At 57.9% G+C, this 57,671-nt stretch carries 47 protein-coding genes and 1 riboswitch (1 of these 48 only partly in view); of the genes, 27 read left to right on the top strand and 20 right to left on the bottom strand.

The window, feature by feature from the left end; genetic code table 11:
- The 6 genes from leuC to aroD all read left to right on the top strand — a co-directional run.
- Nucleotides 1-771, top strand: partial view of a 3-isopropylmalate dehydratase large subunit gene (gene leuC, locus HMPREF1024_RS07350; RefSeq protein ID WP_004177417.1) — the 3' portion only. It extends 630 nt beyond the left edge of the window; only the last 771 of its 1,401 coding nucleotides appear in the window; the start codon falls outside the window, past its left edge; the stop codon is at nt 769-771.
- 10 nt (nt 772-781) lie between these two features.
- Nucleotides 782-1,387 (top strand): 3-isopropylmalate dehydratase small subunit, encoded by a 606-nt coding sequence (leuD, locus tag HMPREF1024_RS07355; RefSeq protein ID WP_004178593.1) that lies wholly within the window; start codon nt 782-784, stop codon nt 1,385-1,387.
- A gap of 395 nt (nt 1,388-1,782) precedes the next feature.
- Nucleotides 1,783-3,816, top strand: coding sequence for an FAD-dependent oxidoreductase (locus HMPREF1024_RS07360; RefSeq protein WP_009309246.1), 2,034 nt, complete (start codon nt 1,783-1,785; stop codon nt 3,814-3,816).
- A gap of 11 nt (nt 3,817-3,827) precedes the next feature.
- Nucleotides 3,828-4,691 (top strand): shikimate dehydrogenase, encoded by an 864-nt coding sequence (locus tag HMPREF1024_RS07365; protein ID WP_002888460.1) that lies wholly within the window; start codon nt 3,828-3,830, stop codon nt 4,689-4,691.
- A gap of 10 nt (nt 4,692-4,701) precedes the next feature.
- The gene (locus HMPREF1024_RS07370) at nt 4,702-5,916 is read left to right on the top strand and encodes an MFS transporter (RefSeq protein ID WP_004177419.1); all 1,215 of its coding nucleotides are present in this window, start codon (nt 4,702-4,704) and stop codon (nt 5,914-5,916) included.
- A 30-nt stretch (nt 5,917-5,946) separates the two neighbouring features.
- A complete protein-coding gene (gene aroD / locus HMPREF1024_RS07375; RefSeq protein WP_004177420.1) occupies nt 5,947-6,702 on the top strand; it encodes a type I 3-dehydroquinate dehydratase in 756 nt (251 codons plus the stop codon).
- Between the two features lie 37 nt (nt 6,703-6,739).
- On the opposite strand, the gene HMPREF1024_RS07380 is transcribed toward aroD, so the two are convergent.
- Nucleotides 6,740-7,636 carry a LysR family transcriptional regulator gene (locus HMPREF1024_RS07380; protein WP_002888455.1) on the bottom strand — a complete coding sequence of 299 codons (897 nt, stop codon included), beginning with the start codon at nt 7,634-7,636 and terminating at the stop codon, nt 6,740-6,742.
- Between the two features lie 231 nt (nt 7,637-7,867).
- Between HMPREF1024_RS07380 and HMPREF1024_RS07385 the strand changes: the two genes are divergently transcribed.
- Complete coding sequence (locus HMPREF1024_RS07385) at nt 7,868-9,178, top strand: MFS transporter (protein ID WP_009309243.1); 1,311 nt, start codon at nt 7,868-7,870, stop codon at nt 9,176-9,178.
- A 33-nt stretch (nt 9,179-9,211) separates the two neighbouring features.
- Here HMPREF1024_RS07385 and HMPREF1024_RS07390 read toward each other — a convergent pair whose 3' ends face one another.
- Both HMPREF1024_RS07390 and sgrT read right to left on the bottom strand, forming a co-directional pair.
- Complete coding sequence (locus tag HMPREF1024_RS07390; protein ID WP_004147046.1) at nt 9,212-10,396, bottom strand: sugar efflux transporter; 1,185 nt, start codon at nt 10,394-10,396, stop codon at nt 9,212-9,214.
- A gap of 267 nt (nt 10,397-10,663) precedes the next feature.
- The gene (gene sgrT, locus HMPREF1024_RS07395) at nt 10,664-10,816 is read right to left on the bottom strand and encodes a glucose uptake inhibitor SgrT (protein WP_002888448.1); all 153 of its coding nucleotides are present in this window, start codon (nt 10,814-10,816) and stop codon (nt 10,664-10,666) included.
- A gap of 87 nt (nt 10,817-10,903) precedes the next feature.
- Here sgrT and sgrR point away from each other — a divergent pair, with 87 nt between their 5' ends.
- From sgrR to thiQ, 4 genes are all read left to right on the top strand, one after another.
- On the top strand, nt 10,904-12,559 hold the full coding sequence (sgrR, locus tag HMPREF1024_RS07400) for an HTH-type transcriptional regulator SgrR (RefSeq protein WP_004145968.1): 1,656 nt from the start codon (nt 10,904-10,906) through the stop codon (nt 12,557-12,559).
- A 37-nt stretch (nt 12,560-12,596) separates the two neighbouring features.
- Nucleotides 12,597-12,816, top strand: a riboswitch (TPP riboswitch).
- Nucleotides 12,817-12,848: 32 nt separating this feature from the next.
- Nucleotides 12,849-13,832 (top strand): thiamine ABC transporter substrate binding subunit, encoded by a 984-nt coding sequence (thiB, locus tag HMPREF1024_RS07405; protein ID WP_004178584.1) that lies wholly within the window; start codon nt 12,849-12,851, stop codon nt 13,830-13,832.
- Nucleotides 13,808-15,418, top strand: a complete 1,611-nt coding sequence (gene thiP / locus HMPREF1024_RS07410) for a thiamine/thiamine pyrophosphate ABC transporter permease ThiP (RefSeq protein WP_009309238.1) — start codon at nt 13,808-13,810, stop codon at nt 15,416-15,418. The genes thiB and thiP overlap by 25 nt, the downstream gene beginning before the upstream one ends.
- Nucleotides 15,402-16,103 (top strand): thiamine ABC transporter ATP-binding protein ThiQ, encoded by a 702-nt coding sequence (gene thiQ / locus HMPREF1024_RS07415; protein WP_004145970.1) that lies wholly within the window; start codon nt 15,402-15,404, stop codon nt 16,101-16,103. Before thiP ends, thiQ begins: the two co-directional genes overlap by 17 nt.
- Here the strand turns inward: thiQ and HMPREF1024_RS07420 are convergent.
- Nucleotides 16,090-16,857, bottom strand: a complete 768-nt coding sequence (locus HMPREF1024_RS07420; protein WP_009309236.1) for a DedA family protein — start codon at nt 16,855-16,857, stop codon at nt 16,090-16,092. The genes thiQ and HMPREF1024_RS07420 overlap by 14 nt on opposite strands.
- 128 nt (nt 16,858-16,985) lie before the next feature.
- On the bottom strand, nt 16,986-17,831 hold the full coding sequence (gene araC, locus HMPREF1024_RS07425; RefSeq protein ID WP_004145972.1) for an arabinose operon transcriptional regulator AraC: 846 nt from the start codon (nt 17,829-17,831) through the stop codon (nt 16,986-16,988).
- 337 nt (nt 17,832-18,168) lie between these two features.
- On the opposite strand from araC, the gene araB reads away from it, so the two are divergent.
- The 6 genes from araB to rluA all read left to right on the top strand — a co-directional run bounded on the left by araB (nt 18,169) and on the right by rluA (nt 28,523).
- A complete protein-coding gene (gene araB, locus HMPREF1024_RS07430) occupies nt 18,169-19,878 on the top strand; it encodes a ribulokinase (RefSeq protein WP_004177423.1) in 1,710 nt (569 codons plus the stop codon).
- Nucleotides 19,879-19,888: 10 nt separating this feature from the next.
- Complete coding sequence (gene araA, locus HMPREF1024_RS07435) at nt 19,889-21,391, top strand: L-arabinose isomerase (RefSeq protein ID WP_004177424.1); 1,503 nt, start codon at nt 19,889-19,891, stop codon at nt 21,389-21,391.
- Between the two features lie 137 nt (nt 21,392-21,528).
- The gene (gene araD, locus HMPREF1024_RS07440) at nt 21,529-22,224 is read left to right on the top strand and encodes an L-ribulose-5-phosphate 4-epimerase (protein ID WP_002888353.1); all 696 of its coding nucleotides are present in this window, start codon (nt 21,529-21,531) and stop codon (nt 22,222-22,224) included.
- A 175-nt stretch (nt 22,225-22,399) separates the two neighbouring features.
- Complete coding sequence (polB, locus tag HMPREF1024_RS07445) at nt 22,400-24,757, top strand: DNA polymerase II (RefSeq protein ID WP_009309232.1); 2,358 nt, start codon at nt 22,400-22,402, stop codon at nt 24,755-24,757.
- Between the two features lie 187 nt (nt 24,758-24,944).
- Nucleotides 24,945-27,851: an RNA polymerase-associated protein RapA gene (rapA, locus tag HMPREF1024_RS07450; protein WP_009309230.1), complete on the top strand. Its 2,907-nt coding sequence runs from the start codon at nt 24,945-24,947 to the stop codon at nt 27,849-27,851.
- A gap of 12 nt (nt 27,852-27,863) precedes the next feature.
- Complete coding sequence (rluA, locus tag HMPREF1024_RS07455) at nt 27,864-28,523, top strand: bifunctional tRNA pseudouridine(32) synthase/23S rRNA pseudouridine(746) synthase RluA (RefSeq protein WP_002888348.1); 660 nt, start codon at nt 27,864-27,866, stop codon at nt 28,521-28,523.
- A gap of 74 nt (nt 28,524-28,597) precedes the next feature.
- Here rluA and citX read toward each other — a convergent pair whose 3' ends face one another.
- The gene (citX, locus tag HMPREF1024_RS07460; protein WP_002888347.1) at nt 28,598-29,137 is read right to left on the bottom strand and encodes a citrate lyase holo-[acyl-carrier protein] synthase; all 540 of its coding nucleotides are present in this window, start codon (nt 29,135-29,137) and stop codon (nt 28,598-28,600) included.
- A 179-nt stretch (nt 29,138-29,316) separates the two neighbouring features.
- Entirely contained in the window at nt 29,317-30,681 is a 1,365-nt protein-coding gene (locus tag HMPREF1024_RS07465; RefSeq protein ID WP_002888345.1) for a 2-hydroxycarboxylate transporter family protein, read from the bottom strand.
- 324 nt (nt 30,682-31,005) lie between these two features.
- Between HMPREF1024_RS07465 and HMPREF1024_RS07470 the strand changes: the two genes are divergently transcribed.
- Together HMPREF1024_RS07470 and HMPREF1024_RS07475 are read left to right on the top strand one after the other, a co-directional pair.
- Nucleotides 31,006-32,631 carry a sensor histidine kinase gene (locus HMPREF1024_RS07470; protein WP_002888340.1) on the top strand — a complete coding sequence of 542 codons (1,626 nt, stop codon included), beginning with the start codon at nt 31,006-31,008 and terminating at the stop codon, nt 32,629-32,631.
- On the top strand, nt 32,621-33,319 hold the full coding sequence (locus HMPREF1024_RS07475) for a response regulator (RefSeq protein ID WP_002888337.1): 699 nt from the start codon (nt 32,621-32,623) through the stop codon (nt 33,317-33,319). Before HMPREF1024_RS07470 ends, HMPREF1024_RS07475 begins: the two co-directional genes overlap by 11 nt.
- A gap of 32 nt (nt 33,320-33,351) precedes the next feature.
- Here the strand turns inward: HMPREF1024_RS07475 and djlA are convergent, their stop codons facing one another.
- On the bottom strand, nt 33,352-34,179 hold the full coding sequence (gene djlA, locus HMPREF1024_RS07480) for a co-chaperone DjlA (protein WP_002888332.1): 828 nt from the start codon (nt 34,177-34,179) through the stop codon (nt 33,352-33,354).
- Nucleotides 34,180-34,422: 243 nt separating this feature from the next.
- Between djlA and lptD the strand changes: the two genes are divergently transcribed.
- Genes lptD through apaH form a run of 6 tightly spaced genes read left to right on the top strand, consistent with a single transcriptional unit; the run spans nt 34,423 to nt 41,158 of the window.
- Complete coding sequence (gene lptD / locus HMPREF1024_RS07485; RefSeq protein WP_004147026.1) at nt 34,423-36,771, top strand: LPS assembly protein LptD; 2,349 nt, start codon at nt 34,423-34,425, stop codon at nt 36,769-36,771.
- A 54-nt stretch (nt 36,772-36,825) separates the two neighbouring features.
- Nucleotides 36,826-38,112, top strand: coding sequence for a peptidylprolyl isomerase SurA (gene surA, locus HMPREF1024_RS07490; protein WP_002888329.1), 1,287 nt, complete (start codon nt 36,826-36,828; stop codon nt 38,110-38,112).
- Between the two features lie 5 nt (nt 38,113-38,117).
- Complete coding sequence (gene pdxA, locus HMPREF1024_RS07495) at nt 38,118-39,107, top strand: 4-hydroxythreonine-4-phosphate dehydrogenase PdxA (protein ID WP_002888327.1); 990 nt, start codon at nt 38,118-38,120, stop codon at nt 39,105-39,107.
- A complete protein-coding gene (rsmA, locus tag HMPREF1024_RS07500) occupies nt 39,104-39,925 on the top strand; it encodes a 16S rRNA (adenine(1518)-N(6)/adenine(1519)-N(6))-dimethyltransferase RsmA (protein ID WP_002888324.1) in 822 nt (273 codons plus the stop codon). Before pdxA ends, rsmA begins: the two co-directional genes overlap by 4 nt.
- Before the next feature lie 2 nt (nt 39,926-39,927).
- Nucleotides 39,928-40,305 carry a Co2+/Mg2+ efflux protein ApaG gene (gene apaG / locus HMPREF1024_RS07505; RefSeq protein ID WP_002888323.1) on the top strand — a complete coding sequence of 126 codons (378 nt, stop codon included), beginning with the start codon at nt 39,928-39,930 and terminating at the stop codon, nt 40,303-40,305.
- Nucleotides 40,306-40,309: 4 nt separating this feature from the next.
- Nucleotides 40,310-41,158 carry a bis(5'-nucleosyl)-tetraphosphatase (symmetrical) ApaH gene (apaH, locus tag HMPREF1024_RS07510; protein ID WP_002888321.1) on the top strand — a complete coding sequence of 283 codons (849 nt, stop codon included), beginning with the start codon at nt 40,310-40,312 and terminating at the stop codon, nt 41,156-41,158.
- A 250-nt stretch (nt 41,159-41,408) separates the two neighbouring features.
- Here apaH and folA read toward each other — a convergent pair whose 3' ends face one another.
- From folA to citC, 12 genes are all read right to left on the bottom strand, one after another.
- Nucleotides 41,409-41,888, bottom strand: coding sequence for a type 3 dihydrofolate reductase (folA, locus tag HMPREF1024_RS07515; RefSeq protein ID WP_002888320.1), 480 nt, complete (start codon nt 41,886-41,888; stop codon nt 41,409-41,411).
- Between the two features lie 173 nt (nt 41,889-42,061).
- The gene (gene kefC, locus HMPREF1024_RS07520; protein WP_009309220.1) at nt 42,062-43,927 is read right to left on the bottom strand and encodes a glutathione-regulated potassium-efflux system protein KefC; all 1,866 of its coding nucleotides are present in this window, start codon (nt 43,925-43,927) and stop codon (nt 42,062-42,064) included.
- The gene (gene kefF, locus HMPREF1024_RS07525) at nt 43,920-44,453 is read right to left on the bottom strand and encodes a glutathione-regulated potassium-efflux system oxidoreductase KefF (RefSeq protein ID WP_009309218.1); all 534 of its coding nucleotides are present in this window, start codon (nt 44,451-44,453) and stop codon (nt 43,920-43,922) included. The genes kefC and kefF overlap by 8 nt, the downstream gene beginning before the upstream one ends.
- 131 nt (nt 44,454-44,584) lie before the next feature.
- Complete coding sequence (locus HMPREF1024_RS07530) at nt 44,585-44,818, bottom strand: YgdI/YgdR family lipoprotein (RefSeq protein WP_002888059.1); 234 nt, start codon at nt 44,816-44,818, stop codon at nt 44,585-44,587.
- A 169-nt stretch (nt 44,819-44,987) separates the two neighbouring features.
- Complete coding sequence (carB, locus tag HMPREF1024_RS07535; protein ID WP_002888056.1) at nt 44,988-48,212, bottom strand: carbamoyl-phosphate synthase large subunit; 3,225 nt, start codon at nt 48,210-48,212, stop codon at nt 44,988-44,990.
- Nucleotides 48,213-48,229: 17 nt separating this feature from the next.
- Complete coding sequence (gene carA / locus HMPREF1024_RS07540) at nt 48,230-49,378, bottom strand: glutamine-hydrolyzing carbamoyl-phosphate synthase small subunit (RefSeq protein ID WP_004212571.1); 1,149 nt, start codon at nt 49,376-49,378, stop codon at nt 48,230-48,232.
- 457 nt (nt 49,379-49,835) lie between these two features.
- On the bottom strand, nt 49,836-50,657 hold the full coding sequence (gene dapB / locus HMPREF1024_RS07545) for a 4-hydroxy-tetrahydrodipicolinate reductase (RefSeq protein WP_009309213.1): 822 nt from the start codon (nt 50,655-50,657) through the stop codon (nt 49,836-49,838).
- A gap of 228 nt (nt 50,658-50,885) precedes the next feature.
- Nucleotides 50,886-51,794 (bottom strand): triphosphoribosyl-dephospho-CoA synthase CitG, encoded by a 909-nt coding sequence (citG, locus tag HMPREF1024_RS07550; protein WP_004222628.1) that lies wholly within the window; start codon nt 51,792-51,794, stop codon nt 50,886-50,888.
- Nucleotides 51,795-51,812: 18 nt separating this feature from the next.
- Nucleotides 51,813-53,339, bottom strand: a complete 1,527-nt coding sequence (gene citF / locus HMPREF1024_RS07555) for a citrate lyase subunit alpha (RefSeq protein ID WP_032451405.1) — start codon at nt 53,337-53,339, stop codon at nt 51,813-51,815.
- Between the two features lie 10 nt (nt 53,340-53,349).
- Complete coding sequence (citE, locus tag HMPREF1024_RS07560) at nt 53,350-54,219, bottom strand: citrate (pro-3S)-lyase subunit beta (RefSeq protein WP_004151372.1); 870 nt, start codon at nt 54,217-54,219, stop codon at nt 53,350-53,352.
- Nucleotides 54,216-54,509, bottom strand: coding sequence for a citrate lyase acyl carrier protein (gene citD / locus HMPREF1024_RS07565; protein ID WP_009309208.1), 294 nt, complete (start codon nt 54,507-54,509; stop codon nt 54,216-54,218). Before citD ends, citE begins: the two co-directional genes overlap by 4 nt.
- A gap of 30 nt (nt 54,510-54,539) precedes the next feature.
- Nucleotides 54,540-55,568 (bottom strand): [citrate (pro-3S)-lyase] ligase, encoded by a 1,029-nt coding sequence (citC, locus tag HMPREF1024_RS07570; RefSeq protein ID WP_009309206.1) that lies wholly within the window; start codon nt 55,566-55,568, stop codon nt 54,540-54,542.
- 256 nt (nt 55,569-55,824) lie between these two features.
- Here citC and citS point away from each other — a divergent pair, with 256 nt between their 5' ends.
- Together citS and HMPREF1024_RS29125 are read left to right on the top strand one after the other, a co-directional pair.
- Nucleotides 55,825-57,165, top strand: coding sequence for a citrate/sodium symporter CitS (gene citS, locus HMPREF1024_RS07575; protein ID WP_004151375.1), 1,341 nt, complete (start codon nt 55,825-55,827; stop codon nt 57,163-57,165).
- 146 nt (nt 57,166-57,311) lie between these two features.
- Nucleotides 57,312-57,563 carry an oxaloacetate decarboxylase subunit gamma gene (locus HMPREF1024_RS29125; protein ID WP_009309204.1) on the top strand — a complete coding sequence of 84 codons (252 nt, stop codon included), beginning with the start codon at nt 57,312-57,314 and terminating at the stop codon, nt 57,561-57,563.
- The last annotated feature ends 108 nt before the right edge of the window (nt 57,564-57,671 follow it).

Genomic DNA, 57,671 nt, shown 5'->3' with positions numbered 1-57,671 from the left:
CTGAGCATGGAAGGGCGTATGACCCTGTGCAACATGGCGATCGAGATGGGCGCCAAAGCGGGCCTGGTCGCGCCGGACGAAACCACCTTCAATTACGTACGCGGCCGTCTGCATGCGCCGAAAGGCAAAGATTTTGACGATGCCGTAGCGTACTGGAAAACCCTGAAAACCGACGACGGCGCGACGTTTGATACCGTGGTAACGCTGCAGGCGGCGGAAATTGCCCCACAGGTGACCTGGGGCACCAACCCGGGCCAGGTGATCTCGGTGACGGATAACATCCCCGATCCAGCGTCGTTCAGCGATCCGGTGGAACGCGCCAGCGCCGAAAAAGCGCTGGCCTATATGGGGCTGAAATCCGGGATCCCGCTGACGGAAGTCGCTATCGATAAAGTGTTTATCGGCTCCTGCACCAACTCGCGCATCGAAGATTTACGCGCCGCGGCGGAAATCGCTAAAGGGCGTAAAGTGGCGCCGGGCGTCCAGGCGCTGGTGGTGCCGGGTTCTGGTCCGGTGAAAGCGCAGGCGGAAGCGGAAGGTCTGGATAAGATCTTTATCGAAGCCGGCTTTGAGTGGCGCTTACCTGGTTGCTCTATGTGTCTGGCAATGAATAATGACCGCCTGAATCCGGGCGAACGCTGTGCCTCAACCAGCAACCGTAACTTTGAAGGCCGTCAGGGCCGCGGCGGACGCACGCACCTGGTGAGCCCGGCAATGGCCGCGGCGGCAGCCGTTACCGGCCATTTCGCCGATATCCGTAATCTGAAGTAAGGAGACCATCATGGCAGAGAAATTTACCCAACATACCGGCCTGGTGGTTCCGCTGGATGCTGCAAACGTCGATACCGACGCGATCATCCCTAAGCAATTTTTGCAGAAGGTCACCCGCACCGGCTTTGGCGCGCATCTGTTTAACGACTGGCGCTTTCTCGACGATAAAGGTCAACAGCCGAACCCGGAGTTCGTGCTGAATTTTCCTGAGTACCAGGGGGCATCGATACTGCTGGCGCGGGAAAACTTCGGCTGCGGCTCCTCGCGCGAGCACGCGCCGTGGGCGCTGACCGATTACGGCTTTAAGGTCGTTATCGCCCCGAGCTTTGCCGATATCTTTTACGGCAACAGCTTCAATAACCAGCTGCTGCCGGTGACCCTGAGCGACGAGCAGGTCGATGAGCTGTTCAAGCTGGTGCAGGCCAACCCGGGCATTACGTTTGAAGTGGATCTGGAAGCGCAGGTAGTTAAAGCCGGGGATAAAACCTACAGCTTTAAGATCGACGATTTCCGCCGCCACTGCATGCTCAACGGCCTGGATAGCATCGGCCTGACGCTGCAGCATGAAGCGGCGATCTCCGACTATGAACGCAAGCTGCCGGTGTTTATGAATTAACCTTTGGGCCCGGTCATTTGATCGGGCTTTTTAGTTTATTGCGGAGAAAATTGCGATCTCACGCACAAAAACCAATTTTAATTTGCTGATTGTCAGACCTTACCGCCACCCTGCCCTACCGCCTAAAGAAGAATTATTCCGCTTTCCTCCCCTTCTCCAGCACTGTTTATGTATTTTCCCTGCACTGCAAGTAAAAATAAGGCACGAGTATTTAATATAAAAATATAAGAATGTGAAGAAAGCGTTAATCTCATAGAGAACCCCTATGGCTATGCACAAAAAAAAGCATTATTTTTCGATTTTTCCCCTCGTTATCTTTTGCCACAGAGAAATATTAACTAAGGACACGCCTGGGCCCCGCATATCGGCCTCCCGGCCTCCTGTGGAGAGAAGAGATGAGCCACTATCCGCACCTTTTCAGTCCGTTGACCATCAACGGTATGACGTTAAAAAACCGCATTATTATGCCCCCTATGGGCACCAATATGGCCACGCTCAATGGCGAGGTGTCGCAGGAACAGCTGGAATACTACGAACTGCGGGCCAAAGGCGGCACCGGGCTTATCACCATCGAAAATATTTGTATTGATTTCCCCTTCGCCTCCAACGGCACCACCCAACTGCGCATCGATAACGATCAATATATTCCACGGCTGTTTAAATTAACCGAGACCCTGCATAAACATGGCGCCTGCGTATCCATTCAGTTAAATCATGCCGGCGCTTCCGCTTATGCCTACCGACTGGAAGGCCAGACGCCGCTCTCCTCTTCTACAACGCCGTCGAAGAAGCACGGTAATATTCCGCGTCCGATGACCCATGAGGAAATATATCATGCGGTAGAAAAATTTGGTGACGCCGCGGAGCGCGTTCGGCGCGCAGGTTTTGACTGCGTCGAAATTCATGCCGGTCACTCCTATTTAATTAGCCAGTTTTTATCGCCGCTGTTTAATAAGCGCACTGATGAATTTGGCGGCAGCGTCGAAAATCGCACTCGGATACTGAGTCTGATTGTCGATAAGGTTCGCGCCTGCGTGGGGCCACGTTTTCCGGTCAGCCTGCGCATCAGCGCCGACGACTTCCTCAAGGGCGGCAATACCCTCGAAGATTCCCTGCGTATCCTTGAGCTCTGCCAGGAGAAGGTCGATATCATCAACGTCTCTGCGGCGCAGAACGACAACCTGAATCTGCAAATCGATCAGATGTCGCTGGAGGATGGCTGGAAGCGCTATCTCTCCCGCGCGGTGCGCGATAAATTCCATAAACCCACGGTCATCGCCGGCAATATTCGCACTCCGCAGGTAGCCGAAGATATCCTCGCCAGCGGCGATGCCGATCTTATCGCCATTGGCCGCGGTCTGATTGCCGAGCCGGAGTGGGTGCAGAAAGTGCAAGGCGGAAAAGAGCGTCTGATGCGCAAATGTATCTCCTGCAACATCGGCTGCGCCGACCATCGCATCGCCCGCTCGCGCCCGCTGCGCTGTTCGATTAACCCGGATATTATTCACGGTGACGCCTATAAAATGCGGCGCGTGAATCGCGACACTAACGTGGTGGTCATCGGCGCCGGCACCGCCGGGATGGAAGCCGCCTGCACCGCGGCGGAAGTTGGTTGCCATACCTGGCTGCTGGAAGCGAAAAACCACGTCGGCGGCCTCACCAGCGAAATCTCCCGCCTGCCGGAGAAAAAACGCATCGCTGATTTCCCGCAGTTTATGAAAAATCGTATCGCCTCGCTGGACAACCTGATGCTGCAGATCGGCAAGCGGGCCGACGTGGCTTCAGTTTCCGCCCTGCGTCCGCATCTGATTGTCAACGCCACCGGCTCAACGCCGCTGCTGCCGCCCATTGAAGGCTTGCGGGAAAACATTGACGTCGAGAACGGCAAGATCTTTTCCATTACCGGCATGATCGACAATCTGGCGAAATTTACCGATATCAAGGGCAAACGCATCGCCGTAGTCGGCGCCGGCGCCGTTGGCCTTGACGTTATCGAATACTTTACCGCTCGCGGCGCACAGGCGGTGCTAATCGAGATGCAGGACGCCGCCGGCCGCGATCTCGACATCATTACCAAAAATGCCATGTTGACCATGCTCGACGAGCGCCAGGTCGAACAGCACATGAATACCCAACTGATGGCGGTCGCTGCCGACCATTTCCAGGTGAAAAATACACAGCAAACCTTCGATATTCCCTTCGACTACGGCTTTGTCTGTCTGGGGATGCGCGCCAACCGGACGGGTCTCGACGAGATCGAGCGCTGGGCCAATGCCAATAACGTCAAAATCATGAACATCGGCGACAGCGTGATGGCGCGACGCATTATCGATGGCGTCCGCGAAGGCCGCAACGTACTGGATGCACTGGAAGACATGGGTGCGCTGGGCAGCAGCGAAGCACAACGAATTCCCTTTCTAACTTATTGAGGATTTTTGTCATGGCAGAACGTATTACTGGACACACTGAGCTGATTGGCCTGATCGCCACCCCGATTCGTCACAGCATGTCGCCCACCATGCACAACGAGGCTTTCGCCCATCTCGGGCTGGACTACGTCTATCTCGCTTTTGAAGTCGGTAACCAGGAGCTAAAAGACGTGGTGCAGGGCTTCCGGGCGATGAAGCTGCGCGGCTTTAACGTCTCTATGCCGAACAAAACCGAGATTTGCCAGTATCTCGATAAACTGTCGCCGGCGGCACAGCTGGTCGGGGCGGTCAATACCGTGGTCAACGACGACGGCGTACTGACCGGACATATCACCGATGGCACCGGCTACATGCGCGCCCTTAGCGAAGCCGGTATCGATATCATCGGCAAGAAGATGACCGTACTCGGCGCCGGCGGCGCGGCAACGGCGCTCTGCGTCCAGGCAGCACTGGATGGCGTGAAGGCGATCTCCATCTTTAACCGTCGCGATAAATTCTTCGCTAACGCAGAAGAAACCGTGGCCAAGATCCGCCACAACACCGACTGCGAGATCCATCTGTTCGATCTCGACGATCATGACAAGCTGCGCGCCGAAATTGACAGCAGCGTGATCCTGACCAATGCCACCGGGGTCGGCATGAAGCCGTTCGAAGGCCAGATGCTGCTACCTGACGACAGCTTCCTGCGTCCGGACCTGATCGTCTCCGACGTCGTCTACAACCCGCGCAAAACCCACCTGCTGGAAGTGGCCGAGAAAAAAGGCTGCCGCACGCTGAACGGCCTGGGGATGATGCTGTGGCAAGGCGCGCGCGCGTTCGAAATCTGGACGGGCAAACAGATGCCGGTTGATTACATCAAGAGCATTCTGTTCTAAGAGGCGAATGATGAAAAATAAATACATCCCTACTGCGGCAGGGCTGTACCTCAACTACCTGATCCACGGTATGGGGGTGCTGTTAATCACCCTCAACATGGCCCATCTTCAGGAACAGTGGGGAACGGACGCGGCTGGCGTATCGGTGGTGATCTCCTCGTTAGGTATCGGCAAACTGGCAACCATCGTGACCGGCTTCCTGTCGGATCGCTTCGGTCGCAAGCCCTTTATCTATCTTGGGATCCTGAGTTACCTGATCTTTTTCGTCGGCATCCTGCTGACCAAAAATATCTATCTGGCTTACGTGTTCGGCATTATGGCGGGCCTGGCGAACAGCTTCCTCGACTCCGGTACCTATCCGGCGCTGATGGAATCTTTCCCGCACTCTGCCAGCCGGGCCAACGTGCTGATCAAAGCCTTCGTCTCTGCAGGGCAGTTCCTGTTGCCGTTCATTATCAGCTTTCTGATATGGGCAAATCTGTGGTTCGGCTGGTCGTTCGTGATTGCGGCAGCGCTCTTTGTACTGAGCGGGATTTATCTGCTTAAAATGCCGTTCCCTGACAGCCAGGCGGCGAAAAAAGAGGAAGCCCCTACGGCACAGGCGGAAACAGCCGTCCAGCCACAGGCTAATAAGCTGGATATGGTGATCTTCACCCTGTACGGTTATATCGGCATGGCGACCTTCTATCTGGTCAGCCAATGGCTGGCGCAGTACGGCCAGTTCGTCGTCGGCCTGCCCTATGCCTCGGCGATTAAACTGCTTAGCATCTATACCGTCGGCTCGCTGGTCTGCGTCTTTGTAACTGCCGCCTTCGTCAAAGAGGTGTTTAGCTCGGCCATTGCGATGATTATTTATACTGGCCTGTCGATGATTTCGCTGCTGTTGGTGTGCCTGTTCCCGACGCCGATGATGGTGACCGGCTTTGCTTTTGTCATCGGCTTTGCCGCCGCTGGCGGAGTGCTGCAGCTGGGTGCGACAATCATGGCGATGAGCTTCCCGAACGGAAAAGGCAAAGCAACCGGCATCTTCTACACTGCCGGCAGTATCGCCAGCTTCACGATCCCGTTGATCACCGCAAAGCTTTCGCAGATCAGTATTGCCAGCATTATGTGGTTTGATTTTCTGATCGCCGTTATCGGCTTTGTGATCGCCCTGTACATCGGCTATCGTCAACTGCAGGCTCGGGCGGCGCAAAAAGTGTCACGCACCGCAGTCACCGCCTGAAGTACAACGCGAAAAATAATGGATACCTACATGACAAATGCAGTAACCGTAAAGAACATCACCTTCCAGGAAGGGGAAACCCTCATTTGTGTACCGCTGATCGGTAAAACCCTGGATGAGATACTGGGTAACGCCCACGGCCTGGTCGATGCCGGCGCCGATATTATCGAATGGCGCGTTGACCACTTTGCCCAGGTCAGAGAGATGGCCCAGGTGATGGCCGCGCTGGCGGAAATCCGTGGCGCGCTGAAAGCGCTTCCGCTGCTGTTTACCTTCCGCAGTAAGAAAGAAGGTGGCGAAACTGAGCTCAGCGACGAAGCCTATTTTGCGCTCAACCGCGAGGCCGCACGCAGTGGACTGGTTGATGTTATCGATATCGAACTGTTCAATGATGAAGCGCAGATCCGCGCGCTGGTTGACGATGCGCATGCCGCGGGCGTCAAGGTGATCATGAGTAATCATGATTTCCATAAGACCCCCGCTCAGGAAGATATTATCTATCGCCTGCGCCGCATGCAGGATCTGGGGGCCGATCTGCCGAAGATCGCGGTGATGCCGCAGTCGCCGCAGGACGTACTCACCTTGCTCGCCGCCACGCTGACCATGAAAGAGAAGTATGCGACGCGTCCGCTGATCACCATGTCGATGGGCAAATCCGGTGGCGTTAGCCGGGTCACCGGGCGCTTGTTCGGTTCGGCGATGACCTTCGGTACCGTTGGTCAGGCCTCCGCGCCGGGGCAGATCGCCATCGCTAAGCTGCGTGAAGTGATGGATATTCTCTCCTGATATCCGGATGGCCCGGAGGTCACATCCGGGCCATCCGTTAACAAATCTTCTGGCTGTCGTGGATAACCACATTTTTAAATGACTCCAGCGCCGGAGAGAGCCCCTTGTCTTTCATGGTCGCCAGATAGATATAGCGGGGGGGGATGGTGTTTTTAATCTTCAGGATATGGACGTTGTAATAGGAGAGCGCGGTGATGCGCGGCATAATCGCGATCCCGTAGTCAATACTCACCAGCCCGGCCATCGCCGTATCCTCATCCACATAGCAGGCGATCTCCGGCACCAGCTTTTGCTGCATAAATACATTATCGATAAACGGACGTAAGCCGCTATTTTCTGAAAAATAGATATACGGATAATGAATCGTCTCCACCAGATCGACTTCATGTTCATATAGCCGGGCCAGCGGATGATCCTTTGCCGTGACCACCACCAGTTCCTGCTGGATCACCGGAATAAAATCGATATCGGGTTCATCGGCAATATAAGAGCAGATCGCCAGATCGACTTTTCCGGCCTTCAGCTCCTGCAACAGCGTCAGCGATGTCCCTTGAGTAAAAGAAAAAGTCACATTGTGACATTCAGGTGAAAGAGAATATTTATTAATTAACTGTGGAACAACATACTCCCCCATCGTGTAAATAAAGGCGATGCGAATATTCTCTTTATTCTCAGCGCCATTTTTTTGCAATATCATGCGTCCGTTCTCCAGCGAGGCCAGCGCATCTTCAACATACGGCAAAAAACGCTTGCCGTTTTGGGTAATTTTTACGTTCCGCCCCTGTCTGGCGAATAGCGCGACCCCTAACTCCTTCTCCAGTTCCGATATCGCGTGGCTTAGCGAGGGCTGGGTGATGCACAGACTGGAGGCGGCTTCGGTGTAATGCTCAGTTTCAGACAGACGTTTAAAATAATAAAGTTGCTTTAGGTTCATTATTTTTACCCGTATAATATAAGAATAAATGCACTGACGCTAATATACCATGCAAGCCACCAATAATGCGCATGAACGGGTAAATATCGGCGTTACATCAAATATTATTTGACGAAGGGCCTGAATGTGCCACAAGGCATTGCCATTCATAGATACTACCTATAGCTCCTTGAGATATTTTTGCATATTAGAATATATGCAAAAATATTTTAAACTTTAAAGGAACTCGCTATGAGTATGTCAAACTCTCAGGAAGTCCTCACTTCCACATCGGGGGCGAAAAAAAGAAGCCGCGTACGGATAGTTATTCTGCTGCTACTCTCCGTCGGAACGATGATCAATTATCTCGACCGTACCATCCTGGGTATTGTAGCGCCACAGTTAAGCAAAGAAATCCATATCGATCCGGCGATGATGGGCATCATCTTCTCCGCCTTCGCCTGGACTTATGCGCTGGCGCAGATCCCCGGCGGGATGTTTTTAGACCGCTTTGGCAACAAACTGACCTATGCCCTGTCAATTTTCTTCTGGTCACTGTTTACCCTGCTGCAAAGTTTCACCCTCGGCCTAAAATCCCTGCTGCTTCTGCGCCTGGGACTCGGCGTCAGCGAAGCGCCCTGCTTTCCGGCCAACAGCCGCATCGTCAGCACCTGGTTCCCTCAGCATGAGCGCGCGCGGGCAACGGCAACATATACAGTTGGTGAATATATAGGACTGGCCGCTTTCTCGCCGCTGTTATTTTTAATTCTCGAACATCATGGCTGGAGAACGCTTTTTTTCCTCACCGGCGGATTAGGTATTTTATTTACTTTAGTGTGGTGGCGTTTTTATCATGAACCGCATGAATCGCGCACGGCTAATCAAGCGGAGCTGGAGTATATCGGCGCAAACAGCATTAACAATAAAATCCAGAACGTTCTATTTAACTGGCGTGACGCCAGACGCCTGCTGGGCTGTCGCCAGATCCTCGGCGCCAGCCTGGGTCAGTTCGCCGGCAACACCACACTGGTCTTTTTCCTGACGTGGTTTCCCAGCTACCTCGCCAACGAGCGCCATCTTCCATGGCTGCACGTCGGCTTCTTCGCCACCTGGCCCTTCCTTGCCGCCGCGATTGGCATCCTCTTCGGCGGCTGGATCTCCGACCGGTTGTTGAAGCGAACCGGCTCCGTCAACATCAGTCGAAAGTTACCAATAATTTCCGGTTTATTGCTGTCCAGCTGTATTATCGCGGCGAATTGGGTAAGCGCCAATAGCACCGTAATTATTATCATGTCGGTGGCTTTTTTTGGCCAGGGGATGGTCGGTCTGGGCTGGACCTTAATTTCGGATATTGCCCCGGAAAATATGGCAGGCCTCACCGGCGGCATATTTAATTTCTGTGCCAATATGGCCTCGATTATCGCACCACTGATAATTGGTGTGATTATTTCCGCCACGGGTAATTTCTTTTACGCGCTGATCTACGTCGGCCTGACGGCGCTGATTGGGGTGATTGCCTACATTTTTATCATTGGCGACATTAAGCGTATCGAACTCAAGTAGGCCTGGTCGCCCCGGCGATGCCGGGGCGAGTAGTCAGATATCCTTCACCTTGCTGGTCAAAAACAGCGTCACCAGCGAAATGGCCGCGATCGTCCAGTAGACGCTGGCGTGACCATAGCTCTGGGACAGCGCCCCCTGCATCACGCCGGCAAGGATCACGCCGGTGGAAATACTGTTGGTGAACAGGGTGGTCGCCGCTCCCGCCCGTCCCGGCATTAAATCCTGGAACCACAGCATGCCTATCCCGGCGATAATGCCGATAAAGATGGCATTGAACAGCTGCAGAGCCAGCAGCGCCGTGCGACCATGAAACAGGATCAGTCCGGCATAAAACAGCACGCCGGCGGCCACCGCCGCCACCATCATTTTACGTTTGCCAAAGCGCTTTACGTAGTAGCCGGCGAGGATCATCGCCGGTATCTCCAGCCCGGCGGCAGTGCCCATCAGGATCCCGGCCAGGCTGTCGGGAAGCCCGAGATCGCTGCTGATCCACAGCGGCATATCAATGATGTACATGGTGTTGCAGGTCCACATCAGGGTGGAGGCGATAAACAGCATACGCACGTTCTTGTCCTGCCAGCCGCCGGCCTGCGCTAGCGCCGCCGCCTCCTCCGAGGGCTGTTCCACACGCGGAACCGAAGGCAGTTTGATGGCAATCAGAGCGAGGCTAATGACAAAAATGCCCGCCGCAATGGAGAACATGGTGGTGAAGCCATAGTTGAGCGCCAGCATAAAGGCCAGCGGCGGGCCAATCACCCAAGCCAGCGACAGCTGGGCGCGCATGACCGAGCTGAACATCACCACTTCCCGCGCCGAGCTGTCGGCGTACTCCCGCGCCAGCGCGAAGAGCTGCGGCATGGCCGCGTTGGCAATGGATGCCAGCATCACGCCGCAGGTGATCAGCGTCAGATAGTGGCGGTTGAAGGCAAACAGCAGCGCATTACCCACCGCCATCAGACAGCAGAACATAATCAACCGCCGCCGGTCGCCGCGGCTATCGGAGCGCTTGGCCAGCCACAGGCTAACCAGGATCCCGGCGATGGCGTTTACGGTATAGAACAGGCCCACCCAGAACGGTTGCGCCCCCACTTCGCGGCTGAGAAACAAACTCAACGTCGGCGCCTGCAACGCGCCCGCCACGCCCATCATAAAAGCAACCAGCATAAAGGCGGCATAGACGCCGTTAAGCCGTCGTCCCATCGTCATCAACCACAGCATGGAATGTCCTTAACACACGCGAAGAAAACGAAAAAAGCCAGCAGAGGCTTTCTGCTGGCGGGTGATTCTATACTCTATGGATTTCATGCTGCAGGACAAAACGGTTAACCATTTTGCGCCGCGCTCGCGCTGGCCCTGAAAAGGTGAGTCCCGTAGAGGCGAATCACGCAGCCCGAACATACGGCCCAGGAAGCATCGACAGCGCACCTGCAGTTTGAAAAACGACGAGTATAACACCAATACTCAGTCACACATGATGTCTGCAAGTCAATGATCAGAGGTCGTTGACGTCACTCCCCACTGCATCAGTTCCCCCAGAATTTCCTGCTGTCGTCCTGCCATCAGGCGGGCCAGCCAGGACGCTTCCTGCGTCGCAGAAAAGTAGCGTTGGTAGAACGATTTTGCGGTAGACCTCATCATATTCACCTCCTCGCTTCATCGGGATTCATTATTGGCTTAATATAGGAAGTAATAAATTGCTGAGTTTTGCGCAGGAGTTCCCCTTTTATGTCTTCCGGCCGTCTGCAACAACAGTTCATTCGCCTATGGCAGTGCTGCGACGGCAAGTCGCAGGAGACCACCCTTAACGAGCTGGCGGAAATGCTGAGCTGCTCGCGCCGCCATATGCGCACCCTGCTCAATATGATGGAGTCCCGCGGCTGGCTGACCTGGGAAGCGGAGGCAGGCCGCGGCAAGCGTTCGCGGCTAACCTTTCTCTATACCGGCCTCGCCCTGCAGCAGCAACGTGCCGAAGATCTCCTTGAGCAGGATCGCATCGATCAGCTGGTGCAGCTGGTCGGCGATAAGGCCGCCGTCCGCCAGATGCTGGTCTCGCATCTCGGCCGCAGCTTTCGCCAGGGACGCCATATCCTGCGCGTGCTCTACTATCGTCCGATGAAGAATTTACTGCCCGGCAGTGCGCTGCGGCGTTCGGAAACGCATATTGCCCGGCAAATTTTCAGCGCCCTGACGCGGGTAAATGAGGAAAATGGGGAACTGGAAGCCGATATTGCCCACCATTGGCAGCAGCTGACCCCCACCCACTGGCGCTTTTTCCTCCGCCCGGGCATCCATTTTCACCACGGCCGTGAGCTGGAGATGGCGGATGTGATCGCCTCTCTGCAGCGCAGCAATGCCCTGCCGCTCTATTCACATATCGAACGCATCGAATCGCCCACCGCCTGGACCCTGGATATTCATCTGCGCCAGCCCGACCGCTGGCTGCCCTGGCTGCTGGGCCAGGTGCCGGCGATGGTGCTGCCGCAGGAGTGGCAGACCATGAACCACTTTTCCTCCATGCCGGTCGGCACCGGCCCTTATGCTGTGGTGCGTAACAATCAGAACCAGCTCAAGATCCATGCCTTTGAAGACTATTTTGGCTACCGGGCGCTGATCGATGAGGTGAACGTCTGGGTGCTGCCGGAGATTAGCGAAGAGCCCAACGGCGGCCTGACGCTGCAGGGCAATACCGAAAGCGAAAAAGCGGTAGAGAGTCGCCTGGAAGAGGGCTGCTATTACCTGCTGTTCGACTCGCGAAGCCCGCTGGGGGCCAACGACGCGGTGCGCCGCTGGCTAAGCTATCTGTTTCAGCCCGCCAACCTGCTCTACCATGCGGGCGAACACTACCAGGGCAACTGGTTTCCCGCCTACGGCCTGCTGCCGCGCTGGCATCATGCCAGCAACCACGCCTGCGAGAAGCCGGCGGGGCTGGAGACAGTCACCCTTACCTACTACCGCGATCACGTCGAACATCGGGTGATCGGCGGGATCATGCGCGACCTGCTGGCGGCGCATCAGGTAAAGCTGGAGATCCAGGAGCTGGAGTACGATGCCTGGCATCGCGGCGAGGTGGTCAGCGATATCTGGCTCAACAGCGTGAACTTCACCTTACCGATCGAATTTTCGCTCTTCGCCTATCTGTACGAAGTCCCGCTGATTCAGCGCTGCATTCCCATTGACTGGCAGGCAGACGCCTGCCGCTGGCGAGCAGGAGAGTTTAATCCGGCCACCTGGAGCCAGCGGCTGCTGGCCGGGCAACATATCGTGCCGCTGATCCACCACTGGCTGATGATTCAGGGTCAGCGCAGTATGCGCGGCGTGAGGATGAATACCCTCGGCTGGTTCGATTTTAAATCCGCATGGTTTGCGCCGCCGGAGCCGTAAGCGCTTTCCGTCATCTGACAAAATCATTACACTAAGGCCGTTCTCAACGGGGTGCTAATAAACATACGCAATATCATTCAAGTTGCATCAAGGCAGCAAGCGGGTGAATCCCCTGGAGCATAGATAACTATGTGACTGGGGTGAACGCGCGAAGCTAACGCAGATGCGGCTTGAAGGATGAAGCGCATGGGCTGAGAAAATACCCGTCGAACCTGATCCGGATAACGCCGGCGAAGGGATTTGAGGCTCACTCAAAATCCTTTGCCACCCCTTTTTTCTGAGGTGCAAAGTGTTGAAAAAATTACTCCCGCTGCTGGCGCTGGTCGCCATGCCCGCTTTGGCTAAGCCTGTTCTTACCGTCTATACCTATGACTCCTTCTCTGCCGACTGGGGCCCCGGCCCGGCGGTCAAAAAAGCCTTTGAAGCGGAGTGCGGCTGCGAGCTGAAGTTCGTCGCGCTGGAAGATGGCGTTTCGCTACTGAATCGCCTGCGCATGGAAGGCAAAAACAGCAAGGCCGACGTCGTGCTTGGCCTTGATAACAACCTGCTGGAAGCCGCGGCGCAGAGTAAACTGTTTGCCAAAAGCAACGTACCCGCCAGCGCGGTCAGCGTGCCGGGCGGCTGGGATAATGACACCTTTGTTCCCTACGACTACGGCTATTTCGCCTTCGTCTATGACAAAAACAAACTGGCTAATCCACCGAAGAGCCTGAAAGAGCTGGTCGAGGGCCCGCAAAAATGGCGGGTCATCTATGAAGATCCGCGTACCAGCACCCCGGGACTGGGCCTGCTGCTGTGGATGCAAAAGGTCTATGGCGATCAAGCGCCCGAGGCCTGGCAGAAGCTGGCCGCGAAAACCGTTACCGTCACCAAAGGCTGGAGCGAAGCCTATGGTCTGTTCCTGAAAGGGGAAAGCGACCTGGTGTTGAGCTATACCACCTCGCCGGCCTACCACATGATTGAAGAGAAGAAAGACAACTATGCGGCGGCGAGCTTCGCCGAGGGCCACTATCTGCAGGTCGAAGTTGCCGCGCGTACCGCCGCCAGCAAGCAGCCGGAACTGGCGGAAAAATTCCTCAAATTTATGGTCTCTCCTGGCTTCCAGAACGCCATCCCTACCGGCAACTGGATGTATCCGGTGACCAAGGTCACCCTGCCGGCCGGGTTTGATACCCTGGTGAAGCCGCAGACCACCCTGTCCTTTACCCCGCAGCAGGTCGCCAGCGAGCGTCAAACCTGGATTAGCGCATGGCAACGCGCCGTCAGCCGCTAAACCTTCGCGGGCTGATGCCGGGCCTGTTCGCCGCTACGCTGCTGTGCGCTGTCGCGCTGGCGGCGTTTCTGGCGCTGTGGTTTAGCGCCCCCGGCGCGGGCTGGCAATCGGTCTTCAGCGATAGCTACCTGTGGCATGTGGTCCGCTTCTCCTTCTGGCAGGCGTCGCTGTCAGCGCTGATCTCGGTGGGACCAGCCATCTTTCTCGCCCGCGCGCTTTATCGGCGTCGCTTCCCGGGCCGTACGCTGCTGCTGCGCCTGTGCGCGATGACCCTGATCCTGCCGGTGCTGGTGGCGGTGTTCGGTATCCTCAGCGTCTATGGCCGCCAGGGCTGGCTGGCCTCACTATTTCACGCGCTCGGCTGGCAATGGGAGTTCTCGCCCTACGGTCTGCAGGGCATCCTGCTGGCGCACGTCTTTTTCAATATGCCGATGGCGACCCGCCTGCTGCTGCAGGCGCTGGAGAACATTCCCGGCGAGCAGCGGCAAATTGCCGCCCAGCTTGGCATGCGCGGCTATGCCTTCTTCCGCCTCGTCGAATGGCCGTGGCTGCGCCGGCACATTCCCGCCGTCGCCGCGCTGATTTTTATGCTCTGCTTCGCCAGCTTCGCCACCGTGCTCTCGCTGGGCGGCGGCCCGAAAGCCACCACGATCGAGTTGGCTATCTACCAGGCGCTGAGCTTTGACTACGATCCGGCGCGAGCGGCAATGCTGGCGCTGATCCAGATGCTCTGCTGCCTTGGGCTGGTGCTGCTTAGCCAGCGTCTGAGTAAAGCCGTCGCCATCGGCGTCAGCCATGTGCGCGGCTGGCGCGACCCTGACGATCGCCTGCATAGCCGCCTGAGCGACGGGTTGCTGATCGGCGCCGCCCTGCTGCTGCTGCTCCCGCCGCTGCTGGCGGTCATCGTCGACGGGATCAACCGTAATATGCTGGACGTGCTGGCGCAGCCAGCGCTCTGGCAGGCATTGAGCACCTCTCTACGCATCGCCATCGCCGCCGGGCTATTGAGCGTGACCCTGACGATGATGCTGTTATGGAGCAGCCGGGAGCTGCGCGCTCGCCAGCGGCCGTTGGCCGGGCAGGCAATGGAGCTGAGCGGCATGCTGATCCTTACGATGCCGGGAATTGTGCTGGCGACCGGCTTCTTCCTGCTGCTCAATAACACTATCGGCCTGCCGGAGTCCGCCGACGGCATCGTCATCTTCACTAATGCCCTGATGGCGATCCCCTATGCGCTGAAAGTACTGGAAAACCCGATGCGCGACATTGCCGCCCGCTACAGCATGCTGTGCCAGTCGCTGGGTATTGAAGGCTTTGCCCGGCTGCGGGTGGTCGAGCTTCGCGCTCTCCGGCGCCCGCTGGCCCAGGCGCTCGCCTTCGCCTGCGTACTGTCGATTGGCGATTTCGGCGTGGTGGCGCTGTTCGGCAACGAGGCGTTCCGCACCCTGCCTTTCTATCTGTACCAGCAGATAGGCGCCTACCGCAGCCAGGACGGGGCCGTCACCGCCCTGCTCCTGCTGCTACTCTGTTTCTTGTTGTTTACGCTGATTGAAAAACTTCCGGGGCGTGATGCTAAAACTCAATGATGTGACCTGGCTATACCAGCATCTGCCGATGCGCTTCACCCTCGACGTCGCGCGCGGGGAGCGCATCGCGGTGCTCGGTCCCAGCGGCGCCGGAAAGAGCACCCTGCTGAATCTGATCGCCGGGTTTCTGCCACCCGCCAGCGGCAGCCTGCTGATTAACGGCGAGGCGCATAACGCGACGCCGCCGGCGCAGCGTCCGGTCTCGATGTTGTTTCAGGAGAATAACCTGTTTAACCATCTGACCATTCGACAAAATATCAGCCTCGGCATCCACCCAGGCCTTAAACTGAGCCGCGAGCAGCAGGCGCAGGTCACGGCGATAGCTGGACAGATGGGAATTGATGCGCTGCTGGAACGTCTGCCCGGCGAGCTCTCCGGCGGTCAGCGGCAGCGCGCGGCGCTGGCCCGCTGTCTGGTGCGCCAGCAGCCGGTGCTGCTGCTGGATGAACCCTTCTCGGCGCTCGATCCGGCGCTGCGCCAGGAGATGCTGTCCCTGGTCGCCGATGTCTGCGAGCAGCAGCAGCTCACCCTGCTGATGGTCTCCCACAGCGTAGAGGACGCCGCGCGCATCGCGCCGCGCTCGATGGTGGTCGCCGAAGGGCGCATTGTCTGGGATGGCGCCACCGCCGAGCTGTTAAGCGGCCACAGCAGCGCCTCGCATTTGATGGGGATCAGCGCGCGATGACTTTGTGCAGGATCGCCAGATAGACCGGCATCAGCGGATGGCGGAAGACAAATGTTAACGCTGTAGCCGCCAGCGCGACCATCAGCGGCGACAGCCACAGCAGTCGGCCGCGCGGCAGCCAGCGGGTCAGCCGATCGCCTGAGGTTTTCGCGCTCCGCCACAGCCGCCAGCACAGCCATCCCGCCAGCCAGGCCAGCAGCGCCGCCCCCAATAGCAGCCATTTAAAGCTGGCGCTGTTTTCATCAGCCGGAATATCAATCGCCGCCCCGGCGAGGATGCCCGGAAGGAAATAGAGCGGCGGCCAGAGCAGGCAGCCGATAATATTCGGTAGCACGAACTTGGCCACCGGCAGGTCGAGCATCCCGGCGACCATTGGCACCAGCGGACGCGTCGGTCCGACAAAGCGGCCAATCAGAATGGTGATCATGCTGTGCTGATGCAGCGCATGCTCGGTTTTCTCCAGCAGGGCGCGGTTTTTCTTCATAAACGACCAGCGGTGCAACGGCTTCTTAAAGCGCCAGCCGAGCCAGAATGAGATCCAGTCGCCCAGCAGGCAGCCGACAATCCCCGCCAGCCACGCCTGCCAGAAGTTAACTTCGCCGCCGCCGATGAGCCCCCCAAGGCCAGCCATCATCACCGTGCCGGGTAAGATAAGCCCCACCAGCGCCAGCGACTCGAGAAAGGCCACCAGCATCACGGCTAACAATGAGTAGACCGTGGATTGGGTAATAAAGTGTTCGAGCAATGCTTGCATAATGTACCCGGTTAAAAAACGAAGCCCGGATTCTCCGAAGCCATCGCGCCGTCGTCAAGCCATCAATTGTCTTAATAGTTTACTGGCTGTGACATTTAAGCGGGTCATCATTTCACTTTCTTTACTTTTTATTCACAACCCGCGCGGAATTCGCTCGGGCTGGCCCCGGTGCATTTTTTAAACACGCGGGAAAAATAGAGCTGATCTTCGAAGCCGACGTTGCGCCCAACGGTGGCGATCGGCATCCGCGTGGTGCTGAGCAACAGTTTGGCCTGGCTGATGCGCTGATCCTCCCGCCAGCCGAGGACGCTGACCCCCAGCTGCTGGCGGAACAGGTGCGACAGACGCGAGGGCGACAGGCAAACGTGTTGGGCGACGCTGGCGATATCAAAATGGCTGTCCGCCAGATGGTCGCTGATGTACTGGCAGGCGTCGCGCACCCGGTTGTCCAGCGGGGGATGCAGCGATTCGTTGATCGCCTCCATCCGCCGCAGCAGCAGCTGTTCCAGCAGGTTTATCGCCAACAGTTCGGAATAGCGCCCCGCCCCCTGCCCGGCATCAACGATCTGGCCGAACAGCTCGCCAAAGCGCGCCTGCCACTGTTCATCCGGACGGAAAAAGCCGGTCTGGGCAAAAATCGTTGGCCAGTTGAGCCACTCGTGCCAGTAGGCGCGCGGGCGGAAGTAGACCCACTGGTGATACCACTCGCTGGCGTCGGGATGGCGGCCATAGTGATGAATTTCCCCGGGCGGGAACAGCAGCATATCGCCCGGCCGGCAGACAAACTGTTCGCCGTGGTTGTTGATCACCCCCTCGCCGCGAATCGTCAGATTGAGAATATAGCCTTTCATACCCAGCGGGCGGTCGATAAAGAAATCCAGGTATCCCTGCGCCTCAATCGGCGTCAGGCCGGTAACCAGATGAGCGTTAAAAGAGTAGCCCGGCAGCAGCGGATCGTTTTGCGTTTCGGCCATACGCGTGGTTCTCCCCGAAGGTATCAGTGGCACCAATTGTCCATATTCATCATTTTATCGCTCTCGGCCCTGTCGCGACTGCGACGGCGGTGGGAATTTGGCGAAAAACCCGCACAGCAAGCGAAAAAAGCGCCAGTAGCGTGCATTCCACCGTGATATGCCGGGTAACAAAAGTGTCTATAAATACGGCAGAAAAGTCCACATCGAATATTTGCACGGCGTCACACTTTGCAAGGTAACAGCAAAATAATCCATAAGATTAGCGAATCCGGCCTGACGGATTTTGCCGGGGATATCTACTGTTGCTGCATGAATGATTTCTGCATGGAGTAACAAGATGGCAATTGCGATTGGCCTCGACTTTGGTAGTGACTCAGTCCGCGCTCTGGCGGTGGAATGCGCGTCCGGCGCAGAGCTGGCGACCAGCGTGGAGTGGTATCCGCGCTGGCGGGAAGGACAGTATTGCGATGGCGCTAACAACCGCTTCCGCCATCACCCGCGAGATTACATCGAGTCCATGGAAGCGGCGCTGAAAAGCGTGCTCGCTTCGCTGAGCGCCGAACAGCGCGCCGACGTCGTGGGCATTGGCGTCGACAGCACCGGCTCAACTCCGGCTCCCGTCGATGCCGAGGGCAACGTGCTGGCGCTGCGCGAAGAATTCGCTGACAACCCTAACGCCATGTTTGTCCTGTGGAAGGATCACACCGCGGTCGAGGAAGCCGAGGCGATCACCCGCCTGTGCCACCAGCCGGGCAAAGAGGATTACTCGCGCTATATCGGCGGGATCTACTCCAGCGAATGGTTCTGGGCCAAAATCCTCCACGTCACCCGCGAAGATAGCGCTGTCGCCCAGGCAGCCGCCTCGTGGGTAGAGCTTTGCGACTGGGTGCCCGCCCTGCTCTCCGGTACTACGCGTCCGCAGGATCTGCGCCGCGGCCGCTGCAGCGCCGGACATAAATCGCTGTGGCATGAGAGCTGGGGCGGTCTGCCGCCGGCCAGCTTCTTCGATGAGCTTGATCCCATCATCAACCAGCATCTGGCCTGGCCGCTGTTCACCGATACCTGGACGGCCGATGTGCCGGTCGGCACGCTGAGCGCAGAGTGGGCCCAGCGCCTGGGTCTGTCGCAGAGTGTGGCCATCTCCGGCGGCGCCTTCGACTGCCACATGGGCGCCGTTGGCGCCGGCGCGCAGCCTAACGCGCTGGTGAAAGTCATCGGCACCTCCACCTGCGACATTCTGATCGCCGATAAAGAGAGCGTCGGCGAGCGCACGGTCAAAGGCATCTGCGGCCAGGTCGACGGCAGCGTGGTTCCACACTTTATCGGCATGGAGGCAGGCCAGTCCGCCTTCGGCGATATTTACGCCTGGTTTGGCCGCATTCTCGGCTGGCCGCTGGAGCAGCTGGCTCAGCAGCAGCCGGCGTTGCGCGAGCAAATCAAAGCCAGTCAAAAACAGTTACTGCCGGCGCTCACCGAAGCCTGGGCCAACAATCCATCGCTGGAGCATCTGCCGGTGGTGCTCGACTGGTTCAACGGCCGCCGCACGCCGAATGCCAACCAGCGCCTGAAAGGGGTGATCACCGACCTTAACCTGGCCACCGACGCGCCGGCGCTGTTCGGCGGTCTGATCGCCGCCACCGCCTTCGGCGCTCGCGCCATTATGGAGTGCTTCACCGAGCAGGGGATCCCGGTTAACAACGTCATGGCGCTTGGCGGTATCGCGCGGAAAAACCAGGTCATCATGCAGGCCTGCTGCGACGTGCTGAACCGTCCGCTGCAGATTGTCGCCTCCGATCAGTGCTGCGCGCTGGGGGCGGCTATCTTCGCCGCCGTCGCCGCCGGCGTCTATGAGGATATTCCAGCCGCCCAACAGCGGATGGCAAGCCAGGTGGAAACTACCCTGCAGCCGCGTCCGGCGCAGGCACAGCGTTTCGAACAACTCTATCAGCGCTACCAGCAGTGGTCGGTCAGCGCGGAACAACACTATCTCCCTTCGGCTGCAAAGGCGGAAAAAGCCCCGCAATCTCAGGCAGCGCTCACCCATTAAGGATACGAAAATGACGATTTTTGATAACTATGAAGTATGGTTCGTTATTGGCAGCCAACATCTGTACGGCCCGGAAGCCCTGCGCCAGGTGACGAAGCATGCCGAACATGTGGTGAACAGCCTGAATGCGGAAGCCAAACTGCCGTGCAAACTGGTCCTTAAGCCGCTGGGCACCACCCCGGACGAGATCACCCATATCTGCCGCGACGCCAACTACGATGACAAATGCGCCGGGTTAGTGGTCTGGCTGCATACCTTCTCGCCGGCAAAAATGTGGATCAACGGCCTGACCATCCTCAATAAGCCGCTGCTGCAGTTCCATACTCAGTACAACGCCGCGCTGCCGTGGGACAGCATCGATATGGACTTTATGAACCTGAACCAGACCGCGCACGGCGGCCGCGAGTTCGGCTTCATCGGCGCCCGCATGCGCCAACAGCACAGCGTGGTCACCGGCCACTGGCAGGATAAAGAGGCCCACCAGCGTATCGGCGGCTGGATGCGTCAGGCGGTCTCCAAACAGGATACCCGTCATCTGAAAGTGTGCCGTTTCGGCGATAACATGCGCGAAGTGGCGGTGACCGACGGCGATAAAGTCGCCGCGCAGATTAAGTTTGGCTTCTCGGTGAACACCTGGGCGGTCGGCGATCTGGTGCAGGTGGTGAACAGCATCAGCGACGGCGATATCAGCGCCCTGGTCGATGAATATGAGAGCAGCTACCGTCTGACCCCGGCAGCGCAGGTTCACGGCGAGAAGCGCCAGAACGTGCTGGACGCCGCGCGCATTGAGCTGGGGATGAAACGCTTCCTCGAACAGGGCGGTTTCCACGCCTTTACCACCACCTTTGAAGATCTCCACGGCCTGAAACAGCTCCCGGGTCTCGCCGTACAGCGCCTGATGCAGCAGGGCTACGGCTTTGCCGGCGAGGGCGACTGGAAAACCGCCGCTCTGCTTCGCATCATGAAGGTGATGTCAACTGGTCTGCAGGGCGGCACCTCCTTTATGGAGGATTACACCTACCACTTCGACAATGGTAACGATCTGGTGCTCGGCTCGCACATGCTGGAAGTGTGCCCGACGATCGCCACCGCCGAGAAACCGATCCTCGACGTTCAGCCGCTGGGCATCGGCGGCAAAGCGGATCCAGCGCGCCTGATCTTCAATACTCAAACCGGCCCGGCGATCGTCGCCAGCCTGATCGACCTGGGAGACCGCTTCCGTCTGCTGGTCAATACCATCGAAACCGTCCCAACGCCGCACGATCTGCCGAAGCTGCCGGTGGCCAACGCCCTGTGGAAAGCGCAGCCGGATCTGCGTACCGCGTCGGAAGCCTGGATCATCGCCGGCGGCGCGCACCATACCGTCTTCAGCCATGCGCTGAACCTCGACGATATGCGCCAGTTCGCCGAGCTGCATGATATCGAGCTGACCGTCATCGACAACGATACCCGTCTGCCGTCCTTCAAGGACGCGCTGCGCTGGAATGAAGTGTATTACGGTTCAAAACGCTAAGAGGCCGTCCCCTCACCCTTCCCCTCTCCCCGTTGGGGAGAGGGGACCGACCGGGCGCCATGCCGCCTTTCACCCTCTCCCGCCGGGAGAGGGTCGGGGTGAGGGATACCCGACTCGCCTGCTATTCGGAGCACACTATGTTAGAAGATCTTAAACGCCAGGTGCTGGAAGCTAACCTGGCCCTGCCAAAGCATAATCTGGTGACCTTAACCTGGGGCAACGTCAGCGCCGTCGACCGCGAGAAAGGGGTGTTCGTGATCAAACCCTCCGGTGTGGATTACCGCGTGATGACCGCCGACGATATGGTGGTGGTCAGTCTGGAGAGCGGCGAAGTGGTAGAGGGTAATAAAAAGCCCTCGTCGGATACCCCGACCCATCGCCTGCTGTATCAGGCTTTCCCGACGCTGGGCGGCATTGTGCATACCCATTCGCGCCACGCCACCATCTGGGCGCAGGCCGGGCAATCTATTCCCGCGACCGGCACTACCCATGCCGACTACTTTTATGGCCCGGTGCCCTGCACCCGGTTAATGACTGATGCGGAGATCAACGGCGACTATGAGTGGGAAACCGGCAACGTGATTGTCGAAACCTTCCGCCAGCAGGGAATCGACCCGGCGCAGATGCCCGGCGTGCTGGTCCATTCCCACGGCCCGTTCGCCTGGGGCAAGAACGCCGAAGACGCGGTGCATAACGCCATCGTGCTGGAAGAGATCGCCTATATGGGGATTTTCTGCCGCCAGCTGGCGCCGCAGCTGCCGGCTATGCAGCAGACCCTGCTGGATAAGCACTATCTGCGTAAGCATGGGGCCAAAGCCTACTACGGCCAATAATCACCCTGCTCGCGCTGCGCTTAGCAGGGCCAGGGCTCTGCGCCATCTGGTAGCCTGGATAAGGCGCAAGCCGCAATCCGGGGCAACATTAGCGCCGAACACCTGTATAAAACCCCAGCACCCCTCATGAAACCAGGCTATAATCAGGCCTGATTTTTTATCGGCGAGAATACCCGTGACCCAGCCACGAGCAGGATTTTTACTCACCCGTCACTGGCGGGACACTCCGCAGGGCACCGAGCTCTCCTTCTGGCTGGCCACCGACGACGGTCCGCTGCAGGTCACCCTCCCGCCGCAGGAGTCCGTCGCCTTTATTCCCGAAGCGCAGCGGGCGCAGGCTGAACGGCTGCTGCAGGGGGAGAAAGGGCTCCGCTTCGCCCCGCTGGCCCTGAAAGATTTCCACCGTCAGCCGATTGTTGGCCTCTACTGCCGCGCCCATCGCCAGTTGATGCGTCTGGAGAAGATGCTCCGCGACAGCGGCGTCACCGTTTACGAAGGCGATATCCGCCCGCCGGAGCGCTATCTGATGGAGCGCTTTATCACCGCCCCGGTGTGGGTGGAAGGCGAAACGCGCGGCTCGCAGCTGGTCAACGCACGCATGAAGCCGAACCCTGACTATCGTCCGCCGCTGAAATGGGTGTCGCTGGATATCGAAACCAGCCGCCACGGCGAGCTGTACTGCATCGGTCTGGAAGGCTGCGGCCAGCGGGTGGTCTACATGCTGGGCCCCGAACCGGAAACGTCGCCAGACGTCGACTTCGAGCTGGTCTTCATCGCCAGCCGTCCCCTGCTGCTGGAAAAGCTCAACGCCTGGTTTGCCGAACACGACCCCGACGTGCTGATCGGCTGGAACGTAGTGCAGTTCGATCTGCGCGTTCTGCAAAAGCACGCCGAACGCTATCGCATCCCGCTGCGGCTCGGCCGCGGCAACAGCGAGCTGGAGTGGCGTGAGCACGGCTTTAAGAACGGCGTCTTTTTCGCCCAGGCCAACGGGCGGCTGATTATCGACGGCATCGACGCGCTAAAATCGGCGTTCTGGAATTTCTCCTCCTTTTCGCTGGAGGCGGTGGCCCGCGAGCTGCTGGGAGAAGGCAAAGCCATCGACAACCCATGGGATCGGATGGATGAGATCGAGCGCCGGTTTCATGAAGACAAACCGGCGCTGGCCATCTATAACCTGCAGGATTGCGAGCTGGTGACGCGGATCTTCCACAAAACGGAGATCATGCCGTTTTTGCTCGAACGGGCGACGGTCAACGGTCTGCCCGCCGACCGCCACGGCGGCTCGGTCGCCGCCTTCAGCCATCTCTATTTCCCGCGCATGCACCGCCTGGGCTACGTGGCGCCGAATCTCGGCGACGTACCGCCGCAGGCGAGCCCCGGCGGCTACGTGATGGACTCCCGCCCCGGCCTGTATGACTCGGTGCTGGTGCTGGACTATAAAAGCCTGTATCCGTCGATTATTCGTACCTTTTTAATCGATCCGGTCGGCCTGGTTGAAGGGCTGGCGCAACCCGATGACCAGCACAGTATCGAGGGCTTCCTCGGCGCCCGCTTCTCGCGAGATAAGCACTGCCTGCCGGGGATTGTCAGCCAGATCTGGCACGGCCGGGATGAAGCCAAACGCCAGCACAATAAGCCGCTCTCCCAGGCGCTGAAGATCATTATGAACGCCTTTTACGGCGTGCTGGGGACCAGCGCCTGCCGCTTCTTCGACCCGCGTCTCGCCTCGTCGATCACCATGCGCGGCCATGCGATCATGCGCCAGACTAAAGCGTTAATTGAAGCCAAAGGCTATGACGTTATCTACGGCGATACCGACTCCACCTTCGTCTGGCTTAAGCGCCCGCACAGCGAAGCCCAGGCGGCGGAGATCGGCCGCGAGCTGGTCAGCGATGTCAACGCCTGGTGGTCGCAGGAGCTTAGCAAAAGCCAGCTTACCAGCGCCCTGGAGCTGGAGTATGAAACCCACTTCTGCCGCTTTTTAATGCCGACGATCCGCGGCGCCGATACCGGCAGCAAGAAGCGCTATGCCGGGATGATTCAGGAGGGCGATGCCCAGCGCATGGTGTTTAAGGGGCTGGAAACGGTGCGTACCGACTGGACGCCGCTGGCCCAGCAGTTTCAACAGGAGTTATACCTGCGCATCTTCCGCAACCAGCCGTATCAGGATTATGTGCGGGAGACTATCGCCAGGCTGATGAACGGCGAGCTCGACGAACAGCTGGTTTATCGCAAACGCCTGCGCCGGCCGCTGGCGGAGTATCAGCGCAACGTACCGCCGCACGTGCGCGCCGCCCGGCTTGCCGATGAACACAACCTGAAGCTTGGGCGGGCGCAGCAGTATCAGCAGCGCGGCACCATCAAATACGTCTGGACCACCAGCGGCCCGGAGCCGGTGGATTACCAGCAGTCGCCGCTCGATTACGATCACTATTTAACAAAGCAGTTGCAGCCGGTGGCGGAAGGGATCCTGCCCTTCGTCAACGATGACTTTGCTACAATAGTGACAGGACAGTTGGGGCTATTTTGATTTTTTGTCACCCATTCCACGGGCACGAAAGCCTAAAAATGAAGCGTGAGGAGAACGTGACGAACGTTCTGCCATCCAGTAATATAGCGCCCTTTCCATTCCTGGCCCCAATTTTGACGCATCTCCGATTGTTCATGGAGATGATCAACTATTGCCTGCAATTAAAGAACTAAAGAGCCGAACATATATGCCTTTTACACTTGGTCAACGCTGGATTAGCGACACAGAGAGCGAACTAGGATTAGGGACGGTGGTAGCGCTGGATGCGCGCATGGTCACTCTCCTTTTCCCCGCCATCGGCGAAAACCGTCTGTACTCTCGCAACGATTCCCCGATCACCCGCGTAATGTTTAACCCGGGCGACACCATCACCAGCCATGAAGGCTGGCAGCTCCACGTTGACAAAGTGAATGAAGAGAACGGGCTGCTGTCCTACACTGGCACCCGCCTGGACACCCAGGAAGTGAACGTCACCCTGCGTGAAGTGCTGCTCGACAGCAAACTGGTATTCAGCAAACCGCAGGACCGCCTGTTCGCCGGCCAAATCGACCGCATGGATCGCTTTGCCCTGCGCTACCGCGCGCGCAAGTTCCAGAGCGAACAGTACCGCATGCCGTGGAGCGGCCTGCGCGGCCAGCGCACCAGCCTGATCCCGCACCAGCTGCATATTGCCCACGATGTGGGCCGTCGTCACGCGCCGCGCGTCCTGCTGGCCGATGAAGTGGGCTTAGGTAAAACCATTGAAGCCGGGATGATCCTGCACCAGCAGCTGCTCTCCGGCGCCGCAGAGCGCGTGCTGATCGTGGTCCCGGAAACCCTCCAGCACCAGTGGCTGGTGGAGATGCTGCGCCGTTTCAACCTGCGTTTCTCGCTGTTCGATGACGAGCGCTACGCCGAAGCGCAGCACGATGCCTACAATCCGTTCGAAACCGAACAGCTGGTGATCTGCTCTTTAGACTTCGTGCGTCGCAGCAAGCAGCGCCTGGAGCACCTGTGCGACGCCGAGTGGGACCTGATGGTGGTCGACGAAGCGCACCACCTGGTGTGGAGCGAAGAGGCGCCGAGCCGTGAATATCAGGCTATTGAACAGCTGGCTGAGCGCGTGCCGGGTATCCTGCTGCTGACCGCGACGCCGGAACAGCTGGGAATGGAGAGCCATTTTGCGCGCCTGCGTCTGTTGGATCCGAACCGCTTCCACGATTTTGAACAGTTTGTCGAAGAACAGCAGAACTACCGTCCGGTGGCCGACGCCGTCGCGCTGCTGCTGGCGGGCAACAAGCTGAGCGATAGCGAACTCAATACCCTGGGCGATCTGATCGGCGAGCAGGATATCGAGCCGCTGCTGCAGGCCGCCAACAGCGATCGCGAAGATGCCCAGGCCGCGCGCCAGGAGCTGATCTCGATGCTGATGGACCGCCACGGCACCAGCCGCGTGCTGTTCCGTAATACCCGTAACGGCGTCAAAGGTTTCCCGAAACGCGAGCTGCACACCATTCGTCTGCCGCTGCCGACCCAGTACCAGACGGCCATCAAAGTGTCCGGCATTATGGGCGCGCGCAAAACCGCGGAAGAGCGCGCGCGCGACATGCTCTATCCGGAGCAGATCTATCAGGAATTTGAAGGTGATACCGGTACCTGGTGGAACTTCGACCCGCGCGTCGAGTGGCTGATGGGTTACCTGACCAGCCATCGCTCGCAGAAGGTGCTGGTAATCTGCGCTAAGGCCGCCACCGCCCTGCAGCTGGAACAGGTGCTGCGCGAGCGCGAAGGCATCCGCGCCGCGGTGTTCCATGAAGGGATGTCGATTATCGAACGCGACCGCGCCGCGGCGTGGTTTGCTGAAGAAGACACCGGCGCCCAGGTGCTGCTGTGCTCCGAGATCGGCTCCGAAGGACGCAACTTCCAGTTCGCCAGCAACCTGGTGATGTTCGACCTGCCGTTTAACCCGGATCTGCTGGAGCAGCGTATCGGTCGTCTCGACCGTATCGGCCAGGCGCACGATATCCAGATCCACGTTCCGTACCTGGAAAAAACCGCGCAGTCGGTGCTGGTGCGCTGGTATCACGAAGGGCTCGACGCCTTCGAACATACCTGCCCGACCGGTCGCACCGTCTACGACAGCGTGCACGATGAACTGATCAACTATCTTGCGGCGCCGGAATCCACCGACGGCTTTGACGATCTGATCAAATCCTGCCGCCAACAGCATGATGCCCTGAAGGCGCAGCTGGAGCAGGGCCGCGACCGTCTGCTGGAGATCCACTCCAACGGCGGCGAGAAAGCCCAGGCCCTGGCGGAGAGCATCGAAGAGCAGGATGACGACACCAGCCTGATCGCTTTCTCGATGAACCTGTTCGATATCGTCGGCATCAACCAGGACGACCGCGGTGAAAACCTGATCGTCCTCACCCCTTCCGACCATATGCTGGTGCCGGATTTCCCGGGCCTGCCGGAAGACGGTTGCACCATCACCTTCGAACGTGACGTGGCGCTGTCGCGTGAAGATGCGCAATTTATTACCTGGGAACACCCGCTGATACGCAACGGTCTGGACCTGATCCTTTCCGGCGATACCGGCAGCAGCACCATTTCCCTGCTGAAGAACAAGGCGCTGCCGGTCGGCACCCTGCTGCTGGAGCTGATCTATGTCGTCGAAGCGCAGGCGCCGAAGCAGCTGCAGCTCAACCGCTTCCTGCCGGCGACCCCGGTTCGCATGCTGCTGGATAAAAACGGCAACAACCTCGCCGCGCAGGTGGAGTTCGAAAGCTTCAACCGCCAGCTGAGCGCGGTCAACCGCCATACCGGTAGCAAGCTGGTCAATGCGGTGCAGCAGGACGTTCATGCGATTCTGCAGCAGGGTGAAGCGCAGATCGCCAAAGCGGCGCAGGGGCTGATCGACGCGGCGCGTAACGAAGCCGATGAAAAGCTGACGGCGGAGCTATCGCGTCTGGAAGCGCTGAAGGCGGTGAACCCGAACATCCGTGACGACGAACTGGCGGCGATCGAAAGCAACCGTCAGCAGGTGATGGATGCGCTGGCGCAGGCCGGATGGCGTCTGGACGCGCTGCGTCTGATCGTCGTCACTCACCAGTAACGGAACGCGAACATGGCGATGGAAAACTACAATCCGCCGCAGGATCCCTGGCTGGTGATCCTGTATCAGGATGAGCACATCATGGTGGTCAACAAGCCGAGCGGCTTGTTGTCCGTCCCCGGTCGTCTTGAGGAGCATAAAGACAGCGTGATGACGCGCATTCAGCGCGACTTCCCGCAGGCCGAATCGGTGCATCGCCTGGATATGGCCACCAGCGGCGTGATTGTGGTGGCGCTGAATAAAGCCGCCGAGCGTGAACTGAAGCGTCAGTTCCGCGAGCGCGAGCCGAAGAAGCAGTACGTCGCCCGCGTCTGGGGCCATCCGCAGCCGGCGGAAGGCCTCGTGGATTTACCGCTGATTTGCGACTGGCCGAACCGGCCAAAGCAGAAGGTGTGCTATGAAACCGGCAAAGCGGCGCAAACCGAATATGAGGTGCTGGAGTACGCAGAGGATAACACCGCCCGCGTGCGCCTGAAGCCGATTACCGGGCGGTCGCACCAGCTGCGCGTGCATATGCTGGCGCTGGGGCATCCGATCCTTGGCGACCGCTTCTATGCCACGCCGGAGGCGCTGGCGATGGCCCCGCGCCTGCTGCTGCACGCCGAGACGCTCACCATCACCCATCCTGCCTACGGCAACGCGATGACCTTTCGCGCGCCGATCGACTTTTAACGCTCACACTTCGAGTTGCATGCGGGTTGGCTGCGTGCAACTCGGATTAGTGAGGATACAGAAAACAATCCCGATTAATCGCGGGCGAACCACGCGTCAATCATCTGCTCAACGCGGGCGACGACGAGATCGGTGTCGTGACGACGGCTGCGCGCACAGGCGTGCGCCGGCTCATCGCACAGCAGGCAGCGGCGCTGCGATTCGCCCAGCGACTGGCGTCCCACCAGCCCGTTCTGCGGACAGATTACATCGATATCCCACAGGCGTCCCAGCGGATGGCTCTGCTCCAGCGTACTGCACATCGCTTTGATTTCGCTGGCCGGATGCGCTACGCACCACAGCGCTTCTGGCCCGGTCGGCAGCCATAGCACCTGACGATCCAGCGTTTGCCAGCGGTGCTTCCACAGCAGCTGATCGCAGGCCTGGAGGGCAACGCCCATCATATTGCGATAGCGAATGCTGTCCTTCACCGCCCCTGGGGTCACCAGGGTCAGGGAAATAACAGGCTGCTGATAATGGGCCAACCAGTCGGCCTGGCGGGCTGCACGCTGCTCTTTCGCCGCCAGCAATGCGTCGATGCTGACGCCCGCCTGGGCGGGAGTATCCACTGACATTAATTCCTCTCCTACATATGATAAATGCGACAGCGCCTGGACTGTCATGATGATGGTAGCGATAGCCGATCGCGCGCTGATTGTAACGCTAAATGCGGAGCATTTAGGATACAGAACGCAGATATTTTCGGCGTTCTGTAGCGGAAAATAGCAGATTTATCGCTGAGCGTAGCGTTATATCACGCCAGATAGTGGCTGAGGAACAGCAACCCCAGCGAGACATTTATCGCCCCGCCGATGCGGGTAGCGATCTGCGCGAACGGCATCAGGCTCATGCGGTTGCCGGCGGTCAGGATCGCCACATCGCCGGTGCCGCCCTGCCCGCTCTGGCAACAGGAAACAATCGCCACATCGATCGGGTGCATCCCTATCTTTTTACCAACCAGGAAACCGGTCGCCACCAGCGCGGAGACGGTACTGACGATCACCAGCAGGTTGGTTAAAGTGAAGGCGTTTACCAGTTCCTGCCACGGAGTGATCGCCACGCCGACGGCAAAGAGGATCGGGTAGGTGACTGCGGTGCGGAAGAATTTATACACCATCTGCGACCCCTCCTGCAGACGCGGAGACACCACGTTAGCCAGCTTTAACAGCACCGCGAGGAACAGCATGCCTACCGGCGCCGGCAGACCAATCAGTTTGTGGCCGAGCATCCCCATCATATACAGCAGTACCGCCAGCAGCGCGCCGGAGGCGAGGGTCCCAACGTCGGTCTTACCGCTCACGCCTTCGCTCTCGCTGAGGCTGCGGGTTTCATGGCTGCGGTTCGGCATCAGTTGCCCTTCGCCGGTCAGATGCGGGAAGCGCTTGCCGAGCTGGTTGAGGCAGCCGGAGATGACGATCGCCGTCAGGCTGCCAAGCATCACCATCGGCAATACCCGGCCCAGGGCCACGCCCTGCTCCATATGCATCAGCGCGGCATAACCCATTGACAGCGGGATCGCCCCCTCTCCCACGCCGCCGGCCATAATCGGCAGCACGATAAAGAAGAATACCTGGAACGGCTCCATGCCCAGCAGCGTGCCGACGCCGATGCCCACCAGCATGCCGACCACTTCGCCGCACAGCATCGGGAAGAAGATCTTCAGAAAGCCCTGAATCAGCGTGGTGCGGTTCATACTCATGATGCTGCCGACAATGATGCAGCAGATATAGAGATAGAGAATGTTAGTGGATTTATAGAATTTGGTCGTGGATTCAATAACCACGTCAGGCAGCAGACCATAGTGGACCAGCGCGGAAGGAATAAAGGTGGCGCAGATCGCCGCCGCACCGAGTTTCCCCAGCACCGGGAGGCGTTTACCAAACTCGCCGCAGGCGAAGCCAAAAAAAGCCAGGGTGGCCACCATCACCACGATATCGCTCGGCAGTTTGCCGCCAAGGCAGTCGAGGGCAATCAGTCCTCCGGCCAGCAGAAACAGCGGCAGCGGGACGATCCCCACCTTCCAGTTATCCATGATATGCCACCAGCGCTGCTTGAGCGTGGTTTTCGGCGTATCGATCGGTTCAAGGGTTGCAGAGAATGCATTGTCTGTGGTGCTCATAAATTCAGCCCTGTCGTTATTATTCATTTTCAGCGTAAAGGGACAGCGGCGTCGTTAATGTGAAGCTTCCCAGATTAAAAAAGAAGTTTTAATGGTCACTATGGTTTTTATGGTTTCTATTCGCTGAACTGCCCGGGAGTGATATATCTCTGATTTATGACTGTGGTTTTTATGGTTTTTATTTCCCGCCGGCCGCCTATTTCCGCCGCGACCGCTGGCGGCAGCCCGCGCCTGCGCCGCTGATCACAACTTTCCCTTAACATTTACGTCACGTGACAGAAAAATGATAGAGTGCCGGTATGGTTAATACGTCGTCCGGGGCCTATGAAATTATCTTTTCAATATAAGCTGTTTATTTCTCTGGTCGCTTTTTTCTCGGTCCTTTTTATCGCACTGGGCATTTATTATTATTTTGACGCCAGCCGCCAGCTTTATCAGGAGATGAGCGCCCGGGCCAAAATACAGGCCGAAGAGATAGCCCTGATGCCGAATTTACGTCAACAGGTCAGCCGGCACGACCCACAGGCGATTCAGGCGTTTATGCAGCAAATCGCCGCCCATAGCGACGCCAGCTTTATCGTCATCGGCGACCGTCAGGGAGTTCATCTGTTTCATTCCGTCCATCCGGAGTGGGTCGGCACCCGACTGGTCGGCGGCGACAACCAGGCGGTACTGGAAGGAAAATCCATCACCACCATTCGCAAAGGCGGCCTCGGGGTCTCGCTGCGCAGCAAAACGCCCATCGTTGATGACGCAGGGCGAGTGATCGGTATTGTCTCCGTCGGCTACCTCACCAGCTATCTCGACAGCATTACTCTGACTAAAGTGATCAATATTTTTATCGCCGCCGTCCTGCTGCTCATCGCCCTGTTTATCTTCTCCTGGTACTTTACCCGCAGTATCAAGAAGCAGATTTTTTCGCTCGAGCCGCGGGAAATTGGCCTGCTGGTTCGCCAGCAAAAGGCGATGATGGAGTCGATCTTTGAGGGGGTGATCGTCATCGATCGCCAGCGGCGTATTGAGGTGATAAACCATGCCGCCCGCAGCCTGCTGGGGCTCAGCCAGCCTGCCCGCCAGCTGCGCGGTCAGTCGATCGACAGCGTCATTTCGCCGCAGCCCTTTTTCGCCAGCGGCGACATGCTCGAACGCGATACCCACGATGAGCTATGCCGCTTCAACCAGTTGACCGTGCTCGCCAGTCGGGTGCGCATTATGCTGGAGAATACCCTGCAGGGCTGGGTGATCACATTCCGTGACCGCAATGAAATCAATGCCCTCACCGCCCAGCTGAGCCAGGTGAAGCGCTATGTCGACAATCTGCGCATCATGCGCCACGAGCAGCTCAACCGGATGACTACCCTCTCCGGCCTGCTGCATATGGGCCATTATGACGAAGCGATCCGCTATATTCAGGCCCAGTCGGAACATGCTCAGGAGCTACTGGACTTTATCTCCTCGCACTTCCACTCGCCGACGCTATGCGGTCTGCTGCTCGGCAAAGCCACCCGCGCCCGCGAAAAAGGCGTGGCGCTGAGCTTCGACCCGGCCTGCCGTATCGACCGCCCCCTGCCGTCGCTAATGGAATCCGAGCTGATCTCCATCATCGGCAACCTGCTGGATAACGCCATCGAAGCCACGCAGCGTGCCGAGCTGCCGCATGAGCCGGTTGAAGTCCTGATCCAGCTCAACGCCCGGGAGTTGATTATCGAAGTGGCCGACCGCGGCGTCGGCATCCGCCCCGATATCCGCGAGCGCATTTTTGAACGCGGCGTCACCACCAAAACCCGTGGCGATCACGGCATTGGTCTGTATCTTATTGAACATTATGTCACTCAGGCGGGCGGCACCATCGAAGTCGCCGATAACGCGCCGCGGGGAACGATCTTCACCCTATTTATCCCGGCCGACGCGCACGCCTGTCCGCAACCGGAGGCCCACGATGCATCATGACCTGGTCGATGTGCTAATCATTGAAGATGAGAGCGAACTGGCGCGCCTGCACGCCGAGCTTGTGCAAAAACACCCGCGACTGCGGCTGGCAGGCATGGCGGCCTCCCTCGCCCAGGCGCGGCAGCTGCTTCACGCCACGCCGCCGCAGCTGGTGCTGCTGGATAACTATTTACCGGACGGCAAAGGCGTCACGCTGATGACCGACCCGGCGCTGGCGACCAGCCAATGCTCGGTGATCTTTATCACCGCCGCCAGCGATATGGAAACCTGCAGCCAGGCCATCCGCAACGGCGCCTTCGACTATATCCTTAAGCCGGTATCATGGAAGCGGCTGAGCCAGTCGCTGGAGCGCTTTATCCAGTTCTACGATCAGCAACGGGAGTGGAAAATCGTCGATCAGCAAAACGTCGATTCCCTCTATCAACTGCAGGCGAAGAACTATCGCGTGGATAGCGGCAGCAAGGGGATTGAAGAGAAAACGCTGGCGCTGGTGCAGGGACTGTTTAGCGACCGGGAAGCGCACTGTTTTTCCGTTGATGAAGTGGTCAGCGCCGCCGGGCTCAGCAAAACCACCGCCCGTCGCTATCTGGAGCACGGCGTTGAGACCGGTTTTCTGGAAGTGGAGATGCTGTACGGAAAAATTGGCCATCCGCGGCGGCTGTATCGCCGCGCTAAGGTCAAAAGTTAAAACCCCTCACCGGACGGGAGGGGCTGGAAACGTCAGAAGCCGCGCTGCTCTTTGATCAGCTCCCAGGCCTTCTGGATCTCCTGGGCCTTCTGTTTGGCCATCTCCATCATCTCCGGCGGCAGACCTTTCGCTACCAGCTTGTCCGGATGATGTTCGTTCATCAGCTTGCGATAGGCGCGCTTCACCGTCGCCGCGTCGTCGGTCGGTTTTACTCCCAGCACATTGCAGGCATCTTCGAGGGTCGGCCCACGCTGCGCCTGCTGCCAGCCGGCGTTGCCGCCATGCTGGCCATAAGAGCGCTGCTGCGAACCGCCGCCAAACTGGGCGCCGCCCTGCATCATCCGCAGGAATTGATCGAACTGGGCGCGGGAGATGCCGAGCTCGTCGGCAATGACGAACAGCACTTCACGTTCGTTAGGATGCAGTTCGCCATCAGCGAACGCCGCCTGCAGCTGAATTTCCAGAAACATCCGAATCAGATCGAAACGGCCAAAGCAGACGCTGCGCAGCTGACGCATTTTCTCGCGCAGGGGATAGTTGTCGGCCTTACCGTCGCGAAACGCCTGCTGCGCCGCGGTGCGCGAGGCGCCATGCAGGTTCATGCGATCCATTAGCACATTGGCGACATGAATATCCGCTTCGGTAACGCGGCCCTTGGATTTGGTCAGGTGCCCCATCACTTCGAAGGTGGTGGAAAAGAAGAGCGACTGACGCTCCTGCTGATTGGCGAAGAGATTTAACCGGCGGCTGCGCGCCCGGTCAAACATATGGCCGACCAGAAAGCCAAGCACCACGCCCCAGAACCCACCACCCATCAGCAAAGCCACTGCCACGCCAATCACTTTACCCAAATACTGCATAGACTCCCCAACTGTTTATCGCCGTTAAGCTCGAATATGACCGCACGTTACCCGGCACTCGCGCCTCGGTCAATTGTGGGACATAGCCTATAATTTGCTTTATCATACTCGTCATTCAACAGGGTGCCTAACGCTCGGGCTCGAAACGGGCAGGATTAACACTAGCGTGATAATGTTGAGTAAGTTAGGCTCTGACCGTTTGCAAGCCGCTGTCACAAGATGATGGAACAATAAATACAACGTATGAAAAAACGTATTCCCAGCCTCCTGGCTACGATGATTGCCAGCGCCTTGTATAGCCAACAAGGCCTCGCTGCCGATCTCGCAACGCAATGTATGCTTGGCGTGCCAAGCTATGATCGTCCGCTCGTGGAAGGTCGTCCTGGCGATCTGCCGGTGACGATTAACGCCGATCATGCGAAGGGCAACTACCCGGACAACGCCGTCTTTACCGGCAACGTCGATATTAACCAGGGGAATAGTCGCCTCCGCGCCGACGAAGTTCAGCTGCATCAGCAGCAGGCCGCGGGCCAGGCGCAGCCGGTGCGCACGGTGGACGCGCTGGGCAACGTGCATTACGACGATAACCAGGTGATCCTCAAAGGGCCAAAAGCCTGGTCGAATCTGAATACCAAAGATACCAACGTCTGGCAGGGCGATTATCAAATGGTCGGACGCCAGGGACGCGGCACCGCCGACCTGATGAAACAGCGCGGTGAAAACCGCTATACCATTCTCGAAAACGGCAGCTTTACCTCCTGTCTGCCGGGCTCCGACACCTGGAGCGTCGTCGGCAGCGAAGTTATCCACGATCGCGAAGAGCAGGTTGCCGAGATCTGGAACGCCCGCTTCAAGCTTGGCTCTGTGCCGATTTTCTATAGCCCCTACCTGCAGCTGCCGGTGGGCGATAAGCGTCGTTCAGGCTTCCTGATCCCGAACGCGAAATACAGCACCAAAAACGGCGTGGAATTCTCCCTGCCGTACTACTGGAACATCGCGCCAAACTTCGATGCCACTATTACTCCGCACTATATGAACAAACGCGGCGGCGTGATGTGGGAAAACGAGTTCCGCTATCTGACCCAGCTCGGCAGCGGCTTAACTGAATTCGACTACCTGCCGTCGGATAAAGTCTACGAAGACGACCACTCGAGCGACAGCAACAGCCGCCGCTGGCTGTTCTACTGGAACCACTCAGGGGTTATCGATCAGGTATGGCGTCTGAACGCTGACTACACCAAGGTCAGCGATCCTGACTACTTCAACGACTTCAGCTCGAAATATGGTTCCAGTACCGACGGCTATGCGACGCAGAAATTCAGCGCCGGTTACGTCAACCAGAACTTTGACGCCACGGTATCGACCAAACAGTTCCAGGTCTTTGACCGCGAATCGAGCAACTCCTATTCGGCTGAGCCGCAGCTCGACGTCAACTACTACCAGAATGATGTCGGTCCGTTCGATACCCATCTCTATGGACAGGTTGCCCATTTTGTTAACTCGAATAACAACATGCCGGAAGCGACCCGCGTTCACTTCGAACCGACGATCAACCTGCCGCTGTCCAACGGTTGGGGCAGTCTGAATACCGAAGCCAAGCTGCTGGCGACTCACTACCAGCAGAGCAACCTCGATAAGTACAATGCCGCCAACGGCACTGACTATAAAGAGTCCGTCAGCCGCGTAATGCCGCAGTTTAAAGTCGACGGCAAAATGGTCTTTGAACGCGACCTGCAGGAGGGATTCACCCAAACGCTGGAACCGCGCGTGCAGTATCTGTACGTGCCGTACCGCGATCAGAGTGAAATCGGCAACTACGACTCCACGCTGTTGCAGTCGGATTACACCGGTCTGTTCCGCGACCGTACCTATAGCGGTCTGGACCGCATCGCGTCGGCTAATCAGGTCACCACCGGGCTCACCTCGCGCGTGTATGATGCCGCCGCGGTGGAACGTTTTAATATTTCCGTTGGTCAAATCTACTATTTCACCGAGTCACGCACCGGTGATGACAACATCAACTGGGAGAACAACGATACCACGGGTTCACTGGTCTGGGCCGGCGATACCTACTGGCGCATTGCCGATGAATGGGGTCTGCGCGGAGGGATCCAGTACGATACGCGTCTGGATAACGTTGCCACTGGTAACGGCACCATTGAATACCGTCGCGATGAGAACCGCTTAGTACAGCTTAACTATCGTTACGCCAGCCCGGAATATATTCAGGCCACGCTGCCGTCATATTCCACCGCGGCACAATATAAACAGGGTATTTCGCAGGTGGGGATGACCGCCAGTTGGCCGATTGTCGATCGCTGGTCGGTGGTCGGGGCCTACTACTACGATACTAATACCCGGAAAGCAGCAAACCAGATGTTGGGTGTGCAGTATAACTCCTGCTGCTACGCCATCCGTCTTGGCTACGAACGTAAAGTCAACGGCTGGAACAGCAACGACAACGGCGGCGAGAGCAAATACGATAACACCTTCGGAATCAATATCGAATTGCGCGGTCTGAGCTCTAACTACGGCCTCGGCACCCAGCAGATGCTGCGATCGAACATTTTACCGTACCAGAGCTCCCTGTGATGCGGCTGGTTTACAACATCATCCGCATTTGCGGTTAATCGAAATGGAAAAAGTATGAAGAACTGGAAAACGCTGCTTCTCGGTATCGCCATGATCGCGAATACCAGTTTCGCTGCCCCCCAGGTGGTCGATAAAGTAGCGGCCGTCGTCAATAATGGCGTCGTGCTGGAAAGCGACGTCGATGGTTTGATGCAATCGGTTAAGCTCAATGCTGGTCAGGCTGGCCAACAGCTGCCGGATGACGCCACCCTGCGCCATCAAATCCTCGAAAGACTGATCATGGACCAGATCGTGTTACAGATGGGGCAGAAGATGGGCGTGAAGATCTCTGACGACCAGCTCGATCAGGCTATCGCCAACATCGCCAAACAAAATAATATGACCTTGGATCAGATGCGCAGCCGTCTGGCCTATGAAGGCATCAACTACAACACCTACCGTAACCAGATCCGTAAAGAGATGCTGATTTCGGAAGTGCGTAACAATGAAGTGCGTCGTCGCATCACCGTGCTGCCGCAGGAAGTGGAAGCGCTGGCGAAACAGATCGGCGACCAGAACGACGCCAGCACCGAGCTCAACCTGAGCCACATCCTGATCCCGCTGCCGGAGAACCCGACCTCTGATGAAGTCGCCGCGGCCCAGGAGCAAGCAAACTCCATCGTTGAGCAGGCGCGCAACGGCGCCAACTTCGGCAAACTGGCGATCACCTACTCCGCTGACCAACAGGCGCTGAAGGGTGGCCAGATGGGCTGGGGCCGTATCCAGGAGCTGCCGGGCATTTTCGCTCAGGCGTTAAGCACCGCGAAGAAAGGGGATATCGTCGGTCCGATTCGTTCCGGCGTTGGTTTCCACATTCTGAAAGTCAACGACCTGCGCGGTGGTACCCAGAATATCTCCGTTACCGAGGTTCACGCCCGTCATATTCTGCTGAAACCGTCGCCGATCATGAACGACGCCCAGGCTCAGGCTAAGCTGGAACAGATCGCAGCCGAGATTAAGAGCGGGAAAATCACGTTTGCTCAAGCGGCGAAAACCTATTCGGAAGATCCGGGCTCGGCAAACCAGGGCGGTGATTTAGGCTGGGCCACGCCGGACATTTTTGACCCGGCGTTCCGCGATGCGCTGATGCGTCTGAACAAAGGGCAGACCAGCGGACCGGTGCACTCTTCCTTTGGCTGGCACCTGATCGAACTGCTGGATAGCCGTCAGGTCGACAGAACCGACGCCGCGCAGAAAGATCGTGCTTACCGCATGCTGATGAACCGCAAATTCTCTGAAGAAGCGGCAACCTGGATGCAGGAACAGCGCGCCAGTGCGTATGTTAAAATTCTGAGCAACTAATATCGATGCCTGAAACCCGTAAAGTTGTTATCACTCCCGGCGAACCCGCCGGGATTGGCCCTGACCTGGTCGTGCAGCTTGCCCAGCGCGACTGGCCAGTTGAGCTGGTGATTTGCGCCGATGGCGCCCTGTTAACTGACCGAGCCAAGCGGCTCGGTCTTCCTTTATCTCTCCTCCCTTACGATCCCGCGCAACCTCCTGTTCCTCAGCGCGCCGGTACCCTGACGCTGCTGAACGTGCCGCTAAACGTCCCGGCGGAGCCCGGCGTGCTGAATGTGCAAAACGGCGCCTACGTAGTGGAGACGCTGGCGCGCGCCTGCGACGGTTGCCTTAGCGGCGAGTTTGCGGCGTTAGTGACCGGCCCGGTGCATAAAGGCAACATCAACGACGCCGGTATCGCCTTTACCGGTCATACCGAGTTCTTTGAAGAACGCGCGAAGGCCAGCAAAGTGGTGATGATGTTGGCGACCGAGGAGCTGCGGGTGGCGCTGGTCACTACCCATCTGCCGTTGAAAGCCATCAGCGAAGCGATTACCCCCGAGCTACTGCGCGAGATCATCACCATTCTCGATCACGACCTGCGCACGAAATTTGGCATTGCCCAGCCGCATGTGCTGGTTTGCGGGCTTAACCCGCACGCTGGCGAAGGCGGCCATATGGGAACAGAAGAGATAGACACCATCATTCCGGTGCTGGAAGAGATGCGCGCAAAGGGGATGAACCTCAGCGGTCCGCTGCCGGCAGACACCCTCTTTCAGCCGAAATATCTTGATCATGCCGATGCGGTACTCGCGATGTACCACGATCAGGGCCTGCCCGTGCTAAAATACCAGGGCTTTGGCCGCGGCGTGAACATTACGCTCGGTTTACCTTTTATTCGTACCTCCGTCGACCACGGCACCGCACTGGAATTAGCGGGCCAGGGAAAAGCGGACGTCGGCAGTTTTATCACGGCGCTTAATCTCGCCATCAAAATGATTGTTAATACCCAATGAATAATCGAGTCCATCAGGGCCATTTAGCCCGTAAACGCTTCGGGCAGAACTTCCTCAACGATCAGTTTGTGATCGACAGCATCGTCTCGGCGATTAACCCGCAGAAAGGCCAGGCGATGGTTGAAATCGGCCCCGGCCTGGCGGCCCTGACCGAGCCGGTCGGCGAACGCCTTGACCAGCTGACCGTCATCGAACTGGACCGCGATCTGGCGGCTCGCCTACAGACGCATCCGTTCCTCGGTCCAAAGCTGACCATCTATCAGCAGGATGCGATGACCATGAACTTTGGCGAACTGGCGGAGAAAATGGGCCAGCCGCTGCGCGTCTTCGGCAACCTGCCGTACAATATCTCGACCCCGCTGATGTTCCATCTGTTCAGCTATACTGATGCCATTGCCGATATGCACTTTATGCTTCAGAAGGAAGTAGTGAATCGTCTGGTTGCCGGACCGAACAGTAAGGCGTATGGTCGGTTAAGCGTGATGGCGCAATATTATTGCCAGGTGATCCCGGTACTCGAAGTGCCGCCGAGCGCGTTTACCCCGCCGCCTAAGGTCGACTCCGCGGTGGTACGCCTGGTGCCGCACAGCACCATGCCGTATCCGGTCAAAGAGATCCGGGTGCTGAGCCGCATCACCACCGAAGCGTTCAACCAGCGCCGCAAGACTATCCGCAACAGTCTCGGCAATCTGTTCAGCGTGGAAGTGCTGACCGAGCTGGGCATCGACCCGGCCATGCGCGCCGAAAATATTTCCGTGGCGCAGTACTGCCTGATGGCCAACTGGCTGTCTGACAATCTGCCAACGAAGGAGAGCTAACCATGATTCATTCGCCCCGGGTGTGTGTCCAGGTACAGAGCGTCTATATCGAATCGCAGTCTTCCCCGGAAGAAGAGCGCTACGTCTTCGCTTACACCGTCACCATTCGCAACCTGGGGCGGAGTCAGGTTCAGCTGCTTGGCCGCTACTGGCTCATCACTAACGGCCACGGTCGTGAGACTGAAGTTCAGGGTGAAGGGGTGGTCGGCGAGCAACCGCATATTCCCGCCGGCGGTGAATATCAATATACCAGCGGCGCAGTGATTGAAACGCCGCTGGGAACCATGCAGGGTCATTATGAGATGATCGATATCGACGGCGCGCCGTTCCGTATTGAGATCCCTGTTTTCCGTCTCGCAGTTCCAACGCTCATTCATTAAAACAATGTCAACATACCTTATTGGCGACGTTCACGGTTGCTACGATGAACTGATCGCATTATTAGCGCAGGTTGAATTCGATCCGCGGAGAGATACGCTGTGGCTGACCGGCGATCTGGTGGCCCGAGGCCCGGGATCGCTGGAGGTCCTGCGCTATGTCAAATCTCTGGGCGACAGCGTTCGACTGGTGCTGGGCAACCATGACTTACACCTGCTGGCGGTCTTTGCCGGTATCAGCCGCAACAAGCCAAAGGATCGTCTGAAACCACTGCTGGAAGCGCCGGATGCCGATGAGCTGCTCAACTGGCTGCGTCGCCAGCCGCTGCTGCAGGTGGATGAAGAGAAAAAGCTGGTGATGGCCCATGCCGGCATTACGCCGCAGTGGGATCTGGAGACCGCCCAGCAGTGCGCGCGTGATGTTGAAGCAGTGCTCTCCAGCGACTCCTATCCTTTCTTCCTCGATGCCATGTACGGCGACATGCCGAACCACTGGAGCAACGAGCTGAGCGGCCTGGCGCGCCTGCGCTTTATCTCTAACGCCTTTACCCGCATGCGCTACTGTTTCCCGAACGGCCAGCTGGATATGTATTCGAAGGAAGCGCCCGAGGACGCCCCGGCGCCGCTGAAGCCGTGGTTTGCCATTCCCGGCCCGGTCAGCAATGCCTACAGCATTGCCTTTGGCCACTGGGCTTCGCTGGAGGGACGCGGCACACCGGAGGGGATTTACGCCCTGGATACCGGCTGCTGCTGGGGCGGGGAACTCACCTGCCTGCGCTGGGAAGATAAGCAGTACTTCACCCAGCCGTCAAACCGGCAGAAAAGCCTCGACGAAGGCGAAGCCGTCGCGTCCTGACTCTTCCCGGATAGCGGCGCGTTGCGCCTTATCCGGGCTACCTGCGGCGTCGTTTTGTCGGGTGGCGGCTAACGCCTTACCCGACCTACATTTCCTTGCCATTTGTAGCCCGGGCAGCGCTCCAGGAAGACGAAGCCCGCGACGGGAAACATGACGAGATACTGAGTGCGCCATCGTCGCGCAATTCATGCAAAAGAAAACCCCGGTCACGCCAGACGCGACCGGGTTTTTTTATCGCTATCCTGCCCGCTTAACGGCGTTCGAGGATCTCAAAGCAGTAGCTATGGGAGTTCTGCGCGTCGGCGTCATGAAACTCGCTGAACACCGACTCCCATTCGTCCGGATCGTAATCCGGGAAATGGGTATCGCCTTCCACTTCCGCATCAATATGGGTCAAGTAGAGCTTCTGCGCTTTCGGCAGGAACTGCTCATACACCCGGCCGCCGCCGATCACCATAATCTCTTCCACATCGCCGCAGGCGGCAATTGCTTCTTCTACGGAGGAGACCCACTGCACGCGATCGTCGCTGCCGGGTTTGCTGCTGATCACGATATTTTTACGCCCCGGCAATGGGCGCCCAATGGATTCCCAGGTCAGACGCCCCATCACCACCGGCTTATTTAACGTGTTGCGTTTGAACCAGGCGAGATCGGCAGGCAGGTTCCATGGCATGGCGTTTTCCATACCAATGACGCGATCTACCGCTAACGCCGCAATCAGACTGATCATTCATTCATTCCCGAGTGCAAAAAATTGTCGCCACTATACGGAAAGCGTACAACTTCGTCGACTGGCCGGAGGGTAAAGAATAAGAAAATTTTCTGATTTGCTGGCAAGCCCACGTTCACACCGTGGGCCGCCAGAAGAGGATCCAAACGAAAACAAAATGTTACTGGTCAACCTCAGGCTGAGGGCTTATTTTCCGGCTCATCGGCGATATCCCCGGTGTGCCTGCCCTCTTCCGTACCCTGCCAGCCATGACGCTGCACCAGCGACAGATGATGACGATCTTCGTTGATGATGCCGGTCAGCATATCGCTGGTCCGCTTGAAGACCGCCACCCGCGACGCGGCATCGTTTTCCGCCATCGCCACCATCTCTTCGACCATTTGCAGGTTGAATCGACGAAACAGATCGGCCCGCTCGCGCGCTTCATAGGCGCCGAGCCCCAGCGCCTCCAGCGTCATTCGGCCGGACTTCAGCGCCGCCTCGAAGGTTTCACGCTCCGGGGCCTCGACGCCAGCCTGGCGCAGCTGAATGTAATGATCGACATCGCGGGCGCGGGAGATGATCTGCAGATGCGGAAAATGCTCTTTTACCCTCGCCACCAGCTCCAGGCTGACGTGCGGATCGTCAATGGCATTGATCAGCACTTCCGCCTTTTCGGCCCCGGCCGACTCCAGCAGATCGACCCGGGTGGCATCGCCGTAGAAAACCTTCATATCAAATTTGCGCAGGGTATCGACATGGTCCGGGTCATGATCGAGGATCACCATCTTCACCCCGCTTGAGAGCAGCAATCGCCCGGCAATCTGCCCGAAGCGGCCAAAGCCGGCAACAATCACCCGCGGCTGCTCTTCATCAATCTCGTCAGCATCACGTGCCTGGCCGCTGGACGATTTCTCCAGACGGGTCAGCAGCACCAGCAGAATGGGGGTTGCCGCCATCGACAGGGCCACCGCCAGGGTCAACGCTTTTGCCCATTCGCCGTCCAGTACATCCGCCATCCGCGCGGCGCCAAACACCACAAACGCGAACTCACTCCCCTGCCCCAGCAGCACCGCAAACCAGCGGCGCTGGGCGCGCGGTACGCCAAGCGGCCTGGCGATAAGCCACAGCATCAGCATTTTTATCGCCAGGAAACCGACCAGCAAAATCACAATGCGCAGCGGATGGGTGACCAGGGTGCCGAAATCAATCGACATGCCGACGCCGATAAAGAACAGCCCCAACAGCAGTCCTTTAAACGGCTCAATATCACTCTCCAGCGCATGACGATATTCGGAACTGGCCAGCAGCACCCCGGCGAGAAACGCCCCCATCGCCATCGACAGCCCCACCTCTTCCAGCAATAAGCCAAAGCCGAAGACCAGGAACAGGGCCACGGCGCTGAACACTTCGCGCAGACCAGAACGGGCGACAAAGCGCAGCAGCGGGCGGGTCAGATAGCGCCCAAGGACCACCACCAGCGCCAGCGCTGCGGCCACTTTCAGCGCGGAGAGGGCAAAAGCCATCAGCGAAGTGGCGCCGCCGCTGGCCGCCAGCAGCGGGATCATCGCCACCAGCGGGATCGCGGCGATATCCTGGAACAGCAGCACCGCAAAGGCGCTGCGCCCCATCTGCGACACCGTCAGATTGCGCTCATTCATCGCCTGCATAGCAATGGCTGTGGAAGAAAGCGCCAGAGTCATACCAATCAGCTCGGCCACCTGCCAGCGCAGGCCCAGCAGCATGCAGAACAGACCGATCAACACCCCGCAGGCCACCATCTGCAGTGCGCCGCCGCCAAACACCGAGGCGCGCAGCTTCCATAAGCGCTGCGGATCGAGCTCCAGACCAATGACGAACAACATCAGCACCACGCCAATCTCGGCAAAGTGCAGAATCGCCTCGGCGTCAGTCACCAGCCGCAGCCCCCACGGGCCGATAATACAGCCAGCGATCAGATAGCCCAGCACCGACCCCAGCCCCAGGCGGACGGCGATGGGCACAATCAGCGCCGCGGCGCCCAGGTAAATCAGCGCTTGTATCAGCGTATGGCTATCCATTATGGTGTGCCTCCTGCCAGTCGATTAAGCGTTGACGATAATGGCGGGCCTGCGCCTGCAGCGTTTCGTCATCGCAGATAAAGGTGCAGTGCATAGCGAACGGCGGCAGCCATTTCATTCCGCAGTAAAGCGCGGTTGCCTGCAACGGCTGCGCCAGCACCGGAAAACCGGGGAATGAGCCGATGTCGAAGTGGCTTTCACCGCCGCCGGTGGTCACCGCCCACATCAGCGATTTACCGCGCAGCGCAATACCGTTGTGACCATAGGCCCAGCCGTGCGACAGCACCTTGTCCATCCACAGCTTGAGCAGCGGCGGTACGCTATACCACTGCATAGGATGCTGCCAGATAACCAGATCGGCACGGGCCAGCGCCGCCTGCTCGGCGGCGACATCGATATTAAAGTCGGGATAGAGTTGATAGAGGGAGCGTATCTCTACGCCTTCAAGCGTCCCTGCCTGTTCAAGCATTCGCTTATTCGCATGAGAATGCTGCGGATAAGGATGCGCATAAATTATCAGAATCATTGATTGGCCTGCGTTTGCTCTTGTCGTAATCAGCAAGAGTGTAGACAGTTAAGCGAACCGCTTACAATGATAACTGTGATTTATGTCGCGATGGCTTACGCAACGCGCGCCCTGAGGGTTAACGTCAGGCCTTAGTTATCCAGCTCGTCCATGGACTTCACCTGGTCGCGGTTAATCTGCTCCACGCGGCCGGTTTCGGCATTTTTGTATGAGACAAGGCCGGTGTCATCATCCACCTGCGGTTTGCCGCTGGTGACAATGGTCTTGCCGTCGGTGGTTTTGATCGACTGATTCGATGAGCAGCCGGCCACGAACATGATTGCCGTCGCTGCCAGTGCGGATGCCACCAGAATATTGTTCCGCATTGTATCCTCCTGTCTTTTCATCAATAGGTATCGTTATGGTGCTAACTATAGTTAGCCTGACCCGACAGGGGGTTAAAAGCAGAACTCTCTGAAGATGGCTGCGGCCAAAAAAAATAGGCTGACGATGTCGTCAGCCCAGGATTGTTGCTATCCGGCCAGGCCGGGAAGCTTATTTAGTGATTTGCGCGTGCATTTCCTGAACCGAAATCACCTTCTCGGTGGCGTCAGCGTTCAGCGCCATCGCGGTGGCAAAGCCGCCGTTCAGGGTGGTGTCGTAATGCACTTTGTACTGCAGCGCGCTGCGGCGAATCAGCTTGGAGTCTTCAATCGCCTGGCGACCTGCGGTGGTGTTGATGATGTAGGTATATTCGCCATTCTTGATGCGGTCCTGAATGTGCGGACGACCTTCATGCACCTTGTTCACCAGACGCGGGTTAATGCCCGCTTCACCCAGCACAATCGCCGTACCGTGAGTCGCATCCAGCTCAAAGCCAAACTTCAGCAGCTTCGCCGCCAGGTCAACCACGCGCTCTTTATCGCCTTCGCGGACGGAGAGCAGCGCGCGACCCTGTTTCTTCATGGTCGAGTTGCTGCCCAGCTGCGCTTTGGCGAACGCTTCGGCAAAGGTGCGGCCGACGCCCATCACTTCCCCGGTGGAGCGCATTTCTGGCCCTAACAGCGGGTCAACGCCCGGGAATTTATTGAACGGCAGGACCACCTCTTTCACCGAGTAGTACGGCGGGATGATCTCTTTGGTCACGCCCTGCTGCGCCAGCGTCTTACCGGCCATCACGCGCGCCGCCACTTTCGCCAGCGGGACGCCGGTGGCTTTGGAGACGAACGGTACGGTACGCGCCGCACGCGGGTTGACCTCAATCAGATAAACTTCGTTATCTTTCACCGCGAACTGGACGTTCATCAGGCCGCGAACCTGCAGCTCGAAGGCCAGCTTCTGCACCTGCTCGCGCATCACATCCTGAATCTCTTTGCTCAGGGTGTAGGCCGGCAGGGAACAGGCGGAGTCGCCGGAGTGGACGCCTGCCTGCTCGATATGCTCCATGATGCCGCCAATCAGCACCATTTCGCCATCGCAGATGGCATCGACATCCACTTCAATCGCATCGTCGAGGAAGCGATCCAGCAGCACCGGCGCGTCGTTGGAGACGCTGACCGCGGTCTGGAAGTAGCGGCGCAGATCCTGCTCGTCATAGACGATCTCCATCGCCCGGCCGCCGAGCACATAAGACGGACGCACCACCAGCGGGTAGCCAATCTCTTTCGCTTTCTCTACCGCCTGCTCAATGGCGGTGACGGTGGCGTTCGCCGGCTGCTTCAGCTTCAGACGGTCAACCGCGTGCTGGAAGCGCTCACGGTCTTCCGCCCGGTCGATAGCGTCCGGACTGGTACCGATAACCGGCACGCCGGCAGCTTCCAGGGCACGAGCCAGCTTCAGCGGGGTCTGGCCGCCGTACTGGACGATAACGCCTTTTGGCTTCTCGATGCGCACGATTTCCAGCACGTCTTCCAGGGTCACCGGCTCAAAATACAGACGGTCGGAGGTGTCGTAGTCGGTAGAGACGGTTTCCGGGTTACAGTTGACCATGATGGTCTCGTAACCGTCCTCGCGCAGCGCCAGCGAGGCGTGTACGCAGCAGTAGTCGAATTCGATACCCTGACCGATACGGTTCGGGCCGCCGCCGAGGACCATGATTTTATCGCGGTCAACGGACGGGTTGGACTCACACTCTTCTTCATAAGTGGAGTACATGTAGGCGGTATCGGTAGCAAATTCCGCAGCGCAGGTGTCCACGCGCTTGTAGACCGGGTGCAGGTCATACTGGTCGCGCAGCTTGCGGATTTCCGCTTCCCGCACGCCCGCCAGCTTCGCCAGACGCGCATCGGCAAAGCCTTTACGCTTCAGGGTGCGCAGGAAGTCAGCGTCGAGGCCGTTGATGCCCACTTCCGCCACTTTCTCTTCCAGACGGACCAGCTCTTCAATCTGTACCAGGAACCAGCGGTCGATGTTGGTCAGGTTGAAGACGCCGTCAACCGAGAGACCCGCGCGGAACGCGTCAGCGATATACCAGATACGCTCAGCGCCGGCATCTTTCAGCTCGCGGCGGATTTTGGTCAGCGCTTCCGGGTCGTCGAGGCTCACTTTCGGGTCAAAGCCGGTAGCGCCCACTTCCAGACCGCGCAGCGCTTTCTGCAAGGATTCCTGCTGGGTACGGCCAATCGCCATCACTTCGCCGACAGACTTCATCTGGGTGGTCAGACGGTCGTTGGCGCCGGCGAATTTTTCGAAGTTAAAGCGTGGGATTTTAGTGACCACGTAGTCAATGGACGGTTCAAAGGAAGCCGGGGTGCGGCCGCCGGTGATGTCGTTCATCAGCTCGTCAAGGGTATAACCTACCGCCAGCTTGGCTGCCACTTTAGCAATCGGGAAGCCGGTGGCCTTAGAGGCCAGCGCCGAGGAGCGGGAGACGCGCGGGTTCATTTCGATAACGATCAGGCGACCGTTTTTCGGGTTGACCGCGAACTGCACGTTAGAGCCGCCGGTTTCGACGCCGATTTCACGCAGCACCGCCATCGAGGCGTTACGCATGATCTGGTACTCTTTGTCGGTCAGGGTCTGCGCCGGGGCAACGGTGATGGAGTCACCGGTGTGGATCCCCATGGCGTCGAAGTTTTCGATGGAGCAGACGATGATGCAGTTATCGTTCTTATCGCGCACCACTTCCATCTCGTACTCTTTCCAACCGATCAGCGATTCATCGATCAGCAGTTCGTTGGTCGGAGAGAGATCCAGGCCGCGTTCGCAAATTTCTTCGAACTCTTCGCGGTTATAGGCGATACCGCCGCCGGTGCCGCCCATGGTGAAGGACGGACGGATGATGCACGGGAAACCAACGTCGGCGGCAACCGCCAGCGCCTCTTCCATCGTGTGGGCGATACCAGAGCGCGCGGTGTCGAGGCCGATTTTTTTCATTGCGATATCGAAACGGCGACGGTCTTCGGCTTTATCAATCGCATCGGCGGTGGCGCCAATCATGGTCACGCCGAATTCAGCCAGGACCCCCTGACGCTCCAGCTCGAGCGCGCAGTTCAGCGCCGTCTGGCCGCCCATGGTCGGCAGCACCGCATCCGGGCGCTCTTTTTCGATGATTTTACGCACCACTTCCCAGTGAATCGGCTCGATGTAGGTGGCATCGGCCATTTCCGGGTCGGTCATGATGGTCGCCGGGTTAGAGTTCACCAGGATAACGCGGTAGCCCTCTTCGCGCAGCGCTTTACAGGCCTGGGCGCCGGAGTAGTCAAACTCACACGCCTGACCGATAACAATCGGGCCCGCGCCCAGAATCAGGATACTTTTTATGTCTGTACGTTTTGGCATTGCTCTTTTACTCCTGATTATTTCGCGGACTGACGGTATTGCTCAATTAACTCGATAAAGTGGTCGAACAGCGGCGCGGCATCGTGCGGCCCCGGGCTCGCTTCAGGGTGCCCCTGGAAGCTGAACGCCGGTTTGTCGGTACGATGGATCCCCTGCAGGGTGCCGTCGAACAGCGACTTATGGGTCACGCGCAGGTTGGCCGGCAGCGTCGCCTCATCTACGGCGAAACCATGGTTCTGGGCAGTGATCATCACCACGTTGTTATCAATATCTTTCACCGGGTGGTTGCCGCCGTGGTGGCCGAACTTCATCTTAATGGTCTTGGCACCGCTCGCCAGCGCCAGTAGCTGATGGCCAAGGCAGATGCCGAATACCGGAATATCGGTCTCAAGGAATTTTTCAATCGCCTCGATAGCGTAATCGCACGGCGCCGGGTCGCCAGGGCCGTTGGAGAGGAAGATACCGTCCGGATTGAGCGCCAGCACGTCCGCGGCGGAGGTCTTCGCCGGCACCACCGTCAGGCGGCAGCCGCGGTCAACCAGCATGCGCAGGATGTTGCGTTTCGCGCCGAAGTCATATGCCACAACGTGGAACGGCAGCTCGCTTTCCGCTTTCGCTTCCGGCAGGTCGCCCGCCAGGGTCCAGCTGCCTTGCGTCCAGCTATAGGTTTCTGCGGTGGTCACTTCCTTCGCCAAGTCCATGCCGTTCAGGCCCGGGAACGCTTTCGCTTTTTCCAGCGCCAGCTGGGCATCCGGGCTGTCGCCCGCGATGATGCAGCCGTTCTGCGCCCCTTTCTCACGCAGCAGACGCGTCAGCTTGCGGGTATCGATATCGGCAATCGCCACGATGTTATGGCGCTTCAGATAAGAAGAGAGGTCTTCAGTACTGCGGAAGTTGCTGGCAATCAGCGGCAGGTCGCGAATAACCAGACCCTGCGCATGTACCTGAGAAGATTCTTCATCGGCGGCGTTGGTGCCGACATTACCAATATGAGGATAAGTAAGAGTGACGATTTGGCGGGAATAGGAAGGATCAGTGAGGATTTCTTGATAACCGGTCATTGAAGTATTGAAAACGACTTCCCCAACCGCCGTGCCGGTTGCCCCGATGGCCCGACCGTGAAACTGGGTTCCGTCTTCCAGAACCAATAGCGCTGACTTAATCAAAACATCCTCCAGAGAATATCCACTCACTTTATTTGCATATTAATTCATAAACACGATCTGAATCAATGCAAATCTGTTGCCCGCAGATTTTTGGCAAACGGCGGCATTCTGGAGAGATGTCGGATAAAAGTCAACTTAAAGCGGATATTTTTAATGTCATTTTACGCCACTGGTGCGTAACACGTGATTTTTACGCCAAAAAGATCAACAAACCTGGCTGAGAAAACGCTTGCGGATGTGGAAGAGTGTAAAACAGAGCGATGATCGACAAAAAAGTGGACCAAATGGTCAAAATTTACATTTCATTCACTAAAAAACACGCTAATATTGTATTTTTTACGCATTAGACTTAAGAAACACACCGTAATTCGCAAAAATAAAAAAGGGCAACAAAATATTGCCCCTTGCATCAATAACTTATTGATAGCAATAACCACATCACGATGGATAATAATCGTTATAAACTATTCAGATCCAGCACATCACGCATATCAAACAGGCCATTTTTCTTGTCTCTCAGCCATAACGCTGAACGAACGGCGCCATTTGCAAAGGTCATGCGGCTGGACGCTTTATGGGTGATTTCAATACGCTCACCGATGTCGGCAAACATTGCCGTATGCTCCCCGACAATATCCCCCGCGCGAACGGTCGCGAAGCCGATGGTGCCCGGGACGCGTTCGCCAGTGTAGCCTTCACGACTGTAGACCGCGCAGTCCTTGAGATCTTTGTTCAATGCCCCGGCGATCGCTTCGCCCATCGCCAGCGCGGTGCCTGACGGCGCATCCACTTTATGCCGGTGGTGCGCTTCGATAATTTCGATGTCGGTATAGTCGCCCATCACCTTCGCCGCCTTCTCCAGCAGCTTCAACAGGACATTGACGCCAACGCTAAAGTTAGCGGCGAAGACAATGGCAATGTCCTGCGCGGCATCGCGAATCGCCTGTTTGCCAGCGTCGTCAAAACCGGTGGTGCCGATGACCATCCCTTTGCCGTGATCGCGGCAAAACGCCAGATGGTTCAGCGTGCCTTCCGGGCGGGTAAAATCGATCAACACGTCGAAATCATCTTTTACCGCCGCCAGGCTGCTCTGCACCGCGACGCCCGCTTTGCCGGCGCCCGCCAGCTCGCCGGCGTCGCTGCCCACCAGGCTTGACCCTTCACGCTCCAGCGCCGCGCCCAGCGCCACGCCTTCCATCTGCAATGCAGCCTGAATTAACTGGCGTCCCATCCGGCCGCCCGCGCCGGCGATGGCCACGCGGATTTGTGCATCATGCATAGCTATTCTCTTTTGTTAACATTACGTAAATTGTTTTCAGAGTAACCAGCCCGTCAGCGGGCCGCTACTCAAAAACGCCGATAATTAGAAATTTATGACAAACAGCGGACGATATCAGTAAAAACTATACGATTGTGCCGCGATTCCGTGTTTACCTGATGACAACCGGGAAGGCTAATGATGGCGCCTTCGCCCGTACAGTGCGGGCGAAGGCGGTATTGCAGTGGGTTACAGCGGGAAAAGCGCGCCGGCGGGAAACGCGGATAAAAACCAGGTCACCGCCAACAGATCGGCGCTGCCGCCGGGGCTGAGATGGCGGGCAATCAGCTCATCGTCAAACTGTCGCAGCGCCTCCAGCCCGCCGTCCGCCAGCACGCCGCCCTGCCACAGCAGTCGCTGCGCCTCCTGCTGGACAAAGTTCAGCCCGGCAAGCCCGCCGCGCGAGACCAGGTTGGTGTCATCATTCCACGCCATCAGATGCAGCAGGGTTTGCAGTAGCGCCAGATTACTGTCGCCGGTCTCTTCCATCATGCGGGTAAAGACTGGCATGGCCTGGGTACGCACAGTCAGGAAACCGCTCTCCGCCTCGCCGCGGGCCCCGGAGAGACCATAGCGCAGAAAATGAGCCTCGCCTTTACTGAGCCGTTCCCCGCCAGCAGAAGACAACTCCTGCATAACCATGCCGCGACAGAAGCGCGCCACCTGGTCGCAAAGCCGGTGCTGCTCTATCGGCTCACCTTTCGACACCAGCCTGCCCGCCGCCGCGCTGAGCAGGCCAAAAGCGAAGATCGCCCCGCGATGGGTATTCACCCCGCCGGTGGCCTCCAGCATATCGTTCTCACAGGCCATCCCTACCGGGCGCAGCATCATCAATACCTGCTCCGGCGCGACCGCCGCAGTATCGTGGCCCATGATGAAAAATTTCTCCATCCACGGAGCCACCACCGCGGTGCTGGCCTCAAACGAGGCCAGATCCATATCCCAGTGCGCGCCAGCGTTACGAATATCCACCAACCCGGGCTTTGGGGTCAGGCGAACTTCGGTCAACAGCGCGCGCTCTACCGCGCTGACCACCTCTTCGGCACTCAGTGGCTTCACGCGCCGCACACGCGCAGGATTAATTAACACGTCGCTCATGGCCTTTCCCCTCTGCGTTTAGTCGCTGTTTTTCACCTGACGAATCACATCGATGACCGAACCGTCGCGATAGCGCACCACCGCCACCACCCGATCGGTAAATTCGATCGGCTGCGGCTTGCCAGTCAACAGCTCAGCACGCTGCTGCAGTTCCTCAATGGTCATCAGCGGAATGCCTGCGCTGCGCAAATTGTCGATCAGGTCCTGACGTGCCGGGTTGACCGCAATGCCGTGGTCAGTGACCAGCACATCCACGCTGGCCCCCGGCGTGACGCGGGTCAGCACCTTTTCCACGACGCAGGGAATACGGCCGCGAACTAACGGCGCGGTAATAATGGTCAAATCCGCACCGGCGGCGGTATCGCTATGGCCACCGGACGCCCCGCGCAGCACACCGTTAGAACCGGTCATCACGTTAACGTTAAAGTCGATATCAATTTCCAGCGCGCTGAGCATCACCACGTTTAAGCGCTCGCAGGAGGCGCCTTTGGAGCCCGGGCTGGCATACTGATTGGTGGAGATCTCGACATGGTTCGGGTTCTCCGCCAGCGAACGCGCCGCGTCGCCATCGAAGGACTGGGTATCGAGCAGCGTTTTGATCAACCCTTTTTCGTGCAAATCGACCATCGTCCCGGTGATACCGCCGAGGCCGAAGCTGGCGGTAATGCCGTTACGGCGCATTTTATCTTCAAGGAAGCGAGTTACTGCCAGCGAGGCGCCGCCGGTACCGGTCTGCAGCGAGAAACCCTCTTTAAAGTAACCGGAGTGCTCAACGACTTTCGCCGCCTGGCGGGCGATCAGCAGCTCGCGCGGGTTGCTGGTCAGACGGATGGCACCCGCGGTAATTTTTTGCGGATCGCCGACTTCATCTACCTGGACTATCAGATCCACCTGATCCTGGGCAATACTGGCCGGATAGTTAGGATAATCCACCCACTCTTCGGTGAGCAGCACCACGCATTTAGCGTGCTCGGCATCGACGCGCGCGTAGCCCAGAGAACCGCAGCGTGATTTACCGCTAAAGCCGTTGGCGTTGCCAAACTCATCGCAGCAAGGAACGCCGAGAAACGCGACATCAATCGACAGCTCGCCGCTTTGAATCAGCTGTACGCGACCGCCGTGGGAGTGGATCTGCACCGGGTTTTCCATTAAACCGGCGGAGATCTCCTCGCCCAACTTGCCGCGCAGGCCGGAGGTGTAGATCTGGCGGATCACGCCATTTTTAATATGCTCGATCAGCGGCCAGTGGGCGTCGATCAGCGAACTGGATGCCAGCGTCAGATCGCGAAAACCCATTTCCGCCAGCTTCGCCACTACCATATTGACGACTTTGTCACCGCCGCGAAACGCGTGGTGAAACGAGATGGTCATGCCGTTTTGCAGGCCGGAGCGACGGATTGCCGTTTCCAGCGAATCGCAGATTTTGCGCTGGCGCTTTTCGCTCTCACTCGCCAGCCAGGGACTTTTCGCCGTTACGCCGGCATAAGGTGTCAGTCCATTCGGCATCACGTACTGCTGATTAAGCATTGCTACTGTCTCTTTCATCTTATTCCCCTTAATCACGAATACCGGAAGCCGAGAGCGCCACCACTTTGCGAGCATGGTCGATAATCGGTCCATCGATCATCTTGCCGTTCAGCGATACCACACCCAGACCTCGTGTTTCTGCTTCTTCCGCCGCGGCAATCACTTCCAGCGCGTGATCGACCTCTTTGCGCGTCGGGGCATAGACCTGATGCAGGAGTTCAATTTGTCGTGGGTTAACCAACGATTTGCCGTTAAAGCCGAGGTTTTTGGCCAGATTCGCTTCCGCCAGGAAGCCCTCTTCATTATTGATATCCGACCACACCACGTCATAGGCGGCGATGCCGGCAACGCGGGCGGCATGCAGTACAGCGCAGCGGGCGTAGAACAGTTCAGTACCGTCGCCGCGGGAGGTGCCCATATCCATCACGTAATCGAAGGCCGCCAGCGCGATCGCCGCCAGACGCGGGCTGGCACGGGCGATTTCCACCGCGTTCACCACGCCCAGCGCCGACTCGATCGCCGCCATTAACTTGGTGCTGCCCACTTCCCGGCCGCACTCGCGTTCAATCCGCTCAACATGCGCTTCCAGCTCATGGATATCTTCTTTGCTGTCGGTTTTCGGCAGACGCACCATATCCACGCCCGCGCGGACTACCGCTTCAAGGTCGGCAAGACCGAACGGCGTATTCAGCGGGTTAATGCGCACCACGGTTTCGATATCCTGATACAGTGGATGCTGCAGCGCCTGATACACCAGCAGACGAGCGGTATCTTTCTCGCGCAGCGAAACGGCATCTTCCAGGTCGAACATCACCGCATCGGCGCCGTAGACGAATGACGTGCTTAACATGGCGGCATTGGCGCCAGGGATGAACAACATACTGCGACGTGGTTTCATAGCTGGCTCCATTGTAATTGGGTCTGTTGCGCCGCGCGCAGCGCCGCGGCCTGTACGCGAGCTCGCAAAACACATTCCAGCGCGCCTTTATCATCGACCACCACGCTGGCCTGTTTCACGCCAAGCTGAGCCAGCGTTTCTCTCACTACCTGCTCAATCGCAGCGCCAAACTGTTGTTTCACAATGCTGTCGATTTCCAGCTGAATGCCCGGCTGCGCCGCCGGTCCAATCCTGACCATCACATCGCTGGACTCCAGCGTGCCGGCCAGGGCGTCAATCTTCATTTCCATAGGGGAAAATCCTTAGTTAGGGCATAAAAATCAGGCGGTTTGATGTTCGCTTTCCGCCAGTTGCATCAGAAAAGAGAGGATCCCCGGCGGTACCAGCGCCGCGACCGCCTGCCAGTTGCGCTGTCGATAGAGTTCGCGCACTCGGGAGGCCGACACGGGTCCACCATTTTTTTCGATTCGCGCAAGCTCAACTACTTCAATGGGCGGCGCGTCGCCTGGCGCTTCCAGTAGTGACTTCATGCGCTGGTTGTAATTACGGGTCAGGGGACACAGCGGCTCGGTGCCGACAAAGCGATGGGTAATCTGCAGCGCCGGGGCCAGGCGCTCGCGGAAGAGCTGCAGGTCAATCTGGCTGTGGCAGTCATCAACCGCCCCCTGCTCTTTCAGGAAATAGCCGGGGAACGTCGCCCGCGAGATCAGATACGCCGAACCGGGATGCAGCGTCACCTTATCGATGCCGGTAATCCCCTGTTCAATGAGTTTGAAGCGATCGTGATAGGAAAAGCAGGACGCATCTTCTTTGACCACAAACAGATGCAGCCAGTCGCACTGGCTGGCCGCCTGTTCTACCAACCAGCGGTGGCCGAGGGTGAAGGGATTGGCGTTCATCACGATAGCGCCGATTTTTCTTCCCGGCTGACGGTACATCGCCAGCTGTCGGCAGTAACGAGTCAGTCGTTCGCGGCTATTTTCCATTAGCACGGCGCGGTCGCCCGCCTGGGCTATCGGCCAGAAGCCGGCGCCGGAAAATAACGCGGCATTGCAAAGTTTAGTGAACAAAAACAGTTCGCTGCGCCCCAGCTCATAGGCCAGCGTCAGGAGCTCGGTCAGTAATTTAAGGCTCAGCCCCTCCCCCTGCAGCGAGGGATCGATGGCGATGCATTTCAGCACATTGCCGGCGATAGCACCGCAGCCGACCAGCCGCTGCTGATACTCGGCGATAATCGCCATTTCGCAGTCGGCCTCTAACGACAGTTGATGCTGGCGGAGAAACCGATCGATCGCCTCTCGCCGCGGTTTATCTTTTAATAGCTGAACGCGTTTTAATATCAGTGTCATTTTTTAGCGCTTCGTCATTTCAAAACGAACTGTATTTCGCCAGCGTTCGGCTATGGATTCTTGTATTTAAGTCACAGTTTTTCTCGTGGCTTAATTGGCTTTATGGTTTTTATGTTGTTAATTAATTCAGAATCATAAAAACAATTAAATTAATAAAAAACACGAGTATTCAGTGAAGATAATCACACCTTACCCCTGGATCTATTTATTACTATGCGCCGGTCTTACTACTCCATCAATAAACAGGATAACGTTTATGACTAACATGAGTCAGGCTCCGGCGACGGAGAAAAAGGGCGTTAGCGATCTGCTGGGATTTAAAATCTTCGGCATGCCGCTCCCCCTTTACGCATTTGCGTTAATTACACTATTACTTTCACATTTTTATAACGCTTTACCCACCGATATCGTCGGCGGCTTTGCCATCATGTTTATTATCGGCGCTATATTCGGGGAAATTGGCAAGCGCCTGCCAATATTCAACAAATATATCGGTGGCGCTCCGGTGATGATTTTCCTGGTGGCGGCTTATTTTGTCTATGCCGGTATTTTTACGCAGAAAGAAATCGATGCTATCAGCAACGTTATGGATAAGAGTAACTTCCTTAACTTATTCATCGCGGTATTAATTACCGGAGCAATTCTGTCGGTAAACCGCCGCCTGCTGCTGAAATCACTGCTCGGCTATATTCCAACTATCCTGATGGGCATTGTCGGCGCGTCTATTTTTGGCATCGCTATCGGCCTGGTGTTCGGTATTCCAGTGGATCGCATCATGATGCTGTACGTCCTGCCGATCATGGGTGGCGGCAACGGCGCGGGCGCGGTCCCCCTGTCGGAGATTTACCACTCCGTCACCGGTCGTTCTCGCGAAGAGTATTACTCAACCGCTATCGCTATTCTGACCATCGCTAACATCTTCGCCATCGTCTTTGCCGCCGTCCTCGATATCATCGGCAAAAAACACACCTGGCTGAGCGGCGAAGGGGAACTGGTGCGTAAAGCCTCGTTCAAAGTGGAAGAAGATGAGAAAGCGGGACAAATCACCCATCGCGAAACCGCCGTCGGTCTGGTGCTGTCCACTACCTGCTTCCTGCTGGCCTACGTCGTGGCGAAGAAAATTCTGCCCAGCATTGGCGGTGTGGCTATTCACTATTTCGCGTGGATGGTGCTGATCGTCGCCGCGCTGAACGCCTCCGGGCTGTGCTCACCGGAAATCAAAGCCGGTGCTAAACGCTTGTCTGATTTCTTCTCCAAACAGCTGCTCTGGGTGCTGATGGTCGGGGTCGGCGTCTGCTACACCGACCTACAGGAAATTATCAACGCCATCACCTTCGCTAACGTTGTTATCGCCGCCATTATCGTTATCGGTGCGGTGCTCGGCGCGGCGATCGGTGGCTGGCTGATGGGTTTCTTCCCAATAGAATCGGCCATCACTGCAGGCCTGTGTATGGCCAACCGCGGCGGCTCCGGCGACCTGGAAGTTCTCTCTGCCTGTAACCGTATGAACCTTATCTCTTATGCGCAAATCTCCTCCCGTTTGGGCGGCGGTATTGTGCTGGTCATCGCCAGCATCGTGTTCGGCATGATGATTTAACCCATACGCACGATGGCACGTTGAACTGACAGGTGAAGAACGAATCAGGGTCCAATGCCGGGAGCGGCAGAGGGAAATCCACCCTGCTCCTTAGCCAGAAACCTTGTCAGACAGCGCGTCATCGTGCCCCTATTTGAGATGTATAAATGACTGACAATGCCATCCTGTTAGGCGAAGGCTTCACCCTGATGTTTCTCGGCATGGGCTTTGTACTGGTGTTCCTGCTGCTGCTCATTTTCGCCATCCGGGGAATGTCCCTCGCCGTCAACCGCCTGTTTCCCGAGCCGCCCGCCGCCCCCGCAGCGGCGCCGGCCGCCGTCGCGCCCGCCGACGATTTCGCCCGCCTGAAGCCGGCGATTGTCGCCGCCATTCACCACCATCGCCGTCTTCACCCTTAATTCACGGAGGAATTCATGACCGTTGCCATTACCGATGTCGTCCTGCGCGACGCCCACCAGTCCCTGTTCGCCACCCGTCTGCGTCTCGACGATATGCTGCCCGTTGCC

This window comes from Klebsiella sp. 4_1_44FAA, from assembly GCF_000238715.1.
Taxonomy (GTDB): domain Bacteria; phylum Pseudomonadota; class Gammaproteobacteria; order Enterobacterales; family Enterobacteriaceae; genus Klebsiella; species Klebsiella pneumoniae.
The sequence above is the reverse complement of the archived record's forward strand: the minus strand, read 5'-3'. Positions and strand labels throughout refer to the sequence as shown.

Excerpts from the sequence above, each read along its gene's own strand:
- HMPREF1024_RS07365 (WP_002888460.1), top strand. The coding sequence starts at position 3,828 with ATGGCAGAACGTATTACTGGACACACTGAGCTGATTGGCCTGATCGCC.
- HMPREF1024_RS07470 (WP_002888340.1), top strand. The coding sequence starts at position 31,006 with ATGAAATTATCTTTTCAATATAAGCTGTTTATTTCTCTGGTCGCTTTT.
- HMPREF1024_RS07465 (WP_002888345.1), bottom strand. The coding sequence starts at position 30,681 with ATGAGCACCACAGACAATGCATTCTCTGCAACCCTTGAACCGATCGAT.
- sgrR (WP_004145968.1), top strand. The coding sequence starts at position 10,904 with ATGTCTTCCGGCCGTCTGCAACAACAGTTCATTCGCCTATGGCAGTGC.
- HMPREF1024_RS07385 (WP_009309243.1), top strand. The coding sequence starts at position 7,868 with ATGAGTATGTCAAACTCTCAGGAAGTCCTCACTTCCACATCGGGGGCG.
- pdxA (WP_002888327.1), top strand. The coding sequence starts at position 38,118 with ATGCCTGAAACCCGTAAAGTTGTTATCACTCCCGGCGAACCCGCCGGG.
- HMPREF1024_RS07360 (WP_009309246.1), top strand. The coding sequence starts at position 1,783 with ATGAGCCACTATCCGCACCTTTTCAGTCCGTTGACCATCAACGGTATG.
- apaG (WP_002888323.1), top strand. The coding sequence starts at position 39,928 with ATGATTCATTCGCCCCGGGTGTGTGTCCAGGTACAGAGCGTCTATATC.
- HMPREF1024_RS29125 (WP_009309204.1), top strand. The coding sequence starts at position 57,312 with ATGACTGACAATGCCATCCTGTTAGGCGAAGGCTTCACCCTGATGTTT.
- HMPREF1024_RS07380 (WP_002888455.1), bottom strand. The coding sequence starts at position 7,636 with ATGAACCTAAAGCAACTTTATTATTTTAAACGTCTGTCTGAAACTGAG.
- HMPREF1024_RS07530 (WP_002888059.1), bottom strand. The coding sequence starts at position 44,818 with ATGCGGAACAATATTCTGGTGGCATCCGCACTGGCAGCGACGGCAATC.
- aroD (WP_004177420.1), top strand. The coding sequence starts at position 5,947 with ATGACAAATGCAGTAACCGTAAAGAACATCACCTTCCAGGAAGGGGAA.
- sgrT (WP_002888448.1), bottom strand. The coding sequence starts at position 10,816 with ATGATGAGGTCTACCGCAAAATCGTTCTACCAACGCTACTTTTCTGCG.
- citD (WP_009309208.1), bottom strand. The coding sequence starts at position 54,509 with ATGGAAATGAAGATTGACGCCCTGGCCGGCACGCTGGAGTCCAGCGAT.
- apaH (WP_002888321.1), top strand. The coding sequence starts at position 40,310 with ATGTCAACATACCTTATTGGCGACGTTCACGGTTGCTACGATGAACTG.
- kefF (WP_009309218.1), bottom strand. The coding sequence starts at position 44,453 with ATGATTCTGATAATTTATGCGCATCCTTATCCGCAGCATTCTCATGCG.
- citG (WP_004222628.1), bottom strand. The coding sequence starts at position 51,794 with ATGAGCGACGTGTTAATTAATCCTGCGCGTGTGCGGCGCGTGAAGCCA.
- HMPREF1024_RS07420 (WP_009309236.1), bottom strand. The coding sequence starts at position 16,857 with ATGCAAGCATTGCTCGAACACTTTATTACCCAATCCACGGTCTACTCA.
- rsmA (WP_002888324.1), top strand. The coding sequence starts at position 39,104 with ATGAATAATCGAGTCCATCAGGGCCATTTAGCCCGTAAACGCTTCGGG.
- HMPREF1024_RS07390 (WP_004147046.1), bottom strand. The coding sequence starts at position 10,396 with ATGCTGTGGTTGATGACGATGGGACGACGGCTTAACGGCGTCTATGCC.
- thiP (WP_009309238.1), top strand. The coding sequence starts at position 13,808 with ATGGCAACGCGCCGTCAGCCGCTAAACCTTCGCGGGCTGATGCCGGGC.
- surA (WP_002888329.1), top strand. The coding sequence starts at position 36,826 with ATGAAGAACTGGAAAACGCTGCTTCTCGGTATCGCCATGATCGCGAAT.
- thiQ (WP_004145970.1), top strand. The coding sequence starts at position 15,402 with ATGCTAAAACTCAATGATGTGACCTGGCTATACCAGCATCTGCCGATG.
- citX (WP_002888347.1), bottom strand. The coding sequence starts at position 29,137 with ATGTCAGTGGATACTCCCGCCCAGGCGGGCGTCAGCATCGACGCATTG.
- dapB (WP_009309213.1), bottom strand. The coding sequence starts at position 50,657 with ATGCATGATGCACAAATCCGCGTGGCCATCGCCGGCGCGGGCGGCCGG.
- citC (WP_009309206.1), bottom strand. The coding sequence starts at position 55,568 with ATGACACTGATATTAAAACGCGTTCAGCTATTAAAAGATAAACCGCGG.
- araB (WP_004177423.1), top strand. The coding sequence starts at position 18,169 with ATGGCAATTGCGATTGGCCTCGACTTTGGTAGTGACTCAGTCCGCGCT.
- rapA (WP_009309230.1), top strand. The coding sequence starts at position 24,945 with ATGCCTTTTACACTTGGTCAACGCTGGATTAGCGACACAGAGAGCGAA.
- lptD (WP_004147026.1), top strand. The coding sequence starts at position 34,423 with ATGAAAAAACGTATTCCCAGCCTCCTGGCTACGATGATTGCCAGCGCC.
- citS (WP_004151375.1), top strand. The coding sequence starts at position 55,825 with ATGACTAACATGAGTCAGGCTCCGGCGACGGAGAAAAAGGGCGTTAGC.
- HMPREF1024_RS07370 (WP_004177419.1), top strand. The coding sequence starts at position 4,702 with ATGAAAAATAAATACATCCCTACTGCGGCAGGGCTGTACCTCAACTAC.
- araC (WP_004145972.1), bottom strand. The coding sequence starts at position 17,831 with ATGGCCGAAACGCAAAACGATCCGCTGCTGCCGGGCTACTCTTTTAAC.
- HMPREF1024_RS07475 (WP_002888337.1), top strand. The coding sequence starts at position 32,621 with ATGCATCATGACCTGGTCGATGTGCTAATCATTGAAGATGAGAGCGAA.
- folA (WP_002888320.1), bottom strand. The coding sequence starts at position 41,888 with ATGATCAGTCTGATTGCGGCGTTAGCGGTAGATCGCGTCATTGGTATG.
- leuD (WP_004178593.1), top strand. The coding sequence starts at position 782 with ATGGCAGAGAAATTTACCCAACATACCGGCCTGGTGGTTCCGCTGGAT.
- araD (WP_002888353.1), top strand. The coding sequence starts at position 21,529 with ATGTTAGAAGATCTTAAACGCCAGGTGCTGGAAGCTAACCTGGCCCTG.
- citE (WP_004151372.1), bottom strand. The coding sequence starts at position 54,219 with ATGAAACCACGTCGCAGTATGTTGTTCATCCCTGGCGCCAATGCCGCC.
- citF (WP_032451405.1), bottom strand. The coding sequence starts at position 53,339 with ATGAAAGAGACAGTAGCAATGCTTAATCAGCAGTACGTGATGCCGAAT.
- djlA (WP_002888332.1), bottom strand. The coding sequence starts at position 34,179 with ATGCAGTATTTGGGTAAAGTGATTGGCGTGGCAGTGGCTTTGCTGATG.
- rluA (WP_002888348.1), top strand. The coding sequence starts at position 27,864 with ATGGCGATGGAAAACTACAATCCGCCGCAGGATCCCTGGCTGGTGATC.
- araA (WP_004177424.1), top strand. The coding sequence starts at position 19,889 with ATGACGATTTTTGATAACTATGAAGTATGGTTCGTTATTGGCAGCCAA.
- carB (WP_002888056.1), bottom strand. The coding sequence starts at position 48,212 with ATGCCAAAACGTACAGACATAAAAAGTATCCTGATTCTGGGCGCGGGC.
- kefC (WP_009309220.1), bottom strand. The coding sequence starts at position 43,927 with ATGGATAGCCATACGCTGATACAAGCGCTGATTTACCTGGGCGCCGCG.